We start from the raw sequence: 57,456 nt of genomic DNA, 5'->3' as shown, positions 1-57,456 counted from the left end.
GAGATGCGGCGATTGATTTCCTCCACGGCGTCCGGACTCAGCGAGAAGGACGTGGCCGAGGCGATTTTCATCCGGCCATTATCCAGCATACGCAGCATGCCGTCCTGAATGACCTCGGAATAGCCCAGGAGGTTCTCGAACGGACCCTCGTTAAGGCCGTTCAGCACCGCGTTGGCGACGTTACCGACGCCCGACTGTAGCGGCAGCAGGTTCGCGGGCAGACGACCGACCTTTACCTCATGCTCGAAGAACTCAAGCAGATGCCCGGCGATATCCTTCGCCGCCTGATCGGGCGCTGCAAACGGTGCGTTCCGATCCGACTCATCGGTGCGGACAATGCCCACGATCTTGCCCGGATCGACCCGAAGGAAGGTCTCGCCAATGCGGTCATCGGCATTGCGAAGAGGAATGATGTCCCGGGGCGGGATACCGCTGATATTGCCCCGGAACACGTCATGCATGCCCTCAAGACCCTCGGGCTGCCATGAGTTGACCTCGATGATGACCTTCTCGGCCAGATCGAGGAACGTCTGGGAGTTGCCCACCGAGGAGGTCGGGACGATGCCACCATCTTCACGAATCGCGGTTGCTTCGACGATGGCGAAATCAAACTTGCCGTAATTGCCCTGTATGGCGCGAGGCGCGACGAGACCGAGATGCGTGTCGAAATATTCCGTCTCGCCGGAATTGATGTTGTTGCGCATGGCGGCGTCGGTGTTGAACGGAGAACGATAGGAAACGCCGTGGACTTTCGCGAGCGCCCCGTCCAACTGAGGTCCTGTGGACGCGCCGGTGACAAGACGAACCTTGAGTTCCTCGCCTTTTTCGGAAGCCTTGCTGATACGGTCGGCCAGTGCCATCGGCACGGCTTTTGGATAGGCGGCACCGGTAAAGCCACTGGTGCCAAGCGTTGCCCCATTTCCGATAAGGGCGGCGGCGGCCTCTGCTGGCATTTCCTTGGCGCGCAACGCCTGGCTACGGATACGATCAGTCATAAAACGTTCCAGTCCGGCTTCATGAATTCAACAGGTCCCGAGCCGCAGGCATCTCTGCCTGCGCTTCACGACCCAATCGGACAAAACAATCGGTGGTTCGGGCATCTTTCTGGCGTTACCCCGAAAACAACCGTTTGCACTCATCGCGATCATTGGTGTCCCCATCTACGCGCAATTCGGTCGCATGTGCGCGTCACATACTTGTGCGCAGGGGCTCAGTTTTGCCCATTCGAGATCGAATTCTCGTGAGGTCTCTTCGGGGTCTGGCGCAACGCTGCGTTATAAAAAGCAAAAAAATCGTGCGACCCTCTTCGCTCCGGAGAAAAATTGCCCAAATATGACAAGGAGATGCCGTAAGTGAGCGAGCCATGTACGATGAAGCAGAATTTCAGCGCTGTGTAGCTGGCCGACGCATCCGCGTCGTGGGAGACGTGCATGGCGATCTGGAAGCATTCCGGCATGCCGCTGCAACCGATCGTTTCATTGTACAGCTCGGCGATCTGGTCGATTATGGCCCTGACAGCGCCGGTGCGCTGCGTCTCATGGCCAGCATCATCGAGGAAAAGCGTGGCCTCTTTCTTCTTGGCAATCATGACCGCAAGCTTGGGCGTGCTCTGATGGGGCGCAAGCTGCGCCGTGACGCCCCGCTTGAAGCCACGCTTGAACAGCTTTTCGAATCACAGAATGCTGACGTGCTGGAACTGGCGTTGCCTATTCTGGCCGACGCGCCGACCTGGCTCAGACTCGGTCGACGAATCTTTGTCCACGCCGCTTTCCACACAGGCATGCTGTACGAATCCGGACCTCCGGGACTGGAAACCGTGTCTTCCCTGCTATCCCGAGCCCTTTTCGGCGAGGTCACCGGCAGAACCCAAGCTGACGGTTATCCGGAACGCCGACTCAACTGGGTGGACCACATTCCTGCGGGTCACACCGTTTATTGCGGCCACGATCGCCGCTCCACGGACGGTCGTCCCTGGGTGAAACATGGCAGAAACGGCGGAACGGCGGTCTTTGTCGATACGGGCGCGGGCAAAGGGGGCCATCTGGCATGGATCGACCTGCCGGACGAGAAGCCGGATATGCCGGATTATCCAACCCCCTCTTCATTCTGGGAGTGAATTTGTCTGCTGTGCGGCCGAACGGGACTTAACGCTTTGACAGGAAGGCTGACCGCGTGGTGAATCACCCTTATCGTTCCCGTTGCATGGCTGCTGTGATGAGGCATGTAACGAGATGATCCGGAACCCACGACAGGACAATCAAGGCGTGACTTCAGCCCCTGCGGACAAGACGGCGCAAGACGCAGTCGACCAGATCAACCCCGGCGCGGAACTGGCTGGACTCCGCCAGAGCATCGACAATATCGACATGGCTCTGGTGGCCATGCTGGCGGAACGGTTCCGCTGCACACAGGCCGTCGGCAAGCTGAAAGCCCGTTACTGCATGCCCCCGGCGGATCCGGCCCGTGAGAAGCAGCAGATCGCGCGTCTGCGCCAGTTAGCCAGTGACGCGAAGCTTGATCCTGATTTCGCTGAGAAATTCCTGAACTTCATTATTCGGGAAGTCATCCGGCATCATGAAGCCATCGCCCGTCAGCAGGACGGTGTGACAGAGACCTCCTCATGATCAGACCGGTCGCGCATCGTCTCCTTCTATTAAGGCATTGCGAAGCGGCCCCGGCCGCAGCCGGCGATTTCGGCACGAAGGGCGATCTCGCCCGTCCGCTGACTGAAGCTGGCCACAAAATGGCAAGAGCACGGGGCGAAAGCATGAGACGCACCGGTCTCGTTCCCGATCTGGTCCTGTGCAGTCCCGCGATGCGCACGCGGCAGACTTATGCCGGGCTCCTGCCGTTCGGGAACAGCGCGCGACCGGAGATCCGCATCGAGCCAACTCTCTATCTTGCGGCTCCCGATGAACTTCTGGCTCGACTGCGCGCTACTCCCGATGAGGTGCACACCATCCTCCTCGTTGGTCACAACCCCGGTCTCCCTGCCCTCGCCCGCTACCTGAACGGCGTTGAGAGCGCGCTCGAATCTGATTTTGCACTCGGCACGCTGGCCACCTTCCATGTCGAGGTGGAGGAGCATGAGTCGGTGGCCCTTGCATGGAAATCTCTCGGCCCAAAAACCGCGTGGCTTGAGTCGTTCTCGCAAAATTGAGCTGGAATCGCCCTCGGAAGTCCCGCCTCTCAACAAGGTGACGCATTTGTGGCCGTTCCGAGGCTTCCGGTTTTACCCATGATCGGGAACAGTCTGCCCGACGCCACAGCGCAACGGCGCGTGGCCCGATTGTTTCAGAGTAGCGCAAATTCAAGCGCGTCGGAGGAAGCTGTGACGGGAACAACTGCCAGCATCAAAATCGGTGAGACCTCGGCTGAACTGCCGATTCTCAAGGGGACTCTCGGACCGGAGGTCGTTGATATCCGTCGTCTGACCCATGATACGGGCGTGTTCACGTTCGACCCGGGTTATGGTGAAACGGCATCTTGCGTAAGCAAGATAACGTTCATCGACGGCGATAAGGGCATTCTGCTTCATCGCGGATACCCCATTGAGCAACTGGCCGAACATGCCTCCTATCCGGAGGTGATCTATCTGCTGCTCAACGGCGAACTGCCGAACAAGAGCCAGCATGAGACGTTCGTGAATACGCTTACGAACCACACGCTGCTTCATGAGCAGATCCGTAATTTCTTCAACGGCTACCGTCGAGATGCCCACCCGATGGCAATCCTTTGCGGGACGGTCGGTGCTCTTTCGGCTTTCTATCCGGATGCCAACGACATCTCGCGTTCGGAAAGCCGCGACCTGTCGGCCATGCGCCTGATCGCCAAGATCCCGACGATCGCTGCATGGGCTTACAAATACACCATCGGCGAGCCGTTCGTTTATCCGCGTAATGACCTGAATTACGCGGAAAACTTCCTCTCGATGATGTTTGCGCGTCCTTCAGAGCCTTACAAGGTCAATCAGGTGCTGGCTCGTGCCATGAACCGGATCCTGATCCTGCACGCCGATCACGAGCAGAATGCCTCCACGTCGACCGTCCGTCTGGCCGGATCGACGGGTGCCAATCCGTTCGCCTGTATCGCAGCTGGTATCGCGGCGCTGTGGGGACCTGCACATGGTGGCGCGAATGAAGCCGTCCTGAAGATGCTCTCCCGCATCGGCTCGAAGGACAACATCCCGGACTTCATTTCCAAGGTGAAGGACAAGAACAGCGGTGTGAAGCTGATGGGCTTCGGGCATCGCGTCTACAAGAACTTCGACCCTCGGGCGAAGATCATGCAGGCGACCTGTCACGAAGTGCTCTCCGAACTCGGCATCAAGGACGACCCGCTGCTTGATCTGGCCGTGGAGCTCGAAAACATCGCCCTGAGCGACGATTATTTCGTGCAGCGCAAACTATATCCGAACGTGGATTTCTACTCGGGCATCATTCTGAAGGCGATGGGTATCCCGACCAGCATGTTCACGGTGCTGTTCGCCGTCGCCCGCACCACCGGCTGGATCAGCCAGTGGAAAGAAATGATCGAAGAACCGGGCCAGCGGATCAGCCGCCCCCGGCAGCTTTACATGGGCTCGCCCCAACGCGATCTCTTGCCGCTCGACAAGCGGAGCTGAAACGAGCGAGGCCACCCTACGGGGTGGCCTTTTTCATAACGGCTGCTACATTTCCCCAGCTTGGAAGCCGGACACTGAGCCGGGTTCCCGATCACGGTCGGCATAAAAAAAACAGGCTGCCCGAAAGCAGCCTGTTGAGAAACTTGCCTGGCGCGAAGCGTCAGTTTTTGACGCAGTCGCAGCCGACCGTTGGGCCCGGCTTCTCCTTGACCACATGGTGATCAATCCATTCGGATACGAGACGTCTGGCCTCGTTCACGGAAGCTTCCGGATGATGGATACGATACAGGGTCGTGCAGGAATTGAATGCCGAAACGTCATTCGTCCCGACCTGCTTGAGCTCCTGATAGGCCGTGATCACCGCCCGTTCGCAGTTCCGTGCTATCCGACTGGCATCGACCACAACCGATATCCTTTAAATTGATAATCATTCTCAACTACGCACAGTATACCTGAGAAAGTCACAAGTCCGCAACCCGCAGGCAACGTAAATGATAGGGACGAGTCGGATTTGTTCAGATCGATTCGAGGAGAGCGAAACGTCGTTTGATAATGAACGCCACCCGCCCGGCCTCATCGAGTGGTTTGCGTGGCCAGGGAGAAAAATCAGAGTCGAATACACGGATGTTGTCCTGCTCGATGAGCGAACGCGCAAACCGGCCATAGGCTCCCAGTCGACCGGGCACGTGCCCGAGGAAGACGGGCAACGAACTCGCCGCCACTTCGACCAGAGTGGAGATACGGGAGCCATACACAATCACGGCGTCCGCACAGGCGATAAAACCGAGACTCGGATCATCATCGGGTTCGCCATGTCGCCAGACGAGCTTGAAACATGACCCCAGCGCATTGACGAAGCTTTCCACCATCTCGTTGGGCACGCTGGCTCCGACCGCAATCAGGATTGAGCCTCCAAAAGTTCTCAGGGCCATTTCAAGCTGACGTCCTGCGGTCACCACCTCCTCATTGACGGCATTCCAGCCGCTCTCAAGCCGGACGGCAATGCGCGGTTGCGGCAGATGTTCAAGACGCTCCTGCCACAACCGCCCGGCCCGCTCGTAAAGCTCGGGGGACACCACGCTCAGCGGTCCCAGAACGGGAATCACATGCACGTTCGTGGTTTCGTAGGGGTGGAAGGCGGAGAGCACGGTCTCATCGAACAGCCGACTAAAAGCCAGAGTGGCCGCCCCTCTCATGCCGCAATGAACGACGGGCACCTGCATCTTGCGTCGCAAGGAAAGACCGGCGAGCCCCGCTTTCACGCCCGCTGTGAGAATGAGGCCCGGAAGGGGCCAGTCCTCTTCCCGCAGTTGCGCGTCTTTCAGGCGGAGGAACGTACACCCCAGCCGTCCGGCAAGCGCGTGTGCGGGTCCAATTCCGCCCGGCTGGCCGGTTTCAAGAACCCACACCGAGGTCTGGCGTGCACCCTCACTCGGCATCAGCCGGATGTCCGCCCGAAGACGATCGGAATCGAAAAAGGGTTTTCAACTGTCGGCAATGGATTTTCCGCCTGTGTGGGGCTATTCCACGTCGACGCTGACGAATGCGCACGAGGATAGAGGAGCATGAAGCACATGATCGAACAGGAATCGGTTCTCGGCAATGACGCGTCAGCGTGGGACCGGGATGCAGCACTGACAACAGCGCGACTGCTGCTGGAAATCAAGGCGATCAATTTTCGTCCGGAAGACCCTTACACCCTGACGTCCGGCTGGAAATCACCGGTTTATATCGACTGCCGCCGTATCATATTCTTTCCCCGCGCCCGGGCCAAGATCATGGAACTGGGCGTCGAGAAGATCGGCCGTCATGTCGGCTATGAAAGCATCGACGCTGTGGTCGGCGGCGAGACGGCGGGCATTCCCTTCGCCGCGTGGTTCGCGGATCGCATGATGACGCCCATGGCCTATGTGCGGAAAAAGCCGAAAGGTTTTGGTCGCAACGCCCAGATCGAAGGCGATGTGCCGGAAGGCATGCGCACCCTGCTGGTTGAGGATCTGACCACGGATGGCGCTTCCAAGATCGGATTCGCCAAGGCGCTGCGCGATGCAGGGGCCATTCTTGAGCACACTTTCGTCATATTTTTCTATGGCGTGTTCCCCGGTGCGCACAAAACACTCTCTGAGATGGGCATCACGCTGCACTCACTCTGCACATGGTGGGACGTGCTCGAAGCCTGCGCCGAGCGCCCCTATTTCTCCGAAGGGGCCGCTGCTGAGGTTCGTCGCTTCCTTGAAGATCCGTGCGGCTGGTCCGCCCGCCATGGCGGCGTCGGCAGTCTCGAAGAAGCTCTGGCACTGAAGACCGCCCGCGACTCCTGAGTGCCGTGACACAGGCCGCTCTCGTTACTGGCGTCGGACAGGCGGGGGAAATCATTTCCCCCTCTCCGGCTCAGGGTTGCATTCTGGCGTTCGATTCCGGCATCGGCGGACTCGGCATCGTGGCGGCCCTGCGTCGTCGCCTGCCCGATGCCCACATCGATTATATCGCCGATACCGCGCTCTTTCCTTATGGAGAGCAGGAAGACGGCTTTCTCTGTCGCCATATCGTTACGCTGCTGAGCGAGGCCGTCCGCGCCCTGAAACCGGATGTCGTAGTAGTGGCATGCAACACGGCCAGCACGCTCGCTCTCGCCGCTTTGCGTGACGCCTGCCCCGACACGCCGTTCATCGGTTGTGTCCCCGCCATCCGCTGGGCGGCCCGCATCAGTCACAGTCGCGTCATCGGGCTGCTTGCCACGCGGGCGACCGTTCGCCGCCCCTATGTCGCTTCCCTTCGGGAACAGTTCGCCCCTGACTGCATGCTGATCGCGCATGGAGCGCGTCACCTGGCGGACTATGCCGAGCAGGCATTTCGGGGAAAAGAAGTAGATCCGGCGCTGATCAAACAGGAAGTAGCAGGCCTTTTTGGGCAGCCAGAAGGTAATCGCATCGATGCCGTCGCGCTTGGCTGCACCCACTACACGTTCGTGCTCGAAGCCCTGCGAGCCGCATCACCTGACCATGTTGCGTGGCTCGATCCTGCGGATGCCGTCGCCAGACAGACTGTAACGGTGCTGGAGACACTCACCTGCGCCTCGGCTGGCCAATCCACCAGAACAGAAAGCCTCTGGTTCACCGCGCCGCCTGCTGATGCCACCCTGCTGGCAGAGCATCTGCGGCCGTTCGGCTATCAGCACGCCGAACTCTGGCCCTCTCGATAACCGAAGCCGCCAGTCGGGCTCAGCGCGCCCGATCGACGGTGTAAATCGCTACATCCTTCAGCAACTGCCGCAGCGGCTCCATGTCAGCGTTGGCTGCGCGACTGGCTTTGGACGTCTTGTCCAGCGCATCGCTCGCTGCCTGAGCATACTCACGCGCCTTGTCCAGCGTCACATCAATGGCGCCGCTCCGGGCAATGAGTGCGAAAGCACGATCAAGATCGCCTTCTTCCTGCTCTTCATTGTTCTCGATAGTGCGCAGCCAGAAAGCCCGGTCTTCCTCGTCTCCGGCATGATAGGCCGCCAGAACCGGCAAGGTGACTTTCCCCTCATGGAAATCGTCACCAACGGTCTTGCCCAGCACGGCCTGATCTGCGGAATAATCCAGCGCATCGTCCACAAGCTGGAAGGCCATCCCGAGATTGGCGCCATACTGACGTAGCGCTTCACGGGTCTGCTCATCCGCTTTGGCGACCACCGCACCCGTCTCGCAGGCAGCGGCGAACAGGGCGGCCGTCTTGCCGTAGATGACCTGAAGGTAGCGATCCACGGTCGTGGAGAGATCGTTCTGCGTGGTCATCTGCATGACCTCGCCCTCGGCCAGTGTCGCGGAAGCGGCGGACAGGATCGCCATGACAGGCAACGAGCCGTCGGCCGTCAGAATCTGGAAGGCGCGGGCGAACAGGAAGTCACCCACCAGCACGGACGCTTTGTTGCCGAACACGGCGTTCGCACTGGCCAGACCACGCCGTAACAGGCTGTTGTCCACCACATCGTCATGCAGCAGAGTCGCCGTATGAATGAATTCCACACAGGCGGCCACGCCGACATGCCGCATGGCTTCACCGTGTTCGCGATATCCCGCGACACGCGCCGCTGCGAGCACGAGCAACGGACGCAGCCTCTTACCGCCAGCCGCCACCAGATGAGCCGCAAGCTGTGGAATGAGCGGAACGTCGCTTGCCATACGGGCAATGATTTCCCGGTTGCAGGCGGTCATGTCATCCGCGAGATAATCCGCCAGCGATTTGAGGACATTTTCGCTGTCGCGGGGTTTCGCAGAATCATCCATACGCGCGCCGCCACGGGACTGCTCCACGGTTCTTTCCGCATCCGGGCTTGCGGTGCCCTCCGTATTCGGCAGATTTACTGCAACGCGCAAATGACTTTCTCCCGAAAAAGGGACCCTACCAGTGCAACCATATGAGCGGCGCTCCAGAGGCGGTCAAGCTGTCCTCCCTGCAAACCCGCCTCTTTCCGGTCTTCCGGAGACCACAAACGGCACACTTCTGGGAGGACAGATTGCCTACCATCAGTTCCGGCAAGGTTACCGCACGGGCCTCGAACCTGTTCTAATGGCCGCCCTTGTTCCTGCTCGTCCAGGAGAGCGGGTGCTGGAGGCGGGATGCGGCGCGGGCGCGGGGCTGCTATGCCTGACGGCAAGGATACACGGACTAACCGCGACGGGAGTCGAGCTCGACCCTGAGACCGCAGCCCTTGTCAGAGCGAATCTCATCCTCAATGAACGCACTGGCGTCGAAATCGTTCACGGTGACATCAGCGATGCGCCTGCAATGTTTCGTAACCGGGCTCCCGGCTTTGAGCACCGATTCGATCATGTGTTCGCCAATCCCCCCTGGCACCGCGTGGATACGACACCCTCCCCCGAATCAAAACGAGACAGGGCGCGTCGTGCCGGAAAGGACACCTGCCAGAAATGGATCGCCACCCTTGCCTCTCTCCTGAGGCAAAAAGGCTCCCTCACGTTGGCGCTCCCCACAAGCCGACTGGCGGAAGCTCTGGCTGTCTGTGAGCGCGTCCGCATCGGCAGCACGGAAATCGTGCCGCTCTGGGCGCATCGTGAAGAAGAAGCCCGCATCATACTTGTGAGGGGACGCCTGGGGGGAAACGCGGGCTCACGCATCCTGCCCGGACTGGTCCTTCACCAGCCGAATGGCAGCTTTACGCCCGAGGCAGAAGCCATCTTGCGGGCTGGCCATCCCCTGTTCCCGAACGCTTTCCGAAAAGCCTGCCCTGCCCCCGTTCCGCCGCCTCTGACGTGAGGTCGAACGCTCCCTGCGTCGTCATGAGAATGTTATGTGATAATGGCTGCCCAGCTCTCCGGCAGCACACCCTTCGCTTGACATAGGCTTCCGATAAACGGCTGCATACGGCGTGCAGTTTGCGAAAGCTGCATCCCGTTTCCGGCTGCTGACGGAATCCACTGGTGGATTGGCCGCCCACGCGCCGGACAAGCCTAGGGAAAAGATTCAATGACCAAATCACCTACCGCCGCCAAGGCGTCGCAGGCTCATTCAGCCGAGGTTCGTCATTATCTTGGTACGCCGAGCGATCTGCCCAGAGAGGGCGTCGAAAACATCTCCGCTGCGCTGCGTGCGCTGCTGGCCGATGTCTTCGCCCTTTATCTCAAGACGAAGAATTTTCACTGGCATATGAGCGGTCGCCATTTCCGTGATCTGCATCTCCTGCTCGACGAGCAGAGTGCCCAGATTCTCGCGACAACCGATCCTCTCGCCGAACGCGCCCGTAAAATCGGCGGCCTGACGCTGCATTCGATCGGCGAGATCAGCCGCCTCCAGCGCATCAGCGACAATGACGCGGAATATGTCGATGCGCCGGACATGATCGCCGAGCTGTGTGAGGACAACAAGCAACTGGTCGCTGCCATGCGGCAGGTCCACGGCCTGACCAGCGATGTCGGTGACTGCGCCACCACAAGCCTGCTTGAGAACTGGATCGACGAAGGCGAGCGTCGCACATGGTTCCTGTTCGAAGCCACGCGGACCACGTTCGGCGCGAACGCCTGATAACGACACAAAAGGCGATCGCCTGTCGCCAATTGCCTGCGAAGAACGGAAGAGGCAGCAGCCTCTTCCTTCTTTTTTGCCCTTAGCTCAGGTCGGTCGACCAAAAGCCTTCAGGCGCAGTTTTTCAAACATCTTTCCGGCGCCCGGAAGCTGCGGATCAAGTTCCATGACCCGCTGCCAGGCTTTCAGGGCAGCCTGATCGTCTCCGGCGGCATCTTCAGTCGTCGCCAGAGTCTGCCAACTGATGGCGTCCTCGCCATCATGCTGGAGAGCAACGCCGAGATCGCTGATCGCCCCGCTGGTATCGCCACCCGCCAGACGCGCCTGCGCACGGAGCCGCCAGAGCACCGCCACGTCAGCCTGCAATGAAAGGGCCGCGCCAAAATCCTCAATGGCGTCACCGGGCTTTTCCTCACCCAGTTCGCGCATGGCACGGCGTACCAGCAACAACGTAGCCGGCCGGATCGCTTTTGTCCGCAGCCCTTCGAGCTGATCCCGGATCTGCGCCGCTTCCGTCTCGTTCTTCGCCTTCGCCAGCTGCGCCACGAGCGCGGCTCTCTGGGTCTGTCCGGCTATGGTGGCGGGATCGGGCAATGGCGCCGCATGAGCCTGCGGGAGCGTAAGGAGGATTACGCCTGAGATCACAGCGGGGAAAATTCTGTTCACGAAACAAAAAAACCCGTCGCGCTGTTCCGTTGCCAGAATCTGCGGACGGGTTTCCCTGTGCATGATAGGTAGGTCGATCGAACCGATCAGCCCTGACGTGCCTTCATGCGCGGGTTCTTCTTGTTGATGACGTAGACGCGACCGCGACGACGCACAACGCGGCAATCCTTGTCGCGGACCTTTGCCGACTTGAGGCTGTTTCTGATCTTCATAGCTCGTCTCTTCTATTCGTCTGCGGTGATATGCCCGCAAGAAAAAGTTGCCGGGACATACGCAGACAGAGCGGGAAAGTCAACGCAAAGAGCGGAATTCTCTGCATTTGACGGTGATTTTGTGCGGATTCAGACCTCCACGGGATCTTCACGTAACGCAGCCTCAGCTTCGGCGGGCGCGAGTTTCTTCAAGGTATGGGCAAGCGCCCGAAAATCCTCGGTGCGGGGCGATCTCATGCGCCAGCCTAGCCCTATGGTGCGCCATGCCGGTCCACCCGTCACCGGGCGCGTGATGACCCCGGTGCCCTCCAGAATTCCCGAATCCACCGCCAGACCCGGCAGGAGCCCGATTCCGAGCCCCTCCCCGACCATCCTCACCAGTGTATGGAGCGAGGAAGCCGTGTGAGCCGATTCAAGCTCACTGCCGCCCCAGTCACGCCCCTGCCGACAGACAGCCACTGTCTGCTCTCTCAGGCAGTGACCATCCTCCAGCAGGACCATCGGCTCCTCCGTCAGTCTCTCCAGAGGCACGCTGGGAAGCTTCGCCAGTGCATCGGATTTCGGAACAGCAAGAACAAACGGGTCGCGCCACAGGGGAACGGTTTCCAGCCCCTCGCAAATGCAGGGCATGGCGAGAAGGATGACGTCGAGCCGCCCGGTCGTCAGTTTCTCCAGCAGTCTTTCAGTCATGTCCTCGGTAATGATGAGGCGGATCTGGGGAAACCATTCCCTGATCAGCGGAATCAGGCGAGGCAGAATGAAAGGGCCTATGGTCGGGATCACCCCGAGACGCATGGGTCCGGTCATTGGCTCGCGAGAAGCTTGGGCAACGTGTGAAATGGCTTCCAACGCTTCCAGAGCCACGCGCGCACGGCGTATCACCTCTTCCCCCAGAAGCGTGAAAACCACCCGTTTGCCCACTTCGCGATCCAGAAGGCTGACATCAAGCTGCCGTTCCAGTGCGAGTATTCCGGCGGACAGGGTCGATTGTGTCACTGCGCAGGCCGAGGCGGCACGCCCGAAATGCCGCCATTCCGCCAGCGCGAGAAGATAGCGCAGCTGCTGTGGGGAAGGCAGAATCACCATGATGGATGATCTCCGAACAATCGATTTTATCAATCACATGATGATAAATTATTCATTGGCATGATTACCACGGCATGGCCATACATACGTCCAGCGATGCGCTCTTCCGGCGCACCGCAGGTTACCGAAGACATGCAAGGAGCATTCCGATGCTGACCGTTGGCGACAAGTTTCCCAGCTTTGATCTGACCGCCGTTCCTGGTGGTCCGGAAGGTCTGAACGGCAATTTCGTTCAGATTTCCAATACTTCCGATGCCGGCAAGTGGAAGGTTGTCTTCTTCTGGCCGAAAGACTTCACCTTCGTCTGTCCGACCGAAATCGTTGCATTCGGCAAGCTCGCAAAAGACTTCGCCGATCGTGACGCCGTCGTTTATGGCGCTTCGATCGACAGCGAGTTCGTTCACCTGAACTGGCGTCTGCACCACGACGATCTCAAGAAGCTTGAGATCCCGATGCTGGCCGACATCAAGCGCGAGCTGTCCGAAGCCCTTGGCATCATCGCGGCCGGTCCGGGCGTCGATCTGCGCGCCACCTTTGTTGTCGATCCGCACGGCATCATCCGTCACGTGTCGGTCAACGACCTGTCCGTCGGCCGTAACCCGCAGGAAGTCCTGCGCGTTCTCGACGGTCTCCAGAGCGACGAGCTGTGCCCGTGCAACTGGAAGAAAGGCGATGACTTCCTGAAAGTCTGAGCCCTTCACTGATCAGGAGGGCGGCAACCGCGTTACGCGCGGTGTCGTCCTCCTCTCTCCCCATCAAGAGAAAGCCCACATCATGTCAATCGATGCCCTGAAGGAGCGCCTCCCGGATTACGCGAAAGATCTGCGTCTCAATCTGAGCAGCCTTGCGTCCGACATCACGCTGAACGAGCACCAGATTGCCGGCACCTTCATTGCTTCAGCCGTCGCTTCCCGGAACGAAGAAGTGACGAAAGCCATCATCGACGAATTCGGTGCGAAGCTGGAACCGGCTGCCCTGAACGCCGCCAAGGCCGCAGCCGCCATCATGGGCATGAACAATATCTATTATCGTTTCACCCACATGATGGGTGGTGATTACACGCAGATGCCCGCCAAGCTGCGCATGAGCATCATCGCTCGTCCCGGCGTGGAAAAAGTCGATTTCGAACTGTGGTCACTGGCCGTTTCCGCCATCAATGGCTGTGAGATGTGTGTGCAAAGCCATGAGCATGCCGTGCGGGAAAATGGTATGTCGAGTGAGCAGGTTCAGACTGCCGTTCGTATCGCCGCAACGGTGCATGGAATTGCCGTCGTACTGGACGCCGAACCGCCGACTGTCTGAGGTCTTTCATTGAGCCGCAGACCGAACCGCATGGTGCGCCGGTGAAGCCGCCGATATGGCGCTTCCAGCCACCACGGCTTGCGGCGATCCGTTCTCCTGAAATAACAAGACCGTCTGATCGCGATAAGAGACCCACACCGGTCTGCGCCAGAGGAAATCAGCGCCCAGCAATGCGTAGGATGTCTCCAGCGGCGCGACGATAAGCTCGTCATTCAGGTAGACGTCCGCGCCGATCTGAAGGCTGGCGAACCGGTGTCGCCAGGCATCCAGATGAACGCCGTCCACTCCGGTGCTGCCAAGATTTTCGTCCTGTGCGAGCATACTCCGGCGCACCCCGGCTTCCCTCGCCTGCTCTACAAGAACCGTGGTTCTGTTGGAGCCGCTGTCGAGCATCAGGTCGATTGCTTTCCCGTTCAGCTTTGCCGGCAAGGTAACTCTCACGGGATAGTTTTCAGCGAACGGAATACGTTCGAAGGGCTCTTTCCAGCCCAGACTGCCCGCTGAGCAGCCTTTCAAACGAAAAAGCGTGATCTCGCGCGCCGGCAGATCGAACAGCACATCATAACCACTGAGAAAATCAGCGCCGAACAGACCTGCAAGCGGCATGCCTGCCATCATGACCGGTGGAAGATCCGCTTCGACAAAGATCACATTTGAAGCGACAGCACCTTCAAGTTCCAGTGTATCAGCCGTAATGACAGGCGTCTGAACAAAGCCCCCAACGCCTTTCATCCTTACTGTTGCGCTCGTGGCCTCCAGACCGAACTCTTTCACGGCTGCTGGCGTTACCAGGGAGTTTTCCGCTCCGGTATCGACCAACATGACGGCAGGCTTCCCGTTAAGCATGATCCTGATGAGAGGTGATCCGCTCTCATTCAGCACAGGCAATGGTCCAATGCGGCTGATGTCGCATGAATGCGGTCCAGTGGCGCAGGCAGACAAAGCCAGCAGCCCGAGAAGGCATCCCAGCGCCCTCAAGGCATTACTGGGCACCCCGGTCTGGCGAAACGCATGTCCCCCCGCCCCGTGCATTTCAATCCTCGCTCTGATTTCTTATGGCCTCATGCCACACTTTATTCCTCTGCCTGAAAACACGTTGCCCTTCGCCCTCGCCTGCCGAAAAAAAATCCCCGGCGATGCGCTGAATTTCTATTTCTTAGATGGGCTGGTAATTTTTCGGGGTTCAGGAATCGCGATTTTCGGCTGTTTCTTCTTCTGGAAGTCACTGAAAATGCAGGAAATGACATTTTTTTCGGAAAGTGGAGTTGCAAGTCCTGAAAACGCGGCTATAAGACCGCCAACGACAACGCGAAATGCGGTGCCGCTGAAAAAGCGGGTGTAGCTCAGTTGGTTAGAGCGCCGGCCTGTCACGCCGGAGGTCGCGGGTTCGAGCCCCGTCACTCGCGCCATTCTCTCGATTTCCACGAGAAATGGCGCAATATCTTCCCCAATTATCAAAATCAAATCTCTTCGGAATACATAATTCCCTAGGTCTTTTGGTGCCTTATCGGTCGGCTATCCGCATTACGCGAAGGGCTCTCCGCTTCTCAATAATGTAAAGCATGGAACGCTCTTACTGAACGAGCGAAACACCCGCGACATTTTCACCGATTTTCGCAAATGTCTCCTCCAATGAATTAGCATCCGGAGAGATGAAGAACGTGCTGGAAGAAGTAGCGCACGCTTCCATGAGATTTTGAGTCGTCGTGTCTATCGATGAATGATTATAAAGAAGAACATATATCGTTATTCCTTCCTGCTTAATATTAGTGCAGACCTGACTTGTAATCGTATTCAGTTTTTCTTCAGCCCCACTGGCCGTTGTGGCACCGGTCAGGCTTTGACTCAGCCGCCCGTAAGCCGTGACATCTCCATCTCCGTTGGCATCGGGATAAAGCGTGGAACTGGTATCCCAGGAATTCGTCCCGTCCGTCATCAGCACGATGATTTTCTGCGTTCCGGACGTGCGAGGCAACGTGTCATCGCCCCACAATCCCTGCCATTTCGAACTGATGGTCAGCCAGCCCGCCTGAAGGCCGGCATTGATGGTTGTTCCCCCTCGCCAGACCATACGCATCGCTGCAACCGCATCGAGGAGCGTATCGCGATCTGATGTTTCCGCCACGATAGGCTGGTAAGGACACCCCAGATTAGGGCCTGTGGCATTCCACCCTGCCGGGCTGGGCGGATTGGACATATCGCTGACCTCCGCATAGGCGTAGCCCTCAGTGATGTTGTTGGCAGAGCCCGTTGCCCAACTGTTATCGCCCGGTTTCAATTTCGTCGTGGACGTGTTCACAAAAGTCAGCGAACTCCCACCATTGGCATATTGCCAGCCATACAAAGCATATTTTGGATAGGTAGACGGATACAGGAAAGCCGTGAAGGGCGCTTCCGAAGGTGTGGCGTCGTCCTGATCATGACCATTGGCGGCACGCGCCATCATACATCCTGACCACGAACCGGGTGCATAAGCACTGGAATTATAACCCGTCAGCCAGTCCGTATGTTGAGGCCCGAAATTAACTTCGGCTCCAAAAGGAACAATGGAGATCCAGCTTTGTATTGTCTGCCCATCCGGCAGTACGTCATTGATAAGATCCGTGGCTCCTGCACGAGCAGCCTCCATGCCGCTCTGGAGAAGTGAAGCTGTATTGTCGATGACAATCGCCAGTTCGATACCAGCCGTTGACGCGACTGCCGTGGCCGATGCTCTGACCGTGACAGCAAAAGATCCTGTGAAAGGCAAAAGATTGACGGTGGCAGAGGCGGTCAGGCTGACATTTTTTCCATCAATGCTCAGACTTTCAATAGTGGCCTGACTGCCTACAGGGCCAGCACCTCCGCTTTCGCCATTGCGGGCAAAATTACTCCAGAAGATGGTTCTGGCCATATTGTCTTTTGCTGAAGTATCGGCTGTTTTGGCGGATGCCAGCACGGCTGCATCCACGGCTCCCTGAAGATTACTTTTTACGACATTGGCTTCTTCGATACTGGCAGCCGCGGCCGCAGCCGTCAGCAGCACGCCCAATGCCACGGCTCCCATCAGTGAAACGGAGGCCGTTCCGTCACTAACAAAATGGGAAGGCGTTTTTTTCTCTTCGCTGTCATCTCGCCAGCGAGCTCCTGTCAGAAGAGCGTGGCTTTTCCTTAGGAGGGCCAAGAGACGCGACATTAATTACCGGGCTTTCATAAATCTCATAAGCCCAGCTAATAATTTATAGTTGTTAACACAATCCAAACATGAGGAAGCTCCTCGCTCAGGAGCGGGCTGCTTCCTCGCCGATGTCAGTCGCGAACAGACTTTCGAACCGGGCGCGATCCTCTCCCCTCAGACGGGCTGTGAGAAGGATCTGCATGTCCTGATCTTCACGATCGGTCACTTCACCATGCTGGTACAGCCATGCCACCGCGCCACCCGCCTGCACAGGCAGCGTGTACTGCACAGTTTCCATGGAATGGATCATGTGAGCGTCTATGACCGCCATCAGAGCGGGAAGCCCGTCTCCGGTAATCGCGGAAATCGGCACCGCATCCCCACGATGAGGTACATCCTCGGGTCCACCCAGCAGATCAGCCTTGTTCAGGACTTCAATGATACGGGAGCGCCAGTCTGGCTCCAGCATGTCATCCCGCTCCATGCCGGACAGCACGGAGAGCACATCCGCCTTCTGGGCATCGGTGTCAGGATGAGCGATGTCACGTACATGCAGGATGATGTCCGCCTCGGCGACTTCTTCCAGCGTGGCACGGAACGCAGCGATCAGTTCAGTGGGCAGATCGCTGATAAACCCCACAGTGTCGGACAGAATGACCCGTCGGCCGGAAGGAAGCTGTATGGCGCGCATCGTCGGATCGAGCGTGGCGAAAAGCTGATCCTGAGCATAGACGGCTGCACCGGTCAGTGCGTTGAACAGGGTCGATTTACCCGCATTGGTGTAGCCGACGAGGGCGACAACAGGGAACGGAACGCGCTTGCGGGCGCTCCGATGCAGCCCGCGTGTACGTCTCACCTGCTCAAGTTCGCGCTTGAGACGCACGATCCGGTCGCCGATGATCCGACGATCCGCCTCGATCTGCGTTTCACCCGGTCCTCCGAGAAAGCCGAAGCCTCCCCGCTGACGTTCGAGATGAGTCCACAGGCGCACCAGCCGTGACCGCTGATATTCGAGATGTGCCAGTTCGACCTGAAGTGAGCCTTCTCGCGTGGCAGCGCGGGCACCGAAAATATCGAGGATCAGTCCGGTCCGGTCGATGACCTTGCAGCCGAGGGCTTTTTCAAGATTGCGCTGCTGTCCAGGCGATAACTTCGAGTCAATGACGACAACCTTGACCTGCTCTTCAGCCACGGCTTCCCGCAGGGACTCCACCTGACCGGACCCGAGCAGCGTGGCCGGGCGGCGGGCGCGCAGGAGCAGAACGGCCTTCAGAACGACGACAAGCCCGATTGAGGACGTCAGCCCGACAGCTTCTTCCAGCCGAGCCTCGGCAGCGCGGACATCCTGATCGCGTTCCGGTTTTTCCCAGGGAAGAATGACAGCGGCGCGCGTCGCCGGAACGGCTGTTTCAGTAGATGTCGTCGCCAAGGGTTTCGTCACTCTCCACTAGAGGGACGGAGGCTCGCTCCCCCGTCTCGGCATTGATGGATGCTGTACCCGCCCCGGTCTCAATGATATTCACCGGCACAAGAGGCATGACCGTGCTGATGGCATGCTTGTAAACCAACTGCGTATGACCGTCCCTCCGCAGGAGGATGACGTTGTCATCGAACCAGGTGATGACACCCTGCAGTTTCACACCATTGACGAGAAAGATCGTTACCGGAGCCTTTCCACGCCTGACATGGCCGAGAAAGACGTCCTGGACGTTCTGGGGCGGTGTCTTTGCCACGATCGGTGTCCTGTTTCTTCTTTGTTCTTTTTTGCCCGACATTAATCGAAGCTTATCACCGACCAATACGCTTACCAGCGTAAAGCTTAAAGACCGGCACCGCGTTTAAATGATTTAGTTTAATACTAAACATGCCGCAATCGCGGGAAAATGAGATGCCCTCTTCCCGCCTGCCTGTCCAGTCTTTTGAACAGGCCCGCATAATCCGGAATACCCGCCAACTATGAACAGGAAGGCGCTCCGGCTCATGCCCCGGCGCGGTCTTCCGCTGTCACGCCCAGTTGCTTGAGTTTACGATGAAGGGCGCTTCGCTCCATCCCGACGAATCCGGCGGTGCGGCTGATATTGCCGCCGAAACGAAGCAGTTGGGCCTGAAGATACTGGGTCTCGAACAGATCCCGCGCCTCCCTCAGAGGCAAACTCATGACATCCGCGTTCGAATCGAACTTCAGCAGCGCGGGTGCGCCTTCGCTGATGGAGGATGGCAACATGTCGGCCCGGATTGGCTCACTGGCGTTCCCCGGCCGCATGATCAGCAGGCGCTCCATAAGATTACGGAGTTCACGCGCATTGCCGGGCCAGTCATAAGCCTGCAATGCCGCCATCGCATCGACGCTCAGTTCGGGAACCGGTAGCCCTGCCGTCTCGGCGGCCCGGCGGAGAAACATTTTCGCAAGTTCGGGAATATCCTCGCGCCGCTCTCTCAGGCTCGGAATCCGCACAGGCACCACTGCGAGCCGGTAATACAGGTCCTCGCGGAAACGTCCGTTACCAATTTCCGCCTGCAGATCCCGATTGGTCGTGGAAATGACACGCACATCCACCTTGATCCGTGTCGATCCGCCGATCCGCTCGAAACTCTGATCCTGAAGCGCACGGACGATCTTGCCCTGCGTTTCAATCGGCATGTCGGAGACTTCATCGAGCAGCAGCGTGCCCCCGTGAGCCCGCTCCAGCACCCCAATTCTACGGGGAATGCCTTCTATGCCTTCAAGGCCAAACAACTCTTCCTCGAAACGGCTTGGAGCCAGAGTCGCACAGTTGAGGGCAATAAAGGGACCATCGACACGCCGGGAGCGTGCATGGATCATGCGGGCGGCAACTTCCTTGCCGCTACCGGGCGCGCCGGTGATGAGCACCCGCGAACCGGTCGGCGCAACGCGCTCGATCTGGGAACGAACCGCTGAAATAGCAGCGCTCTCGCCGAACAGGGTGCTTTCAGGCCCCGCGCGCAAACGCAGTTCCGCGTTCTCCCGCTCCAGCCGAGAGGATTCAAGCGCACGCCGGACAATGACCAGCAGCCGGTCGGACTGAAAAGGTTTTTCGATAAAATCGTAGGCACCGTGCTGAAGCGCCGCGACCGCCGTTTCAATGGTGCCGTGGCCCGAGATCATCACCACCGGCACGCTCGGATCTTCGGCCTGGATGGTCTTGAGGATTTCAAGCCCATCCAGCTTCGAGCCCTGAAGCCAGATATCCTGAATGACGAGCGAGGGACGACGTGCCCTGAAGGCCGCCAGCGCAGAGTCCGAATCACCTGCAACGCGTGTCTCGTATCCTTCATCGTGAAGAATACCCTCGATCAGCATGCGGATATCCGGTTCGTCGTCGACGATCAGGATTTCATACGCCATGGTTCTCTTTCTGTGTTCCAGCCTTGAGCGGCAAAATCAGGGTTGCCTCAGTACCTTCCGCACCCGGACGGTCTCTGAGTTCAATGGTCCCTTCATGGTCTTCCATGATTTTCTTGACAATGGCCAGCCCCAGCCCGGTTCCTTTGGACTTGTGTGTAACATAGGGCTCGGTCAGCCGATCCCGGTCTACATGAGGCAAGCCGATTCCATCGTCGGTGACGACGATCTGCACCTTGTCATCGTGCTCTTTCACCTCAAGCCGGATCATCCCGATGAAATTCTCCGATGCGCTCCCGGCTTCGTCACCCGGCCTGCTTCCCGCTTCGCGGCCCGTCATGGCGATGGCATCCGCAGCATTCTGAAGCAGATTGGTCAGGGTCTGTCCAATCTGGCGCCGGTCGCACGACAACATCGGGCCGCCCCCCGCAGGCAAACGTACGTCATACCGAATTTCCGGATGGGCACCCTGCTGGAGGATCAAGGCATCCCGCACAATTGCAGAAAGATTCTCGGGTGCCATGCGTGGTTGCGGCATGCGGGCAAACGCCGAGAACTCATCGACCATCCTGCCGATATCGCCCACCTGCCGGACGATCGTGTCCGCGCATTGCTGGAATGTCTCGGGATCCGAGGTGATTTCGCGCAGAAAACGCCGTTTCAGCCGTTCGGCGGCAAGCTGGATCGGCGTCAGCGGATTCTTGATCTCGTGGGCTATGCGGCGCGCGACATCCGCCCATGCCGCCTTGCGCTGGGCCGACTGCAACGCGGTTATATCGTCAAAGGTGACGACATAACCTGCCACCATCGCATTGCGCATCTCGACCGCCGCACGGACGAACAACATGCGCCGACTGCCCGGCACGCCAAGCTGAACTTCCTGTGTCTGGACGCGCCCATCCCCGGACTGGAGCGCCTTCAGCACGGGTTCGAATTCCGGCACGACCGCTCCCAGCGGCTCACCCACGCATTGCGTCAGGTCCTTGTCGAGCAGTTCGCAAGCCGCACGATTGGGCAGTTCAATCCGCGCGAGACCATCCAGCCCGATGACACCTGCTGAAACCCCTGAAAGCACGGCTTCGGTAAAACGACGACGCTCGTTGATCTGCTCATAAGCGTCCATCAACTGCGTGCGCTGGCTCGACAGCTCGTCCGTCATGAGATTGAACGCGTGGGAAAGACTGCGGATCTCATCATCCCGTCCGTCCTCCGGCACACGCACGGAGAGATCACCCTCGCTGACCCTGTGTGAAGCCTCCATCAGACGTCCAAGCGGCCGGGCGATCTGCCGGGCCAAAGCCAGTCCCATCAGGGCGGCCGCGAGCATGACAAGCAGTGCCACCAGCGCAAAGATGATCACGAAGGTGACCTGAATCTTCATGCGGTTGTGATCGAGCCGCCTGTAGTCCGACACGACCTTCTCGGTCTTGCGCATATGGCCAAGGATTTCGGGATCGACCGGCCGCGTGATGACCAGCATCATCTCCGGCGTCTCGCCCAGCGTCACGACGGCCCGGACAACTTTCTCATCGGGGCTGTCATAAATGGCCACGTCATTCGTACGCGCCATCATCGTCGCGGCAGGCGGTGGCAAGGGCTGATCGTAGCCGGACCGGCTCAGCAGGCCACCCGCAGCGATGATCTTGCTGGTGATCGGGTCATAGACCACGGCTTCGGTCAGACCACGGATGGTCGCCTGACTGTCGAGAATCTGGCCCAGAGCTTCCGGATCGTGCAGCACGTCGGTGCCGTTGACCTGAAGCTCGTTCTCGGCGCTGACCAGATAGTTGGCGAGAGAAAATGCTTCCGTCCGGATATTGGCGTTATGCTCGCTGAGATAGCCGCTGGAGGCTTCAAGCGCCTCACTAAGCGCGGTGTTCACACGATCCGAGAACCAGATCTGGATTCCGTAATCGAAGAACAGCGTCGCAAAAACGCCCACAACGATGGTCGGCGCCACCGCAACCAGACCGAACAGGGCGACCAGCCGGACATGCAGCCGCGCACCCGCGCCACCCGCAAGCTGACGCTCCTGGGTCAGCCTGCGTATCCACAGCACGCTCACGACAGCCAGCAGCAGAAGGGTGGCCCCTCCCAGAATAAAGACGGCGTTCTGCACCAGCGGATGATGTGCCAGAATCGTCCCGCCCGAGAGGACGACGAACATCGCGAAAACCAGCAGAAGGGCCAGCGCCACAAGTGTGAAAGAGACGCTGCGCATTTCCAGCGCGCGCCGCATGATATTGCCGTTGCCGCTCTGAGACATACTCTCTCAGCCCGCTTCCTGGCCCGATGAGCCCTTTGTCACGGAAATCTCGAGATCACGGATACGCTTGCGCAACGTATTGCGGTTGACGCCCAGCATCGCGGCCGCCCGGATCTGATTGCCACGGGTCGCATCGAGAGTCAGGCGAATCAGTGGCCGCTCCACCTCCGCGATAACCCGCTCATGCAGGGCCGTCGGCGGGACACCGCTTTCCTCGGCGGCGGCAAAGAATTTACGCAGGTGGCGCTCCACCACCACCGAAAAAGCCTCGTCTTCCTCGACGGACGCAGTCCCTGTCGTCGGGGCCTGCCGGGCTGCTTCGGCGAGTTCCGTCTCGATCACGGCACCACTGATGGTGTCATGTGAATACAGCACGGAAATGCGTCGCATCAGATTTTCCAGCTCGCGCACATTTCCCGGCCAGCGCCACGCCTGAAGGCGTTTCATGGCTTCATCGGTCAGGATCTTGGGTGGCTGCTGGGGTTCCGCGCACTGCTCGAGAAAATGCCGGGCAAGCAGCGGAATGTCTTCCACCCGTTCACGCAGCGGCGGAATACGGATCGGTACCACGTTCAGGCGATAGAACAGATCCTCGCGAAACGTTCCTTCGCGGATGGCCTGCTGGAGGTCGCGATGGGTGCACGCCACGATCCGCACATTGGAGCGGATGGCCTGCCGCCCGCCTGCCGTCGTGAACTCCCCTTCCTGCAACACGCGCAGCAGACGCGTCTGCGCTTCAAGGGACATGTCCCCCACTTCATCAAGGAAAAGGGTGCCGCCTGCGGCCTGCTCGAACCGCCCGGAGGAACGGATTCCGGCCATGCTGCCATTGGTCCGCTCCTGCCCGAACAGTTCCGCCTCGATCTGCTCGCGCGGAATGGCAGCCACATTGACAGCGACGAACGGGCCGGTGCGACGACGGCCATAATCATGCAGCGCCCGCGCCACCAGTTCCTTGCCTGTGCCGCTTTCGCCGGTGATCATCACCGTCAGGTCGGATGTGGTAAGGCGGGCAATCATCCGGTAGATGTCCTGCATCGCGCCAGACCGGCCCGTCAGCGGCATCTGCTCCTCGGCAGCAGCGTGAGCGGCAGGCACGGGCAACACTGAAACCGGCACGCTCAGAGCCCGCTCGACAACCGCCAGAAGCTCCGTCAGGTCGAAAGGTTTGGGGAGATATTCGAACGCCCCGCGCTGTGTGGCTTTCACGGCGGTGACCAGCGTTGACTGCGCGCTCATCACCAGCACCCGAAGATCGGGACGCGCCCTGCGGATACGCGGAATGAGATCGAGACCGTTCTCATCCGGCATCATCACGTCGGTAATGACGAGATCACCCTCGCCTTCCTCGACCCACTGCCAGAGAGCCGTCGCGCTTGCCGTCGTGCGGACCTGATAACCAGCGCGCCCCAGAGCCTGACTCAAAACTGTCCGGATGGAACGATCATCATCAGCGACTAGAATGGTCGGCAGCACCATAGGGGAGAAATACCACGCATGATCAATCCGGCTCGATAATGAACTGAATCCATTGGAAAACAAGAAAAATCCACTTCAGGGATCAGGGAACGGCACCCCCTTCTTCCACAACCACCGGAAGATGCAGCCTGATCTCGGTGCACCCCGGACGACTCTCGACCTCGATGACACCGTCATGATCATTGATGATCTTGCCCGCAAGCGCGAGACCAAGACCGGAGCCCGCCGTCTTGGTCGTCAGGAAAGGTTCGAACAGATGCGGACGGATGGCCTCGGCAAAGCCCGGCCCGCTGTCACGGACCGTCACCACGAGGGGCAGATGACGTCGACGTTCCGTGCCCGGCACGGCGAGACGTAATCCCTGCTTATAAGCGGTAATCAGCGTGATGGTGCCGGGTTCCCCCGTCCCCTGAATAGCCTCCGCAGCATTCTTGATGAGGTTCAGCAGAACCTGCACCAGCTCATCGCGGTTGCCCCATACCGGTGGAAGCGACGGATCGTATCGTTCCACGATGGGGATGCCTTTGGCGACCCCGTTTTCAGCCAGTGTGCGTACATGCTCCAGCACGCGGTGAATATTGACCGGACGACGCCCCTCCGGTTTTTCGCTGAACATCTCCATACGATCGACAAGAGCCCGGATCCGGTCAGCTTCATCACGGATCAGAACGGCAAGTTCCCGATCATTCACATTGACGGAGCCTTCGAGCAGCTGTGCCGCTCCCCTGATGCCGGACAGCGGATTCTTGATCTCGTGGGCAAGGATGGCCGCCATGCCGGAAACACTGCGGGCTGCCGATCGAAAAGCCAGCTGCCGGTCCAGCACCTTGGTGGAAGAACCATCCTGAATCAGAAGCAGAACCTGCCCCGGAAATTCAGCGATCGCCGATCCCTGAACCGTCACGCCATCATGATGGAAACGGGGAGAGCTGAGGTTAATGCCGTGTTCCGTAACGGTATTACCCGTTTGCCTCACCTGCTGGAGAAGCAGAAAGACAGGGTGGTCCGCCGCCGCTACGGCCTGAAGCGTTTCCCTTGTGAGCAACGTCCGCGAACGGGCGAAAAAACTTTCCGCTTCACTGTTCACGAACAGAATATCGTCGTGCGCGCCGATCAACAGCACAGGGGTCGGCAGCGTCTCGAGAAGCAAAGTGGAATCCGGCAGCCGTTCCTTCGCCCCACTGAGCGCGCGGCGCGGTCCTGACGGAGAAGCTTTGGGGGGGCGACTCATGCAGCGCGGCGCGTGTCGCCCTCACCTCCTGCCTCGCTGGCGGAACCGGCAGCTCCACGGGCCCGGGGAGCACGCGTCGCGCCAGCCTCGATCTGACGATCGTAAAACGCATTGATGGCGGCAATCACCTCGGACGCCGTGTCCATCCGATTGACCGCAGCGCGGAATCCGGCTGATTCCGGCAGGCCCGCAGAGTACCAGGAGACATGCTTGCGAGCGAGGCGAAGGCCCGGACGCTCACCGAAATGACGCAGCATCCCGTCATAATGTTCGAGGATGACAGAGCGCTCTGTTTCCAGATCAGGGTCTGCGGGTGTCTCGCCGGTAAGCAGGGCTGTCGCCACCTGCCCCAGAAACCAAGGACGACCGTAAGCGCCACGCCCGATCATCACGCCATCCGCACCGGAAAGCGCCAGCGCATCACGTGCATCTTCAACCGTGACGATATCGCCGTTCACGATGACCGGCAGTTTCACTGCCTCCTTGACCTGACGGATAAACGCCCAGTCGGCAGAGCCGTTATAGAACTGCTGACGCGTGCGCCCATGCACGGTGACCATGCGGATGCCGCACTCCTGCGCGATCCTTGCGAGGTTCGGAGCGTTGAGATGGTCATGATCCCATCCCATGCGCATCTTCAGTGTGACCGGCACGTCCACGGCGCGCACGGTCGCTTCCAGCAGTCGACCGGCAGCCAGTTCGTCACGCATGAGGGCGGAGCCTGCCATCTGGCCGACCGCCACTTTCTTCACGGGACAGCCGAAATTGATATCGATGATATTGGCGCCACGCCCGACGGCGATACGCGCGGCCTCACCCATCGCATCCGGATCGCAGCCTGCTAGCTGAACGGAATTCGGGCCCTCCGCATCGGCGACTTCCGCCATACGAAGGGTGGCCTCGTTTTCCCGGACCATCGCCCAGGAAGCAATCATCTCGGACACGACAAGCCCGGCACCGAAACGTCGCGCCAGCCTACGGAACGGCACATCCGTGACGCCCGCCATGGGCGCAAGAATAACGGGCGCGTTGAGAACAACGCCGCCAAGATTGATCGGCGCCAGAGCGTGAGCCTGCGCCTTGTTCATTTCTGCCGTGACCATGATTTTACCAGTCTAGCCGGGTGCGAACATCCTTTCAACAGAAGCCGCCTGCCCCTGCTAGTCTTTCATGACTGACACATATTCGGTTGCGGGTTGGGCCGGGGGGTCGCTTACCTCACCAGCGGTCGCCGCCATGGAAAGAGTGTTCGCGCCCCTTTCCGCGCGCCCTCTGAGCAGTTCCTCCAGATTACTGGCCACCACCGGATATTCTTCCAGCAAACGATGGAAGCGACTGGCCGGAATGGCGAGCATGTGACCGAACTGAACCGTGCGAACGGTGCCTGGCATCGGCCGGTTTTCAATCACCTCAAGACCACCGATCACATCACCGGCTCCAAAATGGATGTCCCTTTCGATGACATGCATTTCGGCCCGTCCCGCGCTGACAAAGAAGACGGTGTGGACCTTATGGCCGCGCTTCAGCAGCGTCTCTCCGATAGCGGGAAAACGCAGCGAGGCGCTCATCGACAGATCATGCAGCGCCGCAGCGGGCAGCCCCCTGAACACAGGGGCATTTTTCAGTCGTCCCTCGATATTATTGCGCAGATTGAAGGTCATGCGCCGATCGAGACGCATGCGGCGACGCTCGACCTCACGATGCAGTTCGCGGGAAAGCTCGTCGCTGATCAGGGATTCCGCATGGAGCGTATCCACTTCCTGCCCCTCCAGACGGAGGACGATCTGTCGGAAAATCCGCGTTTCCAGAGCCTCGGCATAACCAGGATAGTGCAACCGGAGAGCGGCCAGCGCCTCGTCCAGCATCTTGCGCTGGCGCGCCAGCGTTTCCGCCACGATCTCGCTCACGCGGGACCCCAGCATCGGCTCCATGCTCTCCCGAAGAAAACGTGACAGCGAAAGCGAGACGAGATGCCCGACCATCAGCATCTCGAAACGCTCGGCCATCGCATCCATCAGGAGCTTGTCATAATGCAGGTGACTGTGAAGGAACTGGCCCATCCGAAACTTCAGAGGGGGCCGCAGTCGCTTGCGGAGTGCGCGCACATAGCCGAACCGCCCTTCCAGACGGGCTCCGTCGACCATCGCATCGGCGGTCCGCAGCAGCGTCTCCATCACGCGACGGGAAAGTCCCTGAATACGGAACAGATCCAGCAGGATGGACCGCTCCTGATTGGCGATGGTGATGAGAGCAAGCGTCACCCGCTGGCGGTCACCAAGGTCGGTGTCGAACGTATTGGCCGACCGCTCCTCATGACTGCGAACTTCGAGGGAATCGATAACGGAGCGGGTCGCATCGGTGGAAAATCCGAGTTCATCTCCTGTTTCACGAGCCCGTTCCGCCACTTTCTCCAGAGCGATGCTCAGGACCTGATGCCTGAGCGCCTGATCCATGGGGGAAAGCTGATCGAGCTTGAGAAACAGCACGACTGACCGCAGGGTTGTGCCATTCAGCAGCAGGGTGATGAGCACGAAGCCCGTCGCAATGATGCCTATAAAGTGGGCTACAGGCGTGGAAACATTCGGGTTTTCGGTCACCGCGAGCGCCAGAGCCAGTGTGATCGCGCCGCGCAGACCGCCCCACACCATCGTCACCTTGAAAGGCGATGGTACAGGCGGAGCGAGGCGCGTCCATGCCAGAACGGGCAGGAGGCCAAACACGACCGTGGCCCGGGCCACCAGCCCCGCAACGCTTGCAATCACGATCAGGACGACATCCCAGCGGGTCATTCCGACCAGCAATCGGGGGATCAGCATGGAGGCGAGCACGAACACCAGCGAGCCAGCCCAGAACACAAGCTGCTGCCAGAGTTCGTTGAGAAAGCGCCAGGTCTGCGGACGGAAGGTCGAGGGGCCATAAACCGACATCGTCAGTCCGGCGGCGGCGGTGGCAACCACACCCGAGACGCCGATCACCTCATCGCAGAGAATATAGACGATGTAGGGCAACGCCACGGTCAGCGTCGTTTCCGCCGCGGGCGCATTCCCGAGCACCGTGATCATGTACAGCATCAGCCGGGCACCGATGATGCCGATCGCAATCGCGCCCGCGAAGGAGACAAGGAACGATATGGTGGCGCTGCCCACATGGATCGCCTGATGGGACGTTACGGAATCCAGCAGCACCGCGAAGATGGCGATGGCAGCGGCGTCATTCAGCAGCGCCTCGCCTTCCACCAGTCGCGTCAGGCGCGACGCGGCGCCGATATCACGGAAAATCCCCGCCACGGCGGATGGATCGGTGGTCGCCACGATCGAGCCAAGCAGCAGGCACACCACCAGCGGCATCTGCGCAAAGGGGAACAGCGCGAACCCGATGGTCGCCGTCGATACCACGACCGCGACCACGGCAAGCAGAAGCACCGTGGCCGCCTCATCCGCCAGACGACGGACATCGATTGCAAGTGCTCCCTGAAAAACCAGCACAGGAAGAAAGACGAGCAGGAACACTTCGCTGCTGACGGGAAAATCGAGGAACGTCTCGGCAACTCCGTTGAGCGCCGTGCCAGCCATACCGGGGATCTTGTCGGTATAGGTGCTCCGTATGACGAGATCGGCGCCACCACCGATCACGATGCCGACGAGCGCCAGCAGGACGGTTTCCGACACCTCAAGTCGGCGTGCGACTGGCTGAACGGCACTGACGACCACCAGCAGCAGTGCTATCGCCAGCAATACTGCCGCAAGGCCCGTCACTTCCATCGAACACCCCTTTCCCCGCCACCCTGAGGCGTACGTACCTGTTTTTGCGCGGTCAGCCCTTCGTTTCCCGGCTGACCGTCCTCATTGAGAACCATTTCAGGCAGTCTTGTGGCAAGATTTGATAATTTTTCGTAGATAATTCACAGCTCCACACGTGAAATAGGTCGTTTTCCGCTCCATCACTGCGAAAAATTCTTTTTATTCTCAGTCAATTCGGTCTTGGTGCAGGCAAAGACGTGCTGTTCGCCGGATAATAAAGCGATCCGTGATAAGCGCTGGCGGGTGCGGCCCGTAGTGTCGGGGAAGTCAGCGAGGGACGATGCGTCCCATCATCTTTCGGGGCGACCGAGGGGGTATTTTCCAGCCGAACCGGCTGCGCGGCAGGGACAGGCTGCCCCTTGTAATAAACCGGACCTTTATACGCCGCACCGAGCTGCGCTGCATTGAGCAGATCAATCCTGTCGTCGCCACTGGGGACCTGCGCAGCGGAAACATCCTGTTTTCCCGCGGACACGGTACTCCCTGCTCCTGCAGGCTCTGCGAAGAGAAGGCCGCACAGACAAATCAGACCCACACCTGCTGACGTTTTTCGCGCCATTCTCTTCTCGCGGCTCCCTGATGAAGCGATGACGACACTCCACCCTTAGAGGGCAACATATAGAGTACAGCGAATGCCCGGAAGATATCCTCCGGGCATTCTCTTTAAAAAACAGGCAGATCCCTCTCACCATTCCCGGCCATCAGAGAAGCCGGAATGACGAGGGCATCAATGGGTTGAGCTTCCTGTTGCATTGGTAATGCTCTGCTGCGTCGCCTCTGCTCCGCGCGATACATTATGCCCCACCGCGCTTACATCTTTTCCCGCTCCATGAACCGTGTTGCAGCCTGCAAGACTGAGAATCAAAACGCCCGCGCCTGTCATCCGAATAGCAAAAGAACGAAAGTTTTTTGGTTTTTCCATTGTCTTCAAGCCCTTGATAGATTGGTAAAAACCAAACGCCTTGTCCGAAAAAGAGTTTCGCCGGCGGCCAGAAAAACAAGGAGCCATTCTTTTGCCATCGGCTGCTTCTTTGATCGCAAGATCACTGGCAGGGACCCCGTGAGTGCGATAAAGAGACGAGACATTTCCTTTGCGGAAACGTTTCCGCCCGAATAATCAGTCTCCAGACAACGAGAGCCGGACAGAAAATCAGGAATGTCATCTGCAGGCGACGACATCGCGAATACCCCCGAGCCCTCAGCAGACAGGGGCGCTGCTCTCCCATCCCCAAAGGACAAAGCGGCAGGGGAACAAAGCGTTATGACTGAGACCCCACGCCTTACACCTGCCGCCGAAGCAGCACGTCTGGCGCGTCTCGCCGCCGAAGCCGAGGCCTTGCGCGCCAACCTCAGGCGGCGTAAGGCGCAGGCGCGTGCACGGGCCGGGGCAGAGACGCCTTCCTCTCCTCCCGACTCAGCCGGGAGCCATGACGCGCCGCTCCCCTCTCATAACCGCCCGGAGACTTCCTGATGCCGATCATGCCTGACACCTGGATACGCGACAGGGCGCTCAATCACGGCATGATCGAACCGTTCGTGGAAAACCAGAAGCGGGATGGCGTTATATCCTACGGCCTTTCTTCATACGGTTATGATGCCCGCGTCGCAGACGATTTCAAGATTTTCACGGATGTAAACGGCGTCATCGTCGATCCGAAAGCCTTCAGCGAAGACAGCTTCGTCTCACGCAGGACCGATGTCTGCGTCATACCGCCGAACAGCTTCGTTCTGGCGCACACAATCGAATATTTCCGTATTCCGCGCGACACACTGGTCGTTTGCCTTGGCAAGTCCACCTACGCACGCTGCGGCATCATCGTGAACGTCACCCCGCTTGAACCTGAATGGGAAGGTCAGGTGACGATCGAAATCAGCAATACGACGCCCCTGCCCGCCCGTATCTATGCGAACGAAGGCATCTGCCAGTTCCTGTTCTTTCAGGGCGCTTCGCCCTGTGAAATCAGCTACGCCGATCGTTCCGGGAAATACATGCACCAGCGCGGCGTCGCGACACCGAGGCTCTGAAGCATGGACCGGTTCATCATCCGGGGCGGCAAGCCCCTCCACGGCAAGATCACCATCGGTGGCGCGAAGAATGCCGGCCTGAAACTGATGGTCGCGGGCCTGCTTACGGCTGAGCGCCTGACCCTCACCAACGTCCCCCGCATCGCCGACATCGCCACGATGCGCGATCTGCTGGTTCAGCATGGCGTCGGGGTCGAGGACCTGAACGGCAATGGCACGTCCTATGCCATCGGCGGCGAGATCACGAACACGGAAGCGCCCTACGACATCGTGTCGAAGATGCGTGCTTCCATTCTCGTGCTCGGCCCGCTGATCGCCCGATGCGGCAAGGCCCGCGTGTCGCTGCCCGGTGGCTGCGCCATCGGCACGCGTCCGGTGGACATGCATCTGAAAGGGCTGGAAGCACTCGGCGCGGAAATCCGTCTCGAAGGCGGCTATATCAACGCCACGGCCCCCAAGGGACTGATCGGCGATCGCATCGTGCTGCCTTTCGCCTCGGTCGGGGCGACGGAAAACCTGCTGATGGCCGCCACGCTGGCCAAAGGTCGCACCGAGATCATCAATGCTGCCCGTGAGCCTGAAATTGGCGATCTGGTGTCGTGCCTGAACAAGATGGGTGCGCGCATCACCGGCACCGGAAGCGGCACGCTCGTGATCGACGGCGTGGATGCTCTCTATGGTGCCGAACATCGCATCATGCCGGATCGTATCGAATGCGGCACCTATGCCTGTGCGGCAGGCATCACCGGCGGCGATCTCAAGCTGGTCGGCGGCCAGGTCGATGATCTGGGTGCGGTTGTCCGGGCGCTGGAGGAAACCGGCGTCGAGGTCAGTCAGGAGGAAGACGGCATGCGGGTGCGCCGGACGGGCGCACTCCGTGGCATCGACATCATGACCGAGCCTTATCCGGGTTTCCCGACCGACATGCAGGCCCAGTTCATGGCGATGCTGGCGGTGGCCGAGGGCGCTTCGATGATCACCGAGACGATCTTCGAAAATCGCTTCATGCATGTGCCGGAACTCAACCGGATGGGCGCACGGATCAATGTGCATGGGTCGTCAGCCATCATCCGCGGTGTGCACGCCCTGTCTGGCGCACCGGTCATGGCGACAGATCTGCGTGCTTCGTTCTCGCTGATCCTTGCCGGTCTCGCCGCGCATGGCGAGACGATCCTCAGCCGGGTCTATCATCTGGACCGTGGCTACGAGGCTGTGGAAAAGAAACTCGCCGCCTGCGGAGCCAATATCGAGCGCGTGAAAGGCTGACCCGCCCCTGCCCCGTTCGAAGAGGAGAAAAAGCATGTCGCACACAGACTCCCGTCATTTGGTCGATCCGGAACTTCGCTCCCTCCTCGAACGGTTCGGCCCCGCCGAACTTGATGCCTCATCCCTCGCCGCAACACGTGTGCGGCACATGCCACCGCCGGGCATGAGGGATGATCTTCCCGTCACAACGACTGAACACTACATCCCCGGCATGCCGGATGACCCTGCCGTCCGTGTACTGGTCATTGCCCCCAATGCTCCGGCGACAAAACCGCGCCCCGCGATGGTACATATTCATGGCGGTGGTTTCGTCGTGGGAACACCGGACGCCTTCGTCCCCACCCTTCGGCACTGGGCGACCCAACTGGGGTGCGTGATTGTCTCGACCGACTATCGTCTGGCACCAGAGAATCCGTTCCCCGCACCCCTGGAAGACTGTTACGCGACCCTTCTGTGGACAGTCGCGCAGGCCGAAATGTTGATGATCGACCCCTCGCGGATCGGTGTCGTGGGGGAAAGTGCTGGCGGAGGGCTGGCCGCCGCGCTGGCATTGCTCACCCGCCAGCGCGGCGGCCCGGCACTGGCGTTCCAGAGCCTGCAATATCCCATGCTGGACGACAGGACGGTCCTGACACACCCGGACATTCCGGGCGCAGGAGCCTTCCTGTGGACAGCAGAGATGAACCGTTTCGGATGGGAGTCGTATCTGGGGGCTACAGCAGTCGGTGCTGCGGGCGTTTCACCCTTCGCTGCCCCAGCCCGGGCCAGCTCTCTCGCCGACCTGCCGCCGACCTATATCGGGGTCGGTTCCATCGACCTTTTCCTTGAGGAAGACATCGCTTTCGCCAGACGCCTCATGCAGGCAGGCGTGCCAGTCGAGCTGCAAGTCTTTCCAGGCGCGTTTCATGCCTTTGAATGGGAGCCGCGCGCCGGAGTGACTGTCCGTTCAGGAATACGACGCGTTGATGCGATGCGTCGCGCGATGGCCTGAACAGACAGCGGCCGGAAGCGTCAGTGACCTGACGTGGAAGCCTTGCTTGCCTTCTGCTTCTGGAACTGCTCGATCTCGCCACGAAGGTTGCCGATCGGGGCTGCGCCTATCGTATCCTGATAGGATGAGCCGTCCCACACCCAGCGATCACTCCCGTCAACCACGAGATCGTACATTCCATGATGGCTGGTCGGCAGAATCGCGATTTCGCCACTGACTGAATCGAGAATCTTGATCCACTCTTTATGCTGACGCAGATAGACGTCCGTAGAACATCCGGCCGATCCGCAAAGGGCGGCTGACTGTAGCTCAATGAAGAGTGCGACATCACCTTTTTTCGTCGACAGAGGAGCGGAACCGATCAGGACCACCGGCTCCTCGTGATGCCGCCGTGAGGTGGCGATGTCATCTGCCGCGAGGGTGCGGGCGTCCTTATCCAGTTCCGTGCCCGGCTGCTGGGAAAGAATGACCGGTTTGGCAGCAGAGGACGCGGAGGATTTTCCCGTTCCGGCGTGGCGGTGAGATGTCGTCCGATGGTGCTGGGTGGTCGTGGTGGCATAAGCTGCATCACTGCAACTGCCTGAGATCATGCCCACGCCGAGCGCCGCAACGGCAAGTCCGGCTCTCTGATGGACACTTCCCGGACGCAGCCAGTCGAGCAGGGACTGCTTTATCAGTGCCGACAGGAAAAATGGACGCAAGGCAGAAAAACTCCATCAAACGATGACAGGAGGATGTCGAAACCACATCCTTTCCGGCACCATAGCCGCGATTGACGAAAGGAGCGATATGTCTTGAAAAATCAACCGATCCTGATTCAGCCCGGCCTGTATCGTCATTACAAGGGCGGTCTGTATACCGTCCTTCACACCGCGCGTCACAGCGAAACAGAAGAATGGCTAGTCGTTTACCGCAGCGAAGCTCATGGAACGCTGTGGGTCCGTCCCCTGTCGATGTGGGTGGAGCTGGTGGAGGGACATCCGCGCTTCCTCCTGATCGAGGCGGAAGACGAACCGGAGAGCTTGCGCGATCCACACCGGACTCTCTGAACCCTGCAAACGAAAAAGCCCTGCCGAAGAAACGGCAGGGCTTCCTGATAACGTCCTGTCAGACGGTTTTCAGATCAGGGATTTCGCCCGCGTCAGCACGCTGGAGCAGACCTTCCCCTGAGCAGGCTGGTCGAGGGAGGTGATCGTGGAACGCTTGCCACTGATCAGGAACTCGCCCGTGGTGCCGATCGCATAGTCCATGTTGCCGTTCTGGTCATTCGGGACTGCGTTTGTCTTGGCGTTGACAGCAGCCTGCAGCGAATCCCCATCATCATGAGAGACAAGGTTCGTCTCGACACAATAGTTCAGAAGACCTGCGACATTGGCAGGCGAAACAGAGGCGACATCGGCAGATGAAGCGACGGCAGTTGGGGCCTGTCCATAAACAGCCGGAAGATCAGCCGCGTGAGCCGGAAGAACGACAGACGAAGTGCCTGCAATAATGGACGCGACACCAAGAACGCGAAGGTAAAAACGGGTCATCGAAAGCTCCTGTTGCTTTGGGCGCATGTTGCTTCAATGAAACCGCGCACGCAACACGTGCAGACGGCATGCAGCCATTCCACAATGGGAAAGAACCGTTCACAATTTCGGGAGTTTTATGAACATCCGTGCCTGAAGACGGATTCTGGAGCGGGTGAAGGGAATCGAACCCTCGTATGCAGCTTGGGAAGCTGCCGTTCTACCATTGAACTACACCCGCGTTCGGCAACTCTATAATCCGGCTCCCCGGGCATGGCAATCGTTGTGCCATGGCCGGGGGGATCATTTCAGAGTTTGGCCGGCACCCGCGGCGAGCGCAGGGTCTTTTCGCTCCAGCCTCCACCCAGCGCACGGTAAAGTGTCACGATATTCTCGTAACGCGCCACCTGTACCGCCACCCGGGACTGCTCCGCCTGAAGCAGGCTCCGCTGGGTGACAAGCTGGTTGAGATAGGAATCGGTGCCGACGGAATACCGCATCTGGGCAAGGCGATAGGCATCCGCCATTTCCCGGACGTAATCATCCATCCGCTGCCCTTCCTCGATATAGGTCGACCGGCCGACCAGCGTGTCGGACACCTCCCTGAAGGCTGTCTGGATCGTCTTTTCATACGCCGCGACCTTGGCGTCACGCATCGCCTTCGAGGCTTCCAGATTTCCCTTGTTCTGCCCCCATGTGAAGATAGGGATGCTGACATTTGGCTGCAGTCCCCATGTCGTCGCCGGTGCCGTGAACAGACTGTGCCACATGAGGCTACTGACGCCGTCCGTCGCTGTCAGCGTGAACTTTGGGAAGAAGGCCGCACGCGCCGCGCCGATATTGGCGTTGGCAGAGAGAAGATCGTGTTCGGCCGCGATGATGTCAGGACGACGAAACAGCAGATCCGATGGCAGTCCTTCCGGAATGTCTGCCATCAGTGTCTGCTCTCCCAGCGAGCGTGGCGGTGGCAGATCGGCCGGAATCGGAGCGCCGATCAGGAGAGTCAGGTTGTTTTCGTCCTGCGCGACCAGCCTGACCTGCTGGGCGCGAAGCTGACGTGCCTGATCGAACTGCGTCTCGGCCTGACGGACGGTCAGCAGGTTTTCCTCGCCGTGATCGTAGCGCAGGCGGATCAGACGCAGATTTTCGGACAGATTGCCCACCGCTTTATCAGCAATATCGAGCACTTCCTTGTCGCCCAGCCACGCCAGGTAGGCATTCGCTACCTGCGAGACGATGCTGATCCGCAGGGCGCGCTCGGTCTCCACCTGTTTCAGTGCGGTTTCTGCTGACGCTTTGGACAGACTGCGTATCCGTCCGAATAGGTCGATCTCATAGGACGAGAATCCTATGCCGGCACTGTAGTAGCGGAATGTCGAGATGTTCTCACCAACACCCGGCGCGAAGCTGAACCCTGCCGTTTGCGAGGGCGCCATATATATGGCCGCACCAGATGCTCCGATAGCGGGAAATAGGGACGCGTGCTGAACGTCATATTGTCCGGCCGCCTGAGAGATATTGGCCGCTGCCTGCCGGAGATCCCTGTTCTCCCGCATGGCGATGCCGATCAGCGCCTTCAGACGGGGATCAACGAAGAAATCCGCCCAGCCGATATCCGATGCCGGTGTTTGCAACGGGGCCTGAGCCGTCTTCACGGTGGGCATGGGATCAGCCGGATATCCGTCTGACACCGAATGCTTCGGACGTTGATAGGTCGGCTCCATCGTGCATCCGGCCAGCAGAAGCGCGGCAAGAGCCACGCTGCCGGACCGGGAGAAACCGCCGCGAACGCGGGAAAGAACGCTCATCAGCTGGCCTCCGGCGCTGTTGTGGGGGGAAGCTGACCATCCTCGTTGCGCTCCGACATGCGACGCACACGGAAAAGACGCAGCACAAGCACGAAGAACAGCGGCACGAAGAAGATCGCGAGGAAGGTTGCGGTGAGCATACCGCCGACAACCGCCGTGCCGATCGCCTGACGCGCCGACGAACCCGCACCCGATGCAATAGCCAGCGGGAAGACGCCCAGAACGAAGGCGATGGAGGTCATCAGGATCGGTCGCAGACGCTCGCGTCCGGCATTGAGAACGGCTTCTTCCAGCGATTGCCCGGCTTCGAAGTTCGCCTTGGCGAATTCGACGATCAGAATGGCGTTCTTGACCGCCAGTCCGACCGTGGTGAGCAGGCCCACCTGGAAGTAGACATCGTTATCCATTCCGCGCCAGAGCGTCGCGGCAATCGCGCCCAACACGCCAAGCGGGATCACCAGAATGACCGCGAACGGAATGGCCCAGCTTTCATAGAGCGCCGCAAGGCAGAGCAGGATGACCGTCGCGGCCAGCACATAAAGCGAACCGGTCGAAGAGCCGGCGGCCATCTGCTCGAAGGACAGACCCGTCCACTCGTAACCGATACCCTCCGGCAGATCGTTCAGGATGGCCGTAATGGCGACCATGGCGTCACCCGAACTGTAACCCGGTGCCGGCTGCCCGAGAATCTCGAAGGCGTTGAGACCGTTATAGTCCTCGACCTTCTGCGGTCCGACAATCCAGTTCCCGCTGACAACGGCATTAAACGGAACCATCGTGCCGGTCACGTTGCGGAGATACCACGCGTTGAGATCCACAGGCTGCATGCGCGAGGACGGCATGCCCTGAATATAGACCTGCTTCACACGGTCATCCCGCATGAACTGGTTCACATAGATGGAACCGAGCGCTCCCTCGATCAGCGTATTGATGTCCGTGATGGACACGCCCAGCGCGCTCGCCTTCTCGCGGTCGATATCGAGATGATACTGCGGGGCGTCCTCCATGCCGTTTGGACGAACCGCCATCAGCCGTTTGTCCTTGGCAGCCCGGCCAAGCACCATGTTACGGGCAGCCAGCAGTTTAGCATGACCGACATGCCCGCGGTCTTCCAGTTCCAGATCGAAACCCGAAGCGTTGCCGAGTTCCAGAACGGCGGGAGGATTGATGGCGAAGATCTGAGCTTCCGGATCGGACCAGAAATGCATCATGACGCGGGTAGCGATGGCATCCACGCCCTGACTGGCTTTGGGCCGCTCATCCCATGGCTTGAGCTTCACGAAGAACGCGCCTGCGCTCTGTCCCTGCCCCGCGAAGTTGAAGCCGTTCATCATGTAAACGGACTCAACATTGTCCGCTTCGGTCTTGAGGATGTAGTCCGAGACCTTCCGCGTGACCCTTGCCGTCTGCTCCTGCGCCGTTCCCGGCGGCATCGTCACCTGACCGAAAACCAGACCCTGATCCTCGGTCGGCAGGAAGCCACCCGGCAGACGCATGAAGAGAAACACGACACAGGCCGTAATAGCTGCGAAACCGATCAGAGACAGAAAGCGGTAGCCGAGGATAAGCTCAACACCGCGCAGATAGGCTTTGGTCAAACGCGCAAAGGAGCGATTGAACAGGCCCGACAGACCCTTGGTCTTTTCATGCTCACCCGGCTTGAGCATCGTGGCGCACAAGGCTGGTGTCATGGTCATCGCCACCAGCACCGACAGCCACATGGCCGCGCAGATGGTGATGGAGAACTGGCGGTAAATCACACCCGTCGATCCGCTGAACGCCGCCATCGGCAGAAACACTGCAGTCAGCACGAGCACGATACCGATCAGTGCACCCGAGATTTCGTCCATCGACACGCGAGCAGCCTCACGCGGCGAAAGATTCTTCTCGTGCATCACGCGCTCGACGTTCTCGACCACGACGATGGCGTCGTCCACCAGCAGACCGACGGCCAGAACCATGGCCAGCATGGTCAGCGTGTTGATGGAGAAGCCCATCGCCGACAGGAACCCGAATGTGCCGAGCAGGACCACCGGCACGGCAATGGTCGGGATCAGCGTGGCGCGGAAATTCTGCAGGAAAATCAGCATCACGAGGAACACGAGCCCGATGGCTTCGAGCAGCGTGATGACAACTTCCTTGATGGACAGCGTGATAAACGGCTCGGTGTCGAGCGGGTAAACGGTCTTCAAGCCCGGCGGATAGAACTTCTCCAGCCGCGCGACTTCTGCGCGCACTGCCGTTTCCGTCGTAAGCTGGTTCGCTCCCGGCGTAAGCTTCAGCGCCATGCCTGCGGCCGGTTTGCCATTGAAGAAGGAGGTAAAGGCGTAGTTCTGCGCGCCGAGTTCGACCGTCCCGACATTGCCCATCCGTACCTGCGAGCCGTCAGGCTGCACCTTCAGGATGATTTTGCGGAACTCCTCGGGGGAAGAAAGCCGCGTCGGACCGATGATCGTGGCGTCAAGCCGCGCACCGGGTTTGGCTGGCAGGCCACCCAGTTCGCCGGACGAGACCTGGATGTTCTGGTTCTGGATGGCAGCTTCCACATCCCCGACCGTCAGGCTGTAGCTGTAGAGCTTCTGGGGATCGAGCCAGATACGCATCGCATATTCAGAGCCGAACAATGTGTGGTCACCCACCCCGGACACACGCGAGAGCGTATCCGACACGTTGGACGCCACATAATCCGAGATGTCCTGACCGGTCATGGAGTTGTCGGTCGAAATGAACCCCACGATCATCATGAAGTTCTTCACGGCCTTCGCGATGGTCAGGCCCTGAGCCGTCACCTCGGTCGGCAGCTTCGGCTGCGCAAGCTGCAGCTTGTTCTGCACCTGCACCTGCGCGATGTCGGGGTCAGTCCCCTGCTCGAACGTCAGGTCGATCTCCATCTGGCCCGACGCGTAGGACTGCGCCGCGATATATTCCAGATGATCCAGACCGAACATCTGCTGGAGGATCGGCCTGACGACCGTATTGTTGACCGTCTCCGCAGAAGCTCCCGGATAGGTCACGGTGATGGCAACCTGTGGAGGTGCGATCGACGGATACTGCGCGATCGGCATGCGGAAGATGGCCACCGCGCCGACGAGCATGATGATGAGGCCGATCACCCATGCGAAAACCGGCCTGTCGATGAAAAAGCGTGACATGCTGGTTTACTTCTTTCCGGCCTCGGAGGAGGAATTTTCAGTGAATGGCGCAGGGGTGACCTTGTCGCCGGGATGCACTTTCTGAAGGCCGATCACGATCACGCGCTCTCCTTCCTTCAGGCCGGAATTCACCACCCAGTCGGTACCCTGCATGGCGCCGACATCGATCTGACGCAGTTCAACCTTGTTGTCCGCGTTGACCAGCAGCACCTGCGGATCACCATGGCTGTTCCGCGTCACCGCCTGCACCGGCACGAGCAGCGCGGCAGGATTGACGCCTTCGTCGAGCGTTGCATGGACATACATGCCGGGAAGCAGAAGCTTCTGCGGATTGGGGAAGACCGCCCGGACCACCACCGTTGCGGTGGCTTCATCGACGTTTACTTCGCTGAACTGCATCTTGCCCCCGGCCTCGTAGGCCGAGCCATCCTCGAGTTCGAGGGAAACGGGCACGGAATTGTCCGGATTCGTATGGATCTGCCCGGAAGCCACCTCCCTGCGCAGGCGCAGGAGCGAGATGGCGGGAAGATTTACATCGACATAGATCGGGTCGAGCCGCGTCACGACCGCGAGATTGCTCGTCTGCCCGGCCTGCACCAGTGCGCCAACCGTGAGGATGGTGCGCCCGATCCGTCCCGAAATCGGCGAATTGACGTGCGTGTAGCGAAGGTTGGTGGCGGCGGTTTCCACCTGCCCTCTGGCAATGAGGATCTGCGCGTCCGCTGAACGGGAGGCCGCCAGCGCATCGTCATATTCCTGCTTGCTGACCGCGTGAGCCGCCTTGAGCGGGCCATAGCGTTCCAGCTTGGCATTCGCCGTGACGGCATTGGCTTTCGCCTGCGCGAGCTGGCCGTTCGCGCTGTCATACGCTGCCTGATAGATGCTTGGGTCGATCTGGTAGAGCTGCTGGCCCGCCACCACGTCCGCGCCCTCGACGAAGAGCCGCTTCTGGAGCACGCCGCTCACCTGCGGACGCACCATGGCGATCTCATAGGCTGAAATACGACCGGGCAGCCGGGTATGCACCTGTATCGAGTGGGGCTGCACAGTCAGCACTTCCACCTTCTGCGGTGGAGGAGCACCTTTTGGGGGAGCTTTTTTGTCGCACGCTGTGAGAAACAGCAGGCTGGTGACCGAGGCCAGAACGGCCGGTGCGGAAAAACGAACGGGGCTTTTCACGAATGGATCCTGCTGTCGTCTGTAAAGAAAAATTCAGGGTGTCTCAGAACATCTTTATAGACCCGTGAACGGGGCGCATAAGACGAATCGAGTTGTGTTTCTGAATAGAAACTACATAGTTTCCAAACCCCGGGTCAAGCCTGTCCCGCGTCCTGTCAACATGGACAGAAGGGACATGAGAAGGCACATGAAGGGGATATGAACGGGAAATCTCTCCACATCCCGTCCTGTCCCGCTTCGGGACGAGGGCCGGGACGGCCGCCTGAAATGGCGGAATGCGAACGCCGCGAGAAGATTCTTTCCGCAGCGGGAGAGGTTCTGCGCACCCACGGCTATCAGGCCGCGTCCATGGACAAGGTCGCCCAGTGCTCGGGCATGTCGAAGCGGACGCTCTATCAACTTTTCCCCTCCAAGCAGGAACTTTTCCACGCACTGATCGGGGCGCGCCTTTTCCGGCTGTCCCTCTCCGTGCGGGAGAATGCCGGCACGCCGACCGAAGAACTGATCGCCCTTCTCAGTGACATGGCCGCCCATCTGACGCGCCCGGACACCGTGGAACTGATTCGCGCCATCATCGCTTCCGCTCCCGAAGCAGAAGATATCCGGCACATCATGAGCACGCTGACACAGTGCGGCGAGACCAATATCCTCAAGGCATGGTTACAGAAGTATTGCTGTGATCGAGGGTTGTGCCATGAAAATACAGAAGAAAAATCGCGCCAGCTTTTTGGCATGACTGTTGGCGACCTGATGCTCGATGCGCTGATCAGCAGGAACCTTGAGCCCGATGCCGTGCGGTCGTTCATCACCTCCGGTGCCCGTCTTTTTCTGGCGGCCCTGGAGGCCGAACGGAACCAGGAAGGCCGGGAAACAGCCTGACCTGCTGGCCTCGCAATACAGCCACCGCCTCCTGACGCCTTTTTTCTGCACGATTTCAGAGTCATGACGCACCTCCGTTCACTCTCCGGAGATTTGTGCGTGCGTCATCGCCTCCCGCTTTTCATGCTTGCTGCGCTTGGCCTGACCGCCACGGTCTGCGGCGGCGGCCTGATTGCACTGTCCCGGGTGGACCTCGCGGCTCTCGCCACAAAAAAACTCGCTCAGGCCACAGGCCGCACCGTGCATATCGGCAGTGTGCATGTGTCTCCGGGCCGCTGGCTCACGCTTGATGTGGATGATGTCAGCATCGCCAACATCCCAACTGGCAGCCGTCCGGAGATGATCACGCTCGGACATCTCCACACACAGGTCCGGCTCACTTCGCTGCTGCACGGTCCTGTCGAAACCCGCGATCTTGTGCTGACCAACTTCTCCGGCCTGTTCGAGCGCACCCCCGACCGCACCCCCAACTGGCGGTTCGGCCCGGCTCGGCCGCATACCGTCGAGAATCAGTCGCCGCCTCCTCCCGCAGACTGGAGCTGGTTTCCCGGCCTGAGGCACGCGACGATCAAAGGCAGCGAGATCATCTACCGTTCCGCCAACGGTCATTCCTATCGTGCGGGTCTGGACAGTGTGGACATCGCCTCCGCCAGCGACAGCGCGCCGTTCGAGATGACTGTCGCTGGTTCGTACAACAACACGCCCGTCGCACTCTCAGGTCACCTCGGTCCGCTGATAACATTGCGCGAAACAGGAAAGCCCTACCCGACCGTTATTCACGCCTCTTCCGGTGATCTGACGCTCGACCTTGACGGCACAATGACCGACCTGTTCGATTTCGATGGTGTCGATGGGCGGCTGTCTCTCCGCACCCCGACCTCCGCGCCGCTGATGGCGTTTGCAGGGGCGCCAGCGGACAGTTTCGCGATGACCCTCAATCTTGACGGGCACTTCACCCACAAGGGCGATGTCTGGACGATCACCAATGGCACGGGATTGCTGCGCAACAATCCGATCGAAGCCGCCAACCTGACATTCACCGAAGGTAAATCCGGCATGCCGGATAAAATCGACGGTGACCTGGCTTTTACAAAACTCGACCTGAACGGCCTCCTGCCTGCATCGAAAAACAGTCCTAAGCCGGAGCAGCACACGGACATTCCCCTTGTCGTGCCGGCAAAGCCAGATCCGCTCTTCAACCTGCATCTGTCCGCCCGCTCGGTGCGCTACAACGCGCTGGATTTTTCCAATGCCGCCCTGTCCTTCAGTCAGCAGCCGGGAAAGATCGACATTTCTTCCTTCCAGCTCGGCTGGCTGGGCGCATCCCTCCACGCCTCTGGCGATATCAGCGCCCATCCGCAGGGTGCGAGCATCCATGCCGCAATCGATGTGACGGGCGCGGATATCGACAGGTTGCGGCGGCAGGCTGGCTTCGCCGCCGTCCCTGTCAGCGGCCGGATGTCTTTTCGCGTGCGGGCTGCCGCGGACGGCGTTCACACCCTCAACGAGGCCTCCCATAATGCCGACATCGTGGCCGTGGTCGGCATGAGCAGCGGTGCGATCAGCAGGCAGGTGATGGGTCTTGCGTCCACCAATGTCTCCCTGCTCTTCCGCAAGGAGACGGGCACGACCTCCGTCTCCTGCCTGCTCGGTGCGCTGACCATGCATCATGGTGACGGGACGGTGGTGCCGCTGCGCATCTACACGCCGGTCGGGTCCGTCGTCGGAGAGGCGCTGTTCGATCTCGATCGTCGCTGGTTCGAACTGGCTTTCCAGAGCCGCACACCGGGAATGCTGTCTCTGGACATCCCCATTCGTGTCAGCGGGCCTTTCGGCAACCCCGCCATTGGCCTCGCCGGCTGGTCTGCCCGGGGCCGCGCCCTCCTGAAGGACGCTCATGCCATCAACACACTGCCGCCGGAACTGGCCTCCTTCTCACCGGGACGCGCATGCCTGGTTGCACGACCGTAAAGCAGGCATGCAGCGGGGAGGCTGTTGACGGACCGAGGACAGTTCCGCGATAACCGATACCTCCCTTCCGGGGACCTCGTGATTTGTATGGCCGGCTTGCGGCGAGGTTAAAGAAGCGCGCTAAAGAGGCTCTGGCGGGATTCGTTCCGTCAGGTTTCTACGGTCGATGCCCCGTGCGGGGAGATGACGGTCCGGCAGCAGCCACCGCCCCGCAACGGACAGAACGGAACCGAGACCGAACATGACTGATACAACCATCAAGACCACTGCCCCCGAAGTCGCCGCGACGTGGCGTCCCGCGACACGCCTGATCCACGGCGAGGTCGAGCGCACCCCCTATGGCGAGACGAGCGAGGCCATCTTTCTCACGTCCGGTTTCGCCTATGACAATGCCGAGCAGGCCGCCGCCACCTTCACCGGCGAAGCCGTTCACTACCAGTATTCCCGCTTCGGCAACCCGACCGTGGACGCGCTCCAGCGCCGTCTCGCCGATCTTGAGGGCGCGGAAGCCTGTGTCTGCACGGCCACCGGCATGGGCGCAGTCTCGTCCGCGTTGCTCGCGCAGGTGAAGACCGGGGACCGGGTCGTCGCCTCACGGGCGCTGTTCGGCTCCTGCTACTGGATCGTCGCCACCCTGCTTCCCCAGTACGGCGTGGAAACGGTATTCGTCGATGGAGACGATCTCGACGCATGGAGTGAAGCCCTCAGCAAGCCGACGGCTGCCGTGCTGCTCGAAAGCCCTTCCAACCCGATGCTCGATGTGCTGGATATCGCCGCCATCTGCGAGCGCGCCCACAAGGCAGGCGCCATCGTCGTGGTGGACAACGTCTTCGCCTCCCCGATCTATCAGAGACCGCTGGAACTTGGCGCGGATGTGGTCGTTTATTCCTGCACGAAGCATATCGACGGTCAGGGCCGGGTGCTGGGCGGCGCGATTCTCGGGCGCAAGGACTGGATCAACGACACGGTGCTTCCTTTCACCCGCAACACCGGCAACGCACTGTCGCCGTTCAATGCATGGGTGATGCTGAAGGGGCTCGAGACCCTCGCCCTCCGTGTTGACGCCATGACGCGCAATGCCACCGCCGTCGCCGACTGGCTGGCCGACGCACCGGGGATTGTGAGCGTGCGCTATCCGGGTCGCAAGGATCATCCGCAGCACGAACTGGCGGCCCGCCAGATGAGTGGTTTCGGTTCGCTGGTCGCCTTCGAGGTTGCCGGTGGGCAGGAAGGCGCGTTTGCATTCCTCAATGCGCTCCGCGTGGTCCTGATATCCAACAATCTCGGAGACGCCCGTTCGCTGGCGACACATCCCGCCACGACCACGCATATGAAGATCGGAGCCGAGGAGCGGGCGCGCCTGGGTATCTCCGATGGTGCCATCCGTCTGTCCGTCGGTCTGGAAGATTCAGCCGATCTGATCGACGATCTCGCCCGCGGTGTCGCGGCGCTCAGGAGCCGCGGTTTCGCAGGCTGAAAAGCAAGGAAAACGATCCGTCATGTCCTCAAGGCCGCCCATGCCGCCGAAGCTGTTCGAAGACCCGGAAGAGGCGCTGAATGAAGCCATCGCCTCTCTTCCGGCCTATGAGGCGACAACGGAGGACGTGCGGGTCGTGGTCCGTGTTTTCTGGCTGGACGACCAGTCGCAGCCGGACGAACACTCCTATTGCTGGGGCTACCGAGTGCGGATCGAGAACCACGGGCATGCGACAGTGCACCTGCTCGAACGCGCATGGGAAATCATCGACGCCAACGGAGACGTCGAACGTGTCCGGGGTGATGGCGTGGTGGGAGAACAGCCGGTTCTCGCCCCGGGAGGCGGCTTCGAATATACGTCCGGTGCTTCGCTCGACACCCCCAGCGGCATCATGCGCGGCTTCTATCACATGGTGGAAGAACCGGGTGGCCGTCAGTTCAAGGTGCGTATCCCGGCATTCAGTCTCGACAGCCCCTATCAACCGGGCGTAGTCCACTGACCCTTCCGAATCGCCTCATCTTCAGCCTTCAGAGACCAGACCGAATGACCTCTTCTCCCTCCCCGCTCCGCCCTTCCCGTGAGGAAGCTGAAGACGCCATCCGGGTTCTGCTGCGCTGGGCCGGTGAAGATCCTTCCCGCGAAGGACTGCTCGACACCCCCGCCCGCGTTGCCCGCTCCTACGAGGAATTCTTCGAGGGCTACGAGATCAGCCCGGAGGATCTGCTGAAGCGGACCTTTTCTGAGGTCGAGGACTACGACGAAATCGTTCTCCTGCGTGACATCCGCTTCGAGAGTCATTGCGAGCATCACATGGTGCCGATTATCGGACGCGCGCATGTGGCCTATCTCCCCCGCAAGCGGGTGGTCGGCATTTCCAAGCTCGCCCGTGTCGTGGATGCCTATGCGCGCCGGTTCCAGATTCAGGAACGCCTGACATCGCAGATCGCCAACACCATAGACAGCGTTCTCGAACCTTACGGCACGGCGGTTATCCTTGAGGCCGGACACCAGTGCATGACAACGCGCGGCGTTCATCGTCCGGGCGTCTCAATGGTGACGAGCCGGATGCTTGGCGTGTTCCGCGATAATTCCGACACGCGCCGGGAACTCATGGCTATGCTGAACAGACCGAACATCGGTGAACTTTCAGCCTGACAGCCTTACCTTTTCTTAAACTGGCCGGGCGAACGTCAGGATATGACGTCTTCGCCCTCCCTCCCGCCTTCTGAACACGCTCCGCTTTCCCCTGCTGAGACCGGTGAATCCCTGCAACGCGCCGGTCATCTCGCCGAAGCTGAAGCAGCCTACCGTGCCCGACTGGCCAAAAATCCAAACGACGCCGTAACACTCAGCAATTATGGCGGGCTGCTGTGCGATGCGGCTGCCTTCGAACCGGCTCTGGAGGTTTTGACCCGCGCCGTTGCGCTCGCCCCGGAACTTGCTGATGCCTGGTCGAATCTTGGAAGCGTGCTGCATTCCCTGCAACGCTATGACGAGGCGGTTGACGCCTATTCCAGATGCCTGCGCCTTAACCAGTCCCATGCGTTTGCGCTGAGCAACCTTGGCATTACGCTGGATTGTCAGGGGCGGCATGAGATGGCTCAGAAATTTCATCGTATCGCGGTGGATCTGGAGCCCGAGAACGGTGAGAGTCACACAAACTACGCCATTTCCCTTCTCTCTCAGGGCGATTACGAGCGCGGCTTCGCCGAATATGAGTGGCGATGGAAAACCCGCACGACACGCCCCCATGAGTTCGATGGGCAGCTCTGGCATGGCGAAGCGTTCAGAGGGAAAACCCTTCTGATCCACACCGAAGGTGGCTTCGGCGACATGCTCCAGTTCGCCCGTTTCATTCCCCTTGTCGCGCAGCGTGGCGGCCGGGTCATTGTGCGCATCCGCCCCGAACTGCTCTCGCTTCTCGCCAACTCCTTCCCGGAAACTGAATTCGTCACGGAAAAAGAGCCCGCACCTCCCTACGATCTGCAATGCCCGGTGCTAAGCCTGCCCCCGGCTCTCGGCATCACCCTCGACACCCTCCCCTCGCCCGAAGGTTTTCTCCGGCCCGATCCACGAAAGGTCGATGGATGGGCCGCGCGTATCCGTCAGGACATCTCTTCCGGCTACCCTCTGAAAATCGGTCTTGTGTGGGCTGGCGCACCGCATAGTGAAATCAGGGAAGCGGAGATTGCAGACCGGCGACGTTCCACCACGCTCGCCACTCTGGCTCCGCTGGCTCAGGCGGTCCCGGATGCCATCTTCTACAGCCTGCAGGTGGGCGATCAGGCCTGGCAGGCCCGCACGCCGCCAGCAGGAATGCGACTCATCGACAATACAAGCGAACTGAAAGACTTTGGCGACACGGCAGCTCTGATCGCCAACCTTGATCTGGTCATCGCCGTGGACACTTCCACCGCCCATGTAGCCGCCGCCATCGGCAAGCCGGTCTGGCTGCTGTCGCGCTATGACCAGTGCTGGAGATGGCTGTCAGGACGCACGGATTCGCCTTGGTATGACAGCGTAAGGATCTATCAACAGGACAGACCGCTGGACTGGTCCGGGCCGATCACGCGGATCGTGGCGGATCTGCGCAAAGTGGAGGCGGAGCACCAGCACACGGAGGCGCTATCACCCACCGCCTCCTGAAGCCTCAGATGTCCAGCATCTCCACGGACTGCGCGTGTTCCTGAATAAAAGCGAAGCGCAGTTCCGGCTTACGCCCCATCAGGCTTTCCACACGATCCCGCGTCTCGGTGCGGTCTTCCGGACGGGTCACCACGCGCAGCAACGTGCGACGCGACGGATCCATTGTGGTTTCCTTCAGATCCTTCGGCGGCATTTCACCGAGACCTTTGAAGCGTGAGACTTCGACTTTCGCATTCGGCTTGAACTCGGAACGAGCCTTTCGTTCCTTGTCCGCGTCATCCATGGCGTACACCGTTTTCGCGCCATGCGTCAGGCGATAGAGAGGCGGCTGGGCCAGATAGAGCCGACCCGCGCGAATCAGTTCCGGCAGCTCCCGATAGAAGAATGTCATCAGCAGCGACGCGATGTGGGCGCCATCCACGTCAGCATCCGTCATGATGATGACGCGACCGTAGCGCAGTCTTGCAAGCTCGAACCGGTCTCCGAGACCGCAACCCAGCGCCTCGACCAGATCGCTGAGTTCCTGATTGCCACGCAATTTTTCAGTCGTTGCACTGGCCACGTTGAGGATCTTGCCTCGGAGCGGCAGGACCGCCTGCGTCTCACGATTCCGCGCCTGTTTCGCCGATCCTCCGGCGGAGTCGCCCTCCACCAGGAATATCTCGGTTTCTTCAGCGCGTTCCCGCGTGCAGTCGGTCAGCTTGCCGGGCAAACGAAGCCGGCGCGTCGCGCTCTTGCGGGGCGTGTCTTTCTGCTCGCGACGACGCAGCCGGTCTTCGGCCCGCTCGACAACAAAGGAGAGCAGCGAATCCGCCTGAGTGGGATTCCCCGACAACCAGTGATCGAAACGGTCCCGCAGCGCCGTCTCAACAAGTTTTGATGCCTCAGCGCTGGTCAGCTTTTCCTTGGTCTGCCCCTGAAACTGCGGATCGCGGATAAAGACCGACAACTGGACGGCGACACAGCCGAGAATATCTTCCGCCGTGACAATGCTGGCCCGCTTGTTGGACCGCTGCTCACCCCACGCACGGAAGCCTTTCACAAGGGCTGCACGGCAGCCTGCCTCGTGGGTTCCGCCCAGCGGCGTGGGAATGGTGTTGCAAAAAGAAAGAAAGCTTGGTGTGCCGGATTCCAGAAACGCGATGGCCCATTCCCCGCGCCCGTTCGACACACCGTTTGTCTCAGGCAATTCGGCCTCACCCGCCCAGATCGGTGCGAGAAGCGGGGCGTTCTTGCCAAGCTCATCCGCAAGACTGTCCGCAAGGCCGCCCGGAAAATGCAGAACGGCTTCAGTCGGCGTTTCATCTCCGGCCCGAATCAGCGACGGATCGCAGTTCCAACGGATTGTCACCCCCCGGAAGAGGAACGCCTTGGAACGGCACAGACGATAAACACGCGTGGGCTGAAAGACATGCGTTCCGAAAATTACGGGGTCGGGTCTGAACCGGATCTGGGTGCCACGACGATTGGGGGCTGCACCGACTTTCTCAAGCGGTGTCTGTGGTACGCCCTGAGAATAGATCTGCCGCCAGAGCGTTCTGTCACGGGCGACTTCGACTTCCATGCAGGAAGCCAGCGCGTTGACGACAGAAGACCCCACGCCATGCAGACCGCCGGAGGTGGCGTAGGACTTGCCGGAGAATTTTCCGCCCGCGTGAAGCGTGGTCAGGATCACTTCAAGCGCGGATTTTTCGGGAAAACGCGGATGCGGATCGACGGGAATACCGCGTCCGTTATCGCGAACGGTGAGCCAGTTGTCCGGCTCAAGCGTCACCTCGATGGTGGACGCATGACCTGCAACGGCCTCGTCCATCGAGTTATCGAGGATTTCGGCGGCCAGATGATGAAGCGCCCCCTCATCCGTCCCGCCGATATACATGCCGGGACGGCGACGGACAGGTTCCAGACCTTCCAGCACCTCAATGGCGCTGGCGTCGTACTGCTCACCCGCAGCGGAGGGCTGAGGCCGGGTTTCCGATGGTTTTGGACTCATCGGTTTATCGGGAGAAGAGCCGGTGCTTGAGAAGAGATCGCTCATGCCCGGTCTGTCTCCCGCTGGAACCGATTCGTCAAGGAGGCGTCGAAGAAGGTGCTGCCTCTCAGGCGCGCCGCGCCGAACGTCGGCGGCTACGCGTCTCGGTGCTTTTTTCCACGGCCGGAGCAGCGCAGGTCTCGAACGTCGCTGGTTGGACGATGTCCTTTGCCTGCACGTAATTGGACAGATCATGCTCATCGTCGAGCGCTGTCACTTCATCGAACATCGCAATGCGCTGGCTGCAGAACACTGTGCCCGACTGAAGACCTTTTTCAGACTGCACATTGGCGAGCTGCGTGATGTAATCGTCGTGTTCGACCTGCGCACGCTTGCCGTATGTCGTGCGGAAATAGGTGTTCAGACGCTGCTCTTCCGCCAGAAGCGTGCTGCGGAATTTTCCGACGAACGCATTGTAGCGTTCCTGCGCCTTGCAGGAGAGTGCGGTGACCATCAGTTCGCTCTTCAGCCCCTGAACATCGAAAGCTTCCTTGGCCGGGGAACGGCCGCAGCTTGCTGCCGAAGCGGCGGTTCCGCAGGACAGGCCAAGAAGAACCACACCAGCGATCGCAAGACGAAACGGACCAGAGGACATGAAGGGGTCTCTCCAAATAATGGAATGCGCGGACAGACATATGCACCCGCCACGACGATGTGGCGAGCAGATTCTGAACCCTGTTTCTCAGTCCTGCGCCACAAGTCACGGTTTTTTTAGAAATTAGCCATTGCGGCCAAAACACGGAATGCCTGCCATGCGACCACGGGACCGCATGATTGTGGCCATTCCACGGCACGAGGATTTGGCTCCTTTCAGGCATGTCCGGCCGTGACTTTCAACGGGCTTCCGGATGCTCTAGAGCGTGAGACAATTTCATGCGGTCGGTGGATTCGCCGCCAGCCCGCTTCTGTTGTTCACAGCTATCGGGGAGCCTTTACGTGCGACTGAGAATTCTAGCCGTGCCTGTTCTGGCAACCAGCTTTCTGGCGGGATGTACCCATGGCCCGCTCCAGAGCGGACGTTATGGCTCGCCGGACCCGTTCGGTTACATGAAGACATCCGCTGTTTGCAAAACCACCAAGCCGACCGCAGGCGCAAACGGAGACCTCGTCAGCCAGATGTCTGTTCGTAGCGATGACGGCCGCTGCGTGCTGATGGTGGCGCCACCGGAAGGCGGGGCCTATGCGTCTTTCGGCGTGTCCCCTGCTCCTGAACACGGCAAGGCGTTTCTCTATACGCTCGATAGCCAGACGCAGATCGCCTACACCCCGACGATGGGCTACGCAGGCAGTGACAGTTTCACGGTCATTCTGGTGCGAGGCCCCGGTCAGAAGCGGGATCACCTGACGGTTACGGCAACGGTCGATGCGACCGGCGTCACCATCGCTCGTCCGGCCGTTTCTGCCCCGACGACGAGTGAAAAATCGACCGTAAAAAAGAAGACGACTTCAACCAGCAAGCGCCGCGTCGTCACGAAAAAGGCTACTCACTGAACACAATAAGGTGATCCTCCTCTCGGTTATTGAGAGAGGATCACCGTCTGCATTTACCGAAGCGCCTGTTCAGATCGAAAATGTGATCGGTTCTGATAAAGGGCGCCGCAGACCGGCCGTTTCCGCGCGACGCACAAGATCATCCAGAGTGACGTCCCGCAGACGGGCCGCGATGGTCTCGTCTTCTTCCCGCCAGAACGGATCGAGCACTTTCTGGAACAGATCGCCGGACGGTCCATCATCCGCATCCGGATCGACATTGACGACAGTCGCGATAATCTCCGTGACGGAAATATCGCGACGGGGCCGTCCCAGCCGGTACCCTCCCCGTGGTCCCCTGACACTTTCCAGAAGCGACGAGCGGGAAAGCGTCTGAAGCAACGGCTCGATCCCCCGCCGCGCCAGTCCTGCCCGCTCCGCGATATCGGCGGCGTTCACCGTGCCCGTTCGACCGGCATAGAATGCGACATCCAGCATAATCATGACGCCTGTCATGGCCCGATCACGTCGCAGCAGCATAATGATACCCTCGAAACATTGGCTTTAGCCCCAGATACCGCACTCTCGTCCACCTTGCGACATATCCTTGGGTAAAAAGTGAAAACGGCACAGATGCCCGGCTATTCACATTGCCCTTCCGTGTTATTTTCTTGCAACAGCACCGAACGTCCGTTCGTGGCCATACATTTCCGATTCTCTCCGGTCACGTGGCCATTACCCCGTTTTCCGGAGAAAACGACCATAAGAGGTTTGCTCGATGGGCTCTCGCACACTCCCTCCTGACGTCGATTTCCAGCTCGCCCCACCGCGAGGACGCATTTTCGATTCCGTGGTGGATGTTGTGGGAGGCACGCCTCTGGTCGGCCTTCCGCGCATGACAGAAGACGATAATCTTCAGGCTCGCGTGCTTCTGAAGCTGGAATTCTTCAACCCGCTTGGCTCGGTGAAAGACCGAATCGGTGCCGCGATGGTCCTTGCCGCCGAGCAGGAAGGCCTGATCACACCGGGAAAAAGCGTTCTGGTCGAACCGACCTCCGGCAATACCGGCATTTCCCTTGCCTTTGTCGCGGCCTCGCGCGGCTATCGCCTGATTGTGACCATGCCGGAAGGCGCCTCCATCGAGCGCCGAAAAATGCTGCGGCTCATGGATGCACAGGTGGAACTCACGCCCTCGCGGCTTGGCATGGCAGGGGCGATTGCCCGCGCGCAGGAAATTCTCAAGACGACTCCCGATGCGTGGATGCCCGGCCAGTTCGACAATCCCGCCAACCCTCTGGTGCACGAACGGACAACCGCTCAGGAAATCTGGGAGGATACAGCAGGCACGGTGGATATCGTCGTCGCGGGTGTCGGCACGGGCGGCACGGCTTCCGGCATCGCTCATGCACTGAAAAAAAAGAAGGCGAGCGTCGAAATCTTCGGTGTGGAACCGACGGAAAGTGCGATTCTCAATGGAGACGAGCCGGGACCGCACGGCATCCAGGGGATCGGGCCGGGCTTCTGCCCACGGACGCTGGACGTAAAAGCGCTTGATGGGGTGCTGACTGTTTCCGAGCGGGAAGCCATTGCCGCGGCCCGTCGCTGCGCGCGCATGGATGGCATCCCCATCGGCATCTCATCCGGAGCGGCCTTGCACGCGGCGATCACTTTGGCTCATCGCCCGGAAAATCATGGCAAAACAATCGTGGCCATCGCGCCTTCCTTCGCGGAACGCTATCTGTCCACCTCGCTTTTCAGCGGTCTCTGAAAAATAAAGGGGGCATTAAGCCCCCTTCAATTTCCACTTTATCCTGTAAAAACCGTATGCCCTTCACTTAGTGAAGGATGATCTCCACGCGACGGTTCTGAGGCTCGCGCACATCGGGACCCGTCATGACCAGCGGACGCGTCTGGCCAAAGCCATGCACATCAATGATCGAGCCTGCCACACCATCACGGATCAGCTCAGCCTTCACCGCATTGGCGCGGCGGGTGGACAGTTCCATGTTGTAATGCTCGCCGCGAGCTCCGGGGTGAGCCGCCGATGTATCGGTGTAACCACCGACCTGGATGCGCGTCACGGCCGTATGGCCGGAAGCCTGAGCGGCCACGGCGACGATGGACCGGGCGCGATCGCTAAGCTCCGCTTCGTCCCAGTCAAAGAACACGAGGTAGGTGCGGGCTGCTGCCGGCGCGGGAGCGGCAATCGTCGGCGCAACTGAAGGTGGCGGCGGTGGGGGAGCCGGATTAAACTCGTAACGCAGGCCGAGCATCAGGGAGTGATTGAAGTCGGTCTTCGTGTCGTGGTTGCCGGATGCGACACCGTATTCCTTCTGGAGGTTATCGCCTCCACCCACTGTCCCGACTGCGGTCGCGAAATGGGACTGCGGACCCAGCATCGTCCAGAAGCGATATTCCGCCGTCGCCGAGAGCCCGACAACCCACGGCACAGGAAAGGCCAGACCGAAAATTCCCTGATAGGCGAAGCCGCCGAACGTCCCGCTCATATGCTCGGTGAGAGGACGATCCAGGCCTGTAACCGTCGTCCGCATCGCGCTCCAGCCATAACCGACACCAGCACCGAAATAGGGAAACAGCCAACTCTTGCCGATATCAAGATCGAACAGAGCGTTGACCATCACGCCGGAGGTCTGGCGGCGACCATCCCCTTTCGTCGAAACGGTATTGGTCCCGAGGCCCTTGTAGTCGTTGTTGCGGTAATTGCCCTCAACCTCGACACGGAAGCCGTTACCGAGTCCGTAACCGACCGATCCAAGCCCCACTGCGCCCGTTTTCCAGCGATCACGACCGCTGGGCAGGTTGCGACTCATACGGACCTGCTGGTCCTGATTGAAGGTCGCACCGCCCTCACCGGCAACGTAGAGACCCTGAACGGGCTGGGCGAAGGCGGAAGACGGAAAAGCGCTGAGGACGAGCGGCGCCGACAGGATAGATCCTGCAAGAAACCCATAACGCAGCTTCATCATGTTCTCCTCATGCCCGCCCTACAAACGCTGACAAATCAGTCAAAAGCAGTGTCACCGCAATTTCATACGGCCTTCTTTTGCCGAAACGCGTCCGTCGCGCAACTCGTAACGCATATGAATGTCACGCATTAACCACGTAACACGACAAAACCGCGCACGTCTCGTCGTCATCTTATTGAAAAATCAACACACCATATGCAGTTGCATCTTCATAGGGCTTGTCAGCCGAGTGTGTCTCGCATGCAACGCTTCACCATCAGATGATGCGCGCCTCAAAAGGAGGCTCGAAATCGTCTGCTTCAATTTCCAGCACCCAGAGATCCGGATCGCGCTTCACCTGCCGTTCGACATAGGCTTCAGCTTCAGACTCCGTGACCGGCTCGACACCGCTTCCCTTCATCCACGCCATGGCGCCGTCCGCATCGCGGGTCTGCGTCAGAACCACGGCTCGTCTGTCCCGGCTCCCAAGAATGACCAGCACGCCTCCAGCATCTTCATACCCGCGACGCCGACGGAAGGCCGGATGACCCGACGCATTCGCCTGCCGCAGGACGGCACTGACCCACAAAGCTGTTTTCAGGCGTGGCTCTTCACTCATTCGCTGCTGCTCACTGCTGCCACTTCGGCGTCATCGGGAATCATGGAGAGGGCCGCCTTGTAAGCAGCAGGGTTTTCAATCAGATCCCGTGCGGTCTCCAGATCCAGATCGCTTCCCAGAGCCGCGGGACAGGTCCTGCGGATTTCAAGGATGCGGGAGACCGGCACCGGAAAACGCACATTGCGGGACTCCGCAACCGAAGAACCCGCGGGTGCATGACCACCCTTGAGTTCCTCCATCTGGCGTTGGGCGTCGAGCGATCCCCTGCTGGTGCAAAGCTGAGGCATGACGCCAAGCCCCTGAATGGGCCACCCCAGAGGTGCGATCACCCGACTCCATGTCACGAACAATTCTCCCCGGTCCGGCAACTGCGCGACTGTCTGAACCAGCCCTTTTCCCAGCGTCGCACTGCCGACAATGACGGCGCGGCGATGATCGGCGAGTGCCGCAGCGAGGATTTCAGCGGCGCTGGCAGTCCGTCCATCCACGAGAATGACGACGGGAAGCCGGTTCGTCATGTCGCCGCCCTGCACTGCCCAGACATGATTGGCCTGAGAATCGCGTCCTTTGGTGATCGCAGCCACGCCGTTATCGAGAAGCAGCGCCGCAGCCGTCACGGCCTGCTGGAGAACGCCGCCCCGGTTACCCCGCACATCGATGACGATTCCGCGCAGGTGCCGATCCTGCGTCGCCTGATCGAGATACTGGCTCATCTCCTCCGCCGTCTCGGACGAGAAGGAGGTCATGCGTATGATGACCAGTGATCCGGCACTGAACGCGAACACCGTTTCGGCAGGTACGCTCGCCCTGCGCATGGAGACCGTTCGTGTCCGGCGAGTCCCGGGCGAGTAGAAACGGACTGAGACCTCACTGCCGGGATCACCCGACAGAAGCGTTTGGACTTGCCCGACCGTCAGTCCGACAACACTGTGTCCATCCACGGCGACGAGCCGTTCTCCGACATCGACCCCTGCCGGCCACGCAGGACCGTTCGTGTTGACCGCGCTGACAATCAGATGGCGGACCACCTCCCCTTTCCGTTTCCGTCGCCCTGAGTCGGACTGCGAGATTTCTTCCTCAAGCGAAATACCGATTCCAGCGGCACCGCCCGTTCTCGCCGTCCGGTCCGTTTCAGCGGGCATCGGTCCGACATAACGCGAATAGGGGTCGAGATGATTGAAGAGTTCGTCAAAGAAACTCTGGGTAACACCCTGCTCTCCCGCCGCTCGCAGGACCGAGGACAATCCCCATGCCGTCGAGAGAAAGCCCGTTGTCAGAGAGCTCCAGTCGTGCGTGCTGCTCTCAGGGGGTGCCGGGCGTTGCAAAACACTTGTCTGCCCCTGCATCAGGTGGATGCCGTCAGCCGCCTCCGTAATGCGCAGGGACGGATCAAGGGCGCTGATACCTCCCAGCCCCCAAAGGCAGAGCTGGCGCGCCGAATAGGGTTGCAGGGTGCGTGGCTCAAGAAACTCAAGCCCCGTCTGGATTACTGAATACAGAAGCGGGAGATTCGGTGTTGCCTCAGCGACTTTCGCCTCATTGAGTCCGTCCTGCGGCGCGGTCTGGGGAAGACGCGCGCGCGAATGGGCGGCCGACTCCTGCTCCTCATCCGAAACGGGTGTCGCACAGGCCGCGACGGTGGCGGAAAACAGCCACAGCGTTACGGCGAACAACAGCACGCCCGGCTGGAGGCCCCTTACGGCAAGTCGCCATCTGATGACAGGGATGAAGGAACGCCCGCTCCTCACGCGGCTGACGCAACGAGACGGAAAAGACAGCCCCACCCGTCGGGCTGCAAACCGAGGACGACGACCTGCACGGCCATTCCCTTTTTCAGGGAATGAACCGGGCGCATATCCTGCAAGGACGCTTCTGCGCCTGAACACGCTTCACTTCCCCTGCTCGAATCCGCGTCTGGATTCCGACTTGCCGGATCTCCGGACATCAGCAGACCGGTTGTCCGGGTATCCGTCAACGCAATCAGGACGCCTGACCGGGTCGCACCTGCCACATGGCCTTCAAAAACCTTTTCCGGATGGTAAATCAGCCACAGGGACAGCAGTCTTTCCTGTGCTTTTCGGGAGATTTCACCAGACCGCGCTTCGGTAACAGCAAGATGTGCCGGCAGGTCGCGCAGGGAGACAGAAGGGTCTCCGGAAGACGGGAAAAGGGCGCGATGACACACCAGATCCGCATACCGGCGGATGGGACTTGTCACATGCGCATAAACATCAAGAGCCAGCCCGGCAT

The 57,456-nt window shown here is 59.9% G+C and carries 55 protein-coding genes, 2 tRNA genes and 1 riboswitch (2 of these 58 cut by a window edge); of the genes, 25 read left to right on the top strand and 32 right to left on the bottom strand.

The window, feature by feature from the left end:
* Positions 1-995 carry the 5' portion of a succinate CoA transferase gene (locus GOB81_RS06035; RefSeq protein WP_173569460.1) on the bottom strand. 523 nt of this gene lie to the left of the window's left edge, so the window shows 995 of its 1,518 coding nt (coding positions 1-995); the start codon lies at positions 993-995; its stop codon lies beyond the left edge, outside the window.
* A 368-nt stretch (positions 996-1,363) separates the two neighbouring features.
* Here GOB81_RS06035 and GOB81_RS06030 point away from each other — a divergent pair, with 368 nt between their 5' ends.
* The 4 genes from GOB81_RS06030 to gltA all read left to right on the top strand — a co-directional run bounded on the left by GOB81_RS06030 (position 1,364) and on the right by gltA (position 4,624).
* Positions 1,364-2,116: a metallophosphoesterase gene (locus GOB81_RS06030; protein WP_173569459.1), complete on the top strand. Its 753-nt coding sequence runs from the start codon at positions 1,364-1,366 to the stop codon at positions 2,114-2,116.
* Positions 2,117-2,312: 196 nt separating this feature from the next.
* The gene (locus GOB81_RS06025) at positions 2,313-2,624 is read left to right on the top strand and encodes a chorismate mutase (protein WP_338421325.1); all 312 of its coding nucleotides are present in this window, start codon (positions 2,313-2,315) and stop codon (positions 2,622-2,624) included.
* On the top strand, positions 2,621-3,160 hold the full coding sequence (locus GOB81_RS06020; RefSeq protein WP_173569457.1) for a SixA phosphatase family protein: 540 nt from the start codon (positions 2,621-2,623) through the stop codon (positions 3,158-3,160). The genes GOB81_RS06025 and GOB81_RS06020 overlap by 4 nt, the downstream gene beginning before the upstream one ends.
* 171 nt (positions 3,161-3,331) lie before the next feature.
* The gene (gene gltA / locus GOB81_RS06015; protein ID WP_173569456.1) at positions 3,332-4,624 is read left to right on the top strand and encodes a citrate synthase; all 1,293 of its coding nucleotides are present in this window, start codon (positions 3,332-3,334) and stop codon (positions 4,622-4,624) included.
* A gap of 160 nt (positions 4,625-4,784) precedes the next feature.
* On the opposite strand, the gene GOB81_RS06010 is transcribed toward gltA, so the two are convergent.
* Both GOB81_RS06010 and GOB81_RS06005 read right to left on the bottom strand, forming a co-directional pair.
* Positions 4,785-5,027, bottom strand: a complete 243-nt coding sequence (locus tag GOB81_RS06010) for a hypothetical protein (RefSeq protein WP_338421319.1) — start codon at positions 5,025-5,027, stop codon at positions 4,785-4,787.
* Between the two features lie 112 nt (positions 5,028-5,139).
* Positions 5,140-6,063, bottom strand: coding sequence for an ELM1/GtrOC1 family putative glycosyltransferase (locus tag GOB81_RS06005; protein WP_173569455.1), 924 nt, complete (start codon positions 6,061-6,063; stop codon positions 5,140-5,142).
* Positions 6,064-6,189: 126 nt separating this feature from the next.
* Between GOB81_RS06005 and GOB81_RS06000 the strand changes: the two genes are divergently transcribed.
* Both GOB81_RS06000 and murI read left to right on the top strand, forming a co-directional pair.
* Complete coding sequence (locus GOB81_RS06000; protein ID WP_173569454.1) at positions 6,190-6,945, top strand: orotate phosphoribosyltransferase; 756 nt, start codon at positions 6,190-6,192, stop codon at positions 6,943-6,945.
* A gap of 50 nt (positions 6,946-6,995) precedes the next feature.
* Positions 6,996-7,826 (top strand): glutamate racemase, encoded by an 831-nt coding sequence (gene murI / locus GOB81_RS05995; protein WP_173569538.1) that lies wholly within the window; start codon positions 6,996-6,998, stop codon positions 7,824-7,826.
* Between the two features lie 19 nt (positions 7,827-7,845).
* Here the strand turns inward: murI and GOB81_RS05990 are convergent, their stop codons facing one another.
* Positions 7,846-8,895 carry a polyprenyl synthetase family protein gene (locus GOB81_RS05990; protein WP_173569537.1) on the bottom strand — a complete coding sequence of 350 codons (1,050 nt, stop codon included), beginning with the start codon at positions 8,893-8,895 and terminating at the stop codon, positions 7,846-7,848.
* 121 nt (positions 8,896-9,016) lie between these two features.
* On the opposite strand from GOB81_RS05990, the gene GOB81_RS05985 reads away from it, so the two are divergent.
* The gene (locus tag GOB81_RS05985) at positions 9,017-9,886 is read left to right on the top strand and encodes a tRNA1(Val) (adenine(37)-N6)-methyltransferase (protein WP_338421318.1); all 870 of its coding nucleotides are present in this window, start codon (positions 9,017-9,019) and stop codon (positions 9,884-9,886) included.
* A 210-nt stretch (positions 9,887-10,096) separates the two neighbouring features.
* Entirely contained in the window at positions 10,097-10,651 is a 555-nt protein-coding gene (locus GOB81_RS05980; protein ID WP_173569453.1) for a Dps family protein, read from the top strand.
* 87 nt (positions 10,652-10,738) lie between these two features.
* Here the strand turns inward: GOB81_RS05980 and GOB81_RS05975 are convergent, their stop codons facing one another.
* From GOB81_RS05975 to GOB81_RS05965, 3 genes are all read right to left on the bottom strand, one after another.
* The gene (locus tag GOB81_RS05975) at positions 10,739-11,317 is read right to left on the bottom strand and encodes a tetratricopeptide repeat protein (RefSeq protein WP_173569452.1); all 579 of its coding nucleotides are present in this window, start codon (positions 11,315-11,317) and stop codon (positions 10,739-10,741) included.
* A gap of 86 nt (positions 11,318-11,403) precedes the next feature.
* On the bottom strand, positions 11,404-11,529 hold the full coding sequence (ykgO, locus tag GOB81_RS05970) for a type B 50S ribosomal protein L36 (protein WP_003625637.1): 126 nt from the start codon (positions 11,527-11,529) through the stop codon (positions 11,404-11,406).
* A 129-nt stretch (positions 11,530-11,658) separates the two neighbouring features.
* The gene (locus GOB81_RS05965) at positions 11,659-12,615 is read right to left on the bottom strand and encodes a hydrogen peroxide-inducible genes activator (RefSeq protein ID WP_173569451.1); all 957 of its coding nucleotides are present in this window, start codon (positions 12,613-12,615) and stop codon (positions 11,659-11,661) included.
* A gap of 149 nt (positions 12,616-12,764) precedes the next feature.
* Between GOB81_RS05965 and GOB81_RS05960 the strand changes: the two genes are divergently transcribed.
* Positions 12,765-13,307, top strand: coding sequence for a peroxiredoxin (locus GOB81_RS05960; protein ID WP_173569450.1), 543 nt, complete (start codon positions 12,765-12,767; stop codon positions 13,305-13,307).
* A gap of 82 nt (positions 13,308-13,389) precedes the next feature.
* Entirely contained in the window at positions 13,390-13,917 is a 528-nt protein-coding gene (locus GOB81_RS05955; RefSeq protein WP_173569449.1) for a carboxymuconolactone decarboxylase family protein, read from the top strand.
* Positions 13,918-13,923: 6 nt separating this feature from the next.
* Here GOB81_RS05955 and GOB81_RS05950 read toward each other — a convergent pair whose 3' ends face one another.
* On the bottom strand, positions 13,924-14,739 hold the full coding sequence (locus tag GOB81_RS05950) for a retroviral-like aspartic protease family protein (protein WP_242010080.1): 816 nt from the start codon (positions 14,737-14,739) through the stop codon (positions 13,924-13,926).
* On the opposite strand from GOB81_RS05950, the gene GOB81_RS05945 reads away from it, so the two are divergent.
* Positions 14,738-15,259 carry a hypothetical protein gene (locus GOB81_RS05945; protein ID WP_173569447.1) on the top strand — a complete coding sequence of 174 codons (522 nt, stop codon included), beginning with the start codon at positions 14,738-14,740 and terminating at the stop codon, positions 15,257-15,259. The two genes, GOB81_RS05950 and GOB81_RS05945, sit on opposite strands and share 2 nt — an antisense overlap.
* Positions 15,250-15,326 (top strand) — tRNA-Asp (locus tag GOB81_RS05940). Before GOB81_RS05945 ends, GOB81_RS05940 begins: the two co-directional genes overlap by 10 nt.
* A gap of 164 nt (positions 15,327-15,490) precedes the next feature.
* On the opposite strand, the gene GOB81_RS05935 is transcribed toward GOB81_RS05940, so the two are convergent.
* The 11 genes from GOB81_RS05935 to GOB81_RS17655 all read right to left on the bottom strand — a co-directional run bounded on the left by GOB81_RS05935 (position 15,491) and on the right by GOB81_RS17655 (position 30,223).
* Complete coding sequence (locus GOB81_RS05935) at positions 15,491-16,954, bottom strand: vWA domain-containing protein (RefSeq protein ID WP_173569446.1); 1,464 nt, start codon at positions 16,952-16,954, stop codon at positions 15,491-15,493.
* Positions 16,955-17,177: 223 nt separating this feature from the next.
* The gene (hflX, locus tag GOB81_RS05930) at positions 17,178-18,503 is read right to left on the bottom strand and encodes a GTPase HflX (RefSeq protein ID WP_173569445.1); all 1,326 of its coding nucleotides are present in this window, start codon (positions 18,501-18,503) and stop codon (positions 17,178-17,180) included.
* Positions 18,484-18,807 (bottom strand): RNA chaperone Hfq, encoded by a 324-nt coding sequence (hfq, locus tag GOB81_RS17960; RefSeq protein ID WP_173569444.1) that lies wholly within the window; start codon positions 18,805-18,807, stop codon positions 18,484-18,486. The genes hflX and hfq overlap by 20 nt, the downstream gene beginning before the upstream one ends.
* A 245-nt stretch (positions 18,808-19,052) precedes the next feature.
* Positions 19,053-20,441 carry a nitrogen assimilation response regulator NtrX gene (ntrX, locus tag GOB81_RS05920; protein WP_173569443.1) on the bottom strand — a complete coding sequence of 463 codons (1,389 nt, stop codon included), beginning with the start codon at positions 20,439-20,441 and terminating at the stop codon, positions 19,053-19,055.
* Entirely contained in the window at positions 20,431-22,704 is a 2,274-nt protein-coding gene (locus GOB81_RS05915) for a sensor histidine kinase NtrY-like (RefSeq protein ID WP_173569442.1), read from the bottom strand. The genes ntrX and GOB81_RS05915 overlap by 11 nt, the downstream gene beginning before the upstream one ends.
* A 6-nt stretch (positions 22,705-22,710) precedes the next feature.
* Positions 22,711-24,183, bottom strand: a complete 1,473-nt coding sequence (gene ntrC / locus GOB81_RS05910; protein ID WP_173569535.1) for a nitrogen regulation protein NR(I) — start codon at positions 24,181-24,183, stop codon at positions 22,711-22,713.
* Positions 24,184-24,265: 82 nt separating this feature from the next.
* Complete coding sequence (locus GOB81_RS05905; protein ID WP_173569441.1) at positions 24,266-25,414, bottom strand: two-component system sensor histidine kinase NtrB; 1,149 nt, start codon at positions 25,412-25,414, stop codon at positions 24,266-24,268.
* On the bottom strand, positions 25,411-26,517 hold the full coding sequence (dusB, locus tag GOB81_RS05900) for a tRNA dihydrouridine synthase DusB (protein ID WP_242010079.1): 1,107 nt from the start codon (positions 26,515-26,517) through the stop codon (positions 25,411-25,413). The genes GOB81_RS05905 and dusB overlap by 4 nt, the downstream gene beginning before the upstream one ends.
* Positions 26,518-26,574: 57 nt before the next feature.
* Positions 26,575-29,175 (bottom strand): cation:proton antiporter, encoded by a 2,601-nt coding sequence (locus GOB81_RS05895; protein ID WP_173569440.1) that lies wholly within the window; start codon positions 29,173-29,175, stop codon positions 26,575-26,577.
* Between the two features lie 208 nt (positions 29,176-29,383).
* Entirely contained in the window at positions 29,384-29,689 is a 306-nt protein-coding gene (locus GOB81_RS05890) for a hypothetical protein (protein WP_173569439.1), read from the bottom strand.
* A gap of 252 nt (positions 29,690-29,941) precedes the next feature.
* Entirely contained in the window at positions 29,942-30,223 is a 282-nt protein-coding gene (locus tag GOB81_RS17655) for an entericidin A/B family lipoprotein (RefSeq protein WP_242010078.1), read from the bottom strand.
* 252 nt (positions 30,224-30,475) lie between these two features.
* Here GOB81_RS17655 and GOB81_RS05880 point away from each other — a divergent pair, with 252 nt between their 5' ends.
* Genes GOB81_RS05880 through GOB81_RS05865 form a run of 4 tightly spaced genes read left to right on the top strand, consistent with a single transcriptional unit; the run spans position 30,476 to position 33,496 of the window.
* Positions 30,476-30,685: a hypothetical protein gene (locus GOB81_RS05880; protein WP_173569438.1), complete on the top strand. Its 210-nt coding sequence runs from the start codon at positions 30,476-30,478 to the stop codon at positions 30,683-30,685.
* Positions 30,685-31,239, top strand: coding sequence for a dCTP deaminase (dcd, locus tag GOB81_RS05875; RefSeq protein WP_173569437.1), 555 nt, complete (start codon positions 30,685-30,687; stop codon positions 31,237-31,239). The genes GOB81_RS05880 and dcd overlap by 1 nt, the downstream gene beginning before the upstream one ends.
* Before the next feature lie 3 nt (positions 31,240-31,242).
* Positions 31,243-32,505 (top strand): UDP-N-acetylglucosamine 1-carboxyvinyltransferase, encoded by a 1,263-nt coding sequence (murA, locus tag GOB81_RS05870; protein WP_173569436.1) that lies wholly within the window; start codon positions 31,243-31,245, stop codon positions 32,503-32,505.
* Positions 32,506-32,539: 34 nt separating this feature from the next.
* Positions 32,540-33,496, top strand: a complete 957-nt coding sequence (locus GOB81_RS05865) for an alpha/beta hydrolase (RefSeq protein WP_173569435.1) — start codon at positions 32,540-32,542, stop codon at positions 33,494-33,496.
* Between the two features lie 20 nt (positions 33,497-33,516).
* Here GOB81_RS05865 and GOB81_RS05860 read toward each other — a convergent pair whose 3' ends face one another.
* Positions 33,517-34,197: a hypothetical protein gene (locus tag GOB81_RS05860; protein WP_242010077.1), complete on the bottom strand. Its 681-nt coding sequence runs from the start codon at positions 34,195-34,197 to the stop codon at positions 33,517-33,519.
* A gap of 93 nt (positions 34,198-34,290) precedes the next feature.
* Between GOB81_RS05860 and GOB81_RS05855 the strand changes: the two genes are divergently transcribed.
* On the top strand, positions 34,291-34,545 hold the full coding sequence (locus tag GOB81_RS05855) for a DUF1653 domain-containing protein (protein WP_173569434.1): 255 nt from the start codon (positions 34,291-34,293) through the stop codon (positions 34,543-34,545).
* Positions 34,546-34,614: 69 nt separating this feature from the next.
* On the opposite strand, the gene GOB81_RS05850 is transcribed toward GOB81_RS05855, so the two are convergent.
* From GOB81_RS05850 to GOB81_RS05830, 5 genes are all read right to left on the bottom strand, one after another.
* Entirely contained in the window at positions 34,615-35,028 is a 414-nt protein-coding gene (locus GOB81_RS05850; RefSeq protein ID WP_173569433.1) for an alcohol dehydrogenase, read from the bottom strand.
* Between the two features lie 146 nt (positions 35,029-35,174).
* Positions 35,175-35,248, bottom strand: a tRNA-Gly gene (locus GOB81_RS05845).
* Between the two features lie 67 nt (positions 35,249-35,315).
* Positions 35,316-36,815, bottom strand: coding sequence for an efflux transporter outer membrane subunit (locus tag GOB81_RS05840; protein WP_173569432.1), 1,500 nt, complete (start codon positions 36,813-36,815; stop codon positions 35,316-35,318).
* Complete coding sequence (locus GOB81_RS05835; protein ID WP_173569431.1) at positions 36,815-39,967, bottom strand: efflux RND transporter permease subunit; 3,153 nt, start codon at positions 39,965-39,967, stop codon at positions 36,815-36,817. The genes GOB81_RS05840 and GOB81_RS05835 overlap by 1 nt, the downstream gene beginning before the upstream one ends.
* Positions 39,968-39,973: 6 nt before the next feature.
* Positions 39,974-41,146, bottom strand: coding sequence for an efflux RND transporter periplasmic adaptor subunit (locus GOB81_RS05830; protein WP_173569430.1), 1,173 nt, complete (start codon positions 41,144-41,146; stop codon positions 39,974-39,976).
* A gap of 198 nt (positions 41,147-41,344) precedes the next feature.
* On the opposite strand from GOB81_RS05830, the gene GOB81_RS05825 reads away from it, so the two are divergent.
* The 6 genes from GOB81_RS05825 to GOB81_RS05800 all read left to right on the top strand — a co-directional run bounded on the left by GOB81_RS05825 (position 41,345) and on the right by GOB81_RS05800 (position 48,119).
* A complete protein-coding gene (locus GOB81_RS05825) occupies positions 41,345-42,025 on the top strand; it encodes a TetR/AcrR family transcriptional regulator (protein ID WP_173569429.1) in 681 nt (226 codons plus the stop codon).
* A gap of 99 nt (positions 42,026-42,124) precedes the next feature.
* A complete protein-coding gene (locus GOB81_RS05820) occupies positions 42,125-43,996 on the top strand; it encodes an AsmA family protein (RefSeq protein WP_338421317.1) in 1,872 nt (623 codons plus the stop codon).
* 65 nt (positions 43,997-44,061) lie between these two features.
* A riboswitch (SAM riboswitch) is annotated at positions 44,062-44,141 on the top strand.
* 96 nt (positions 44,142-44,237) lie between these two features.
* The gene (gene metZ, locus GOB81_RS05815) at positions 44,238-45,473 is read left to right on the top strand and encodes an O-succinylhomoserine sulfhydrylase (protein ID WP_173569428.1); all 1,236 of its coding nucleotides are present in this window, start codon (positions 44,238-44,240) and stop codon (positions 45,471-45,473) included.
* A 22-nt stretch (positions 45,474-45,495) separates the two neighbouring features.
* Positions 45,496-45,972, top strand: a complete 477-nt coding sequence (gene apaG, locus GOB81_RS05810) for a Co2+/Mg2+ efflux protein ApaG (protein ID WP_173569427.1) — start codon at positions 45,496-45,498, stop codon at positions 45,970-45,972.
* Between the two features lie 44 nt (positions 45,973-46,016).
* Complete coding sequence (gene folE / locus GOB81_RS05805; RefSeq protein WP_173569426.1) at positions 46,017-46,628, top strand: GTP cyclohydrolase I FolE; 612 nt, start codon at positions 46,017-46,019, stop codon at positions 46,626-46,628.
* A gap of 42 nt (positions 46,629-46,670) precedes the next feature.
* Entirely contained in the window at positions 46,671-48,119 is a 1,449-nt protein-coding gene (locus GOB81_RS05800) for a tetratricopeptide repeat protein (protein WP_173569425.1), read from the top strand.
* 4 nt (positions 48,120-48,123) lie between these two features.
* Here GOB81_RS05800 and parE read toward each other — a convergent pair whose 3' ends face one another.
* Both parE and GOB81_RS05790 read right to left on the bottom strand, forming a co-directional pair.
* A complete protein-coding gene (gene parE, locus GOB81_RS05795) occupies positions 48,124-50,112 on the bottom strand; it encodes a DNA topoisomerase IV subunit B (RefSeq protein WP_408736906.1) in 1,989 nt (662 codons plus the stop codon).
* A 106-nt stretch (positions 50,113-50,218) separates the two neighbouring features.
* Complete coding sequence (locus GOB81_RS05790; protein ID WP_173569423.1) at positions 50,219-50,746, bottom strand: hypothetical protein; 528 nt, start codon at positions 50,744-50,746, stop codon at positions 50,219-50,221.
* A 341-nt stretch (positions 50,747-51,087) separates the two neighbouring features.
* Here GOB81_RS05790 and GOB81_RS05785 point away from each other — a divergent pair, with 341 nt between their 5' ends.
* Complete coding sequence (locus GOB81_RS05785; protein WP_173569422.1) at positions 51,088-51,642, top strand: hypothetical protein; 555 nt, start codon at positions 51,088-51,090, stop codon at positions 51,640-51,642.
* Positions 51,643-51,711: 69 nt separating this feature from the next.
* Here the strand turns inward: GOB81_RS05785 and GOB81_RS05780 are convergent, their stop codons facing one another.
* On the bottom strand, positions 51,712-52,161 hold the full coding sequence (locus GOB81_RS05780) for an RrF2 family transcriptional regulator (protein WP_173569421.1): 450 nt from the start codon (positions 52,159-52,161) through the stop codon (positions 51,712-51,714).
* 238 nt (positions 52,162-52,399) lie between these two features.
* Between GOB81_RS05780 and cysK the strand changes: the two genes are divergently transcribed.
* Positions 52,400-53,389 carry a cysteine synthase A gene (gene cysK, locus GOB81_RS05775; protein WP_173569420.1) on the top strand — a complete coding sequence of 330 codons (990 nt, stop codon included), beginning with the start codon at positions 52,400-52,402 and terminating at the stop codon, positions 53,387-53,389.
* A 67-nt stretch (positions 53,390-53,456) separates the two neighbouring features.
* Here cysK and GOB81_RS05770 read toward each other — a convergent pair whose 3' ends face one another.
* The 4 genes from GOB81_RS05770 to GOB81_RS05755 all read right to left on the bottom strand — a co-directional run.
* A complete protein-coding gene (locus GOB81_RS05770) occupies positions 53,457-54,605 on the bottom strand; it encodes an OmpA family protein (protein ID WP_173569531.1) in 1,149 nt (382 codons plus the stop codon).
* 259 nt (positions 54,606-54,864) lie between these two features.
* Positions 54,865-55,206 (bottom strand): DUF1491 family protein, encoded by a 342-nt coding sequence (locus GOB81_RS05765; protein ID WP_173569419.1) that lies wholly within the window; start codon positions 55,204-55,206, stop codon positions 54,865-54,867.
* Positions 55,203-56,885 (bottom strand): S41 family peptidase, encoded by a 1,683-nt coding sequence (locus GOB81_RS05760; RefSeq protein ID WP_408736905.1) that lies wholly within the window; start codon positions 56,883-56,885, stop codon positions 55,203-55,205. Before GOB81_RS05760 ends, GOB81_RS05765 begins: the two co-directional genes overlap by 4 nt.
* 65 nt (positions 56,886-56,950) lie before the next feature.
* On the bottom strand, positions 56,951-57,456 hold the 3' end of the coding sequence (locus GOB81_RS05755) for an RNB domain-containing ribonuclease (RefSeq protein WP_173569418.1). It continues 1,519 nt past the right edge of the window; 506 of the gene's 2,025 nt are visible here — the last part of the coding sequence; its start codon lies beyond the right edge, outside the window; the stop codon is at positions 56,951-56,953.

It is taken from the genome of Acetobacter conturbans (assembly GCF_011516755.1).
Lineage (GTDB): Bacteria > Pseudomonadota > Alphaproteobacteria > Acetobacterales > Acetobacteraceae > Acetobacter > Acetobacter conturbans.
This window is presented reverse-complemented; position numbering and strand designations above follow the sequence as displayed.

What these genes read in the sequence shown, in the direction of transcription:
- GOB81_RS06030 (WP_173569459.1), top strand. Translation starts at nt 1,364, where the DNA reads ATGTACGATGAAGCAGAATTTCAGCGCTGTGTAGCTGGCCGACGCATC.
- GOB81_RS06020 (WP_173569457.1), top strand. Translation starts at nt 2,621, where the DNA reads ATGATCAGACCGGTCGCGCATCGTCTCCTTCTATTAAGGCATTGCGAA.
- GOB81_RS06005 (WP_173569455.1), bottom strand. Translation starts at nt 6,063, where the DNA reads ATGCCGAGTGAGGGTGCACGCCAGACCTCGGTGTGGGTTCTTGAAACC.
- GOB81_RS06000 (WP_173569454.1), top strand. Translation starts at nt 6,190, where the DNA reads ATGAAGCACATGATCGAACAGGAATCGGTTCTCGGCAATGACGCGTCA.
- GOB81_RS05990 (WP_173569537.1), bottom strand. Translation starts at nt 8,895, where the DNA reads ATGGATGATTCTGCGAAACCCCGCGACAGCGAAAATGTCCTCAAATCG.
- GOB81_RS05980 (WP_173569453.1), top strand. Translation starts at nt 10,097, where the DNA reads ATGACCAAATCACCTACCGCCGCCAAGGCGTCGCAGGCTCATTCAGCC.
- ykgO (WP_003625637.1), bottom strand. Translation starts at nt 11,529, where the DNA reads ATGAAGATCAGAAACAGCCTCAAGTCGGCAAAGGTCCGCGACAAGGAT.
- GOB81_RS05965 (WP_173569451.1), bottom strand. Translation starts at nt 12,615, where the DNA reads ATGGTGATTCTGCCTTCCCCACAGCAGCTGCGCTATCTTCTCGCGCTG.
- GOB81_RS05960 (WP_173569450.1), top strand. Translation starts at nt 12,765, where the DNA reads ATGCTGACCGTTGGCGACAAGTTTCCCAGCTTTGATCTGACCGCCGTT.
- GOB81_RS05955 (WP_173569449.1), top strand. Translation starts at nt 13,390, where the DNA reads ATGTCAATCGATGCCCTGAAGGAGCGCCTCCCGGATTACGCGAAAGAT.
- GOB81_RS05945 (WP_173569447.1), top strand. Translation starts at nt 14,738, where the DNA reads ATGACGGCAGGCTTCCCGTTAAGCATGATCCTGATGAGAGGTGATCCG.
- GOB81_RS05950 (WP_242010080.1), bottom strand. Translation starts at nt 14,739, where the DNA reads ATGTTGGTCGATACCGGAGCGGAAAACTCCCTGGTAACGCCAGCAGCC.
- ntrX (WP_173569443.1), bottom strand. Translation starts at nt 20,441, where the DNA reads ATGGCGTATGAAATCCTGATCGTCGACGACGAACCGGATATCCGCATG.
- GOB81_RS05915 (WP_173569442.1), bottom strand. Translation starts at nt 22,704, where the DNA reads ATGTCTCAGAGCGGCAACGGCAATATCATGCGGCGCGCGCTGGAAATG.
- ntrC (WP_173569535.1), bottom strand. Translation starts at nt 24,183, where the DNA reads ATGGTGCTGCCGACCATTCTAGTCGCTGATGATGATCGTTCCATCCGG.
- GOB81_RS05905 (WP_173569441.1), bottom strand. Translation starts at nt 25,414, where the DNA reads ATGAGTCGCCCCCCCAAAGCTTCTCCGTCAGGACCGCGCCGCGCGCTC.
- dusB (WP_242010079.1), bottom strand. Translation starts at nt 26,517, where the DNA reads ATGGTCACGGCAGAAATGAACAAGGCGCAGGCTCACGCTCTGGCGCCG.
- GOB81_RS05895 (WP_173569440.1), bottom strand. Translation starts at nt 29,175, where the DNA reads ATGGAAGTGACGGGCCTTGCGGCAGTATTGCTGGCGATAGCACTGCTG.
- GOB81_RS17655 (WP_242010078.1), bottom strand. Translation starts at nt 30,223, where the DNA reads ATGGCTCCTTGTTTTTCTGGCCGCCGGCGAAACTCTTTTTCGGACAAG.
- GOB81_RS05880 (WP_173569438.1), top strand. Translation starts at nt 30,476, where the DNA reads ATGACTGAGACCCCACGCCTTACACCTGCCGCCGAAGCAGCACGTCTG.
- dcd (WP_173569437.1), top strand. Translation starts at nt 30,685, where the DNA reads ATGCCGATCATGCCTGACACCTGGATACGCGACAGGGCGCTCAATCAC.
- murA (WP_173569436.1), top strand. Translation starts at nt 31,243, where the DNA reads ATGGACCGGTTCATCATCCGGGGCGGCAAGCCCCTCCACGGCAAGATC.
- GOB81_RS05865 (WP_173569435.1), top strand. Translation starts at nt 32,540, where the DNA reads ATGTCGCACACAGACTCCCGTCATTTGGTCGATCCGGAACTTCGCTCC.
- GOB81_RS05850 (WP_173569433.1), bottom strand. Translation starts at nt 35,028, where the DNA reads ATGACCCGTTTTTACCTTCGCGTTCTTGGTGTCGCGTCCATTATTGCA.
- GOB81_RS05840 (WP_173569432.1), bottom strand. Translation starts at nt 36,815, where the DNA reads ATGAGCGTTCTTTCCCGCGTTCGCGGCGGTTTCTCCCGGTCCGGCAGC.
- GOB81_RS05835 (WP_173569431.1), bottom strand. Translation starts at nt 39,967, where the DNA reads ATGTCACGCTTTTTCATCGACAGGCCGGTTTTCGCATGGGTGATCGGC.
- GOB81_RS05825 (WP_173569429.1), top strand. Translation starts at nt 41,345, where the DNA reads ATGAACGGGAAATCTCTCCACATCCCGTCCTGTCCCGCTTCGGGACGA.
- metZ (WP_173569428.1), top strand. Translation starts at nt 44,238, where the DNA reads ATGACTGATACAACCATCAAGACCACTGCCCCCGAAGTCGCCGCGACG.
- apaG (WP_173569427.1), top strand. Translation starts at nt 45,496, where the DNA reads ATGTCCTCAAGGCCGCCCATGCCGCCGAAGCTGTTCGAAGACCCGGAA.
- folE (WP_173569426.1), top strand. Translation starts at nt 46,017, where the DNA reads ATGACCTCTTCTCCCTCCCCGCTCCGCCCTTCCCGTGAGGAAGCTGAA.
- GOB81_RS05800 (WP_173569425.1), top strand. Translation starts at nt 46,671, where the DNA reads ATGACGTCTTCGCCCTCCCTCCCGCCTTCTGAACACGCTCCGCTTTCC.
- parE (WP_408736906.1), bottom strand. Translation starts at nt 50,112, where the DNA reads ATGAGTCCAAAACCATCGGAAACCCGGCCTCAGCCCTCCGCTGCGGGT.
- GOB81_RS05790 (WP_173569423.1), bottom strand. Translation starts at nt 50,746, where the DNA reads ATGTCCTCTGGTCCGTTTCGTCTTGCGATCGCTGGTGTGGTTCTTCTT.
- GOB81_RS05780 (WP_173569421.1), bottom strand. Translation starts at nt 52,161, where the DNA reads ATGCTGCTGCGACGTGATCGGGCCATGACAGGCGTCATGATTATGCTG.
- cysK (WP_173569420.1), top strand. Translation starts at nt 52,400, where the DNA reads ATGGGCTCTCGCACACTCCCTCCTGACGTCGATTTCCAGCTCGCCCCA.
- GOB81_RS05770 (WP_173569531.1), bottom strand. Translation starts at nt 54,605, where the DNA reads ATGAAGCTGCGTTATGGGTTTCTTGCAGGATCTATCCTGTCGGCGCCG.
- GOB81_RS05765 (WP_173569419.1), bottom strand. Translation starts at nt 55,206, where the DNA reads ATGAGTGAAGAGCCACGCCTGAAAACAGCTTTGTGGGTCAGTGCCGTC.